The 57,671-nt window shown below is 60.5% G+C and carries 46 protein-coding genes (2 of these 46 cut by a window edge); 36 read left to right on the top strand and 10 right to left on the bottom strand.

What is annotated here, in order from left to right:
* From EXY20_RS25520 to EXY20_RS25495, 7 genes are all read left to right on the top strand, one after another.
* Positions 1-514, top strand: partial view of an ABC transporter permease gene (locus EXY20_RS25520; protein WP_235886195.1) — the 3' portion only. It extends 395 nt beyond the left edge of the window; only the last 514 of its 909 coding nucleotides appear in the window; its start codon lies beyond the left edge, outside the window; the stop codon is at positions 512-514.
* Between the two features lie 19 nt (positions 515-533).
* Positions 534-1,400 (top strand): carbohydrate ABC transporter permease, encoded by an 867-nt coding sequence (locus EXY20_RS25515; RefSeq protein ID WP_135554951.1) that lies wholly within the window; start codon positions 534-536, stop codon positions 1,398-1,400.
* Between the two features lie 27 nt (positions 1,401-1,427).
* Positions 1,428-3,452, top strand: a complete 2,025-nt coding sequence (locus EXY20_RS25510; protein ID WP_135554950.1) for an alginate lyase family protein — start codon at positions 1,428-1,430, stop codon at positions 3,450-3,452.
* A 27-nt stretch (positions 3,453-3,479) separates the two neighbouring features.
* A complete protein-coding gene (locus EXY20_RS39180; protein WP_167859520.1) occupies positions 3,480-4,937 on the top strand; it encodes a CehA/McbA family metallohydrolase in 1,458 nt (485 codons plus the stop codon).
* 37 nt (positions 4,938-4,974) lie between these two features.
* A complete protein-coding gene (locus tag EXY20_RS25505; RefSeq protein WP_167859519.1) occupies positions 4,975-6,024 on the top strand; it encodes a response regulator transcription factor in 1,050 nt (349 codons plus the stop codon).
* A gap of 126 nt (positions 6,025-6,150) precedes the next feature.
* Positions 6,151-7,920, top strand: coding sequence for an ABC transporter ATP-binding protein (locus EXY20_RS25500; protein WP_135554948.1), 1,770 nt, complete (start codon positions 6,151-6,153; stop codon positions 7,918-7,920).
* A gap of 35 nt (positions 7,921-7,955) precedes the next feature.
* The gene (locus EXY20_RS25495) at positions 7,956-9,707 is read left to right on the top strand and encodes an ABC transporter ATP-binding protein (RefSeq protein WP_135554984.1); all 1,752 of its coding nucleotides are present in this window, start codon (positions 7,956-7,958) and stop codon (positions 9,705-9,707) included.
* Here the strand turns inward: EXY20_RS25495 and EXY20_RS25490 are convergent.
* The gene (locus tag EXY20_RS25490; RefSeq protein ID WP_135554947.1) at positions 9,695-10,678 is read right to left on the bottom strand and encodes a helix-turn-helix domain-containing protein; all 984 of its coding nucleotides are present in this window, start codon (positions 10,676-10,678) and stop codon (positions 9,695-9,697) included. The genes EXY20_RS25495 and EXY20_RS25490 overlap by 13 nt on opposite strands.
* A 242-nt stretch (positions 10,679-10,920) precedes the next feature.
* Here EXY20_RS25490 and EXY20_RS25485 point away from each other — a divergent pair, with 242 nt between their 5' ends.
* Positions 10,921-11,967: a Gfo/Idh/MocA family protein gene (locus EXY20_RS25485; protein WP_135554946.1), complete on the top strand. Its 1,047-nt coding sequence runs from the start codon at positions 10,921-10,923 to the stop codon at positions 11,965-11,967.
* A 107-nt stretch (positions 11,968-12,074) separates the two neighbouring features.
* Here EXY20_RS25485 and EXY20_RS25480 read toward each other — a convergent pair whose 3' ends face one another.
* The gene (locus EXY20_RS25480; RefSeq protein ID WP_135554945.1) at positions 12,075-13,535 is read right to left on the bottom strand and encodes a hypothetical protein; all 1,461 of its coding nucleotides are present in this window, start codon (positions 13,533-13,535) and stop codon (positions 12,075-12,077) included.
* A 225-nt stretch (positions 13,536-13,760) separates the two neighbouring features.
* Here EXY20_RS25480 and EXY20_RS25475 point away from each other — a divergent pair, with 225 nt between their 5' ends.
* Positions 13,761-15,353: a hypothetical protein gene (locus tag EXY20_RS25475; RefSeq protein ID WP_135554944.1), complete on the top strand. Its 1,593-nt coding sequence runs from the start codon at positions 13,761-13,763 to the stop codon at positions 15,351-15,353.
* A 1,180-nt stretch (positions 15,354-16,533) separates the two neighbouring features.
* The gene (locus EXY20_RS25470; RefSeq protein WP_135554943.1) at positions 16,534-18,123 is read left to right on the top strand and encodes a vWA domain-containing protein; all 1,590 of its coding nucleotides are present in this window, start codon (positions 16,534-16,536) and stop codon (positions 18,121-18,123) included.
* A gap of 385 nt (positions 18,124-18,508) precedes the next feature.
* Here the strand turns inward: EXY20_RS25470 and EXY20_RS25465 are convergent, their stop codons facing one another.
* Positions 18,509-19,363 carry a phytanoyl-CoA dioxygenase family protein gene (locus tag EXY20_RS25465; protein ID WP_167859518.1) on the bottom strand — a complete coding sequence of 285 codons (855 nt, stop codon included), beginning with the start codon at positions 19,361-19,363 and terminating at the stop codon, positions 18,509-18,511.
* Positions 19,364-19,529: 166 nt separating this feature from the next.
* Between EXY20_RS25465 and EXY20_RS25460 the strand changes: the two genes are divergently transcribed.
* The 12 genes from EXY20_RS25460 (at position 19,530) to cls (ending at position 33,855) form a co-directional block, all read left to right on the top strand.
* Positions 19,530-20,414, top strand: coding sequence for a helix-turn-helix domain-containing protein (locus EXY20_RS25460; RefSeq protein WP_135554941.1), 885 nt, complete (start codon positions 19,530-19,532; stop codon positions 20,412-20,414).
* Between the two features lie 204 nt (positions 20,415-20,618).
* Positions 20,619-22,193, top strand: a complete 1,575-nt coding sequence (locus EXY20_RS25455; RefSeq protein WP_135554940.1) for a hypothetical protein — start codon at positions 20,619-20,621, stop codon at positions 22,191-22,193.
* A gap of 137 nt (positions 22,194-22,330) precedes the next feature.
* Positions 22,331-23,971: an extracellular solute-binding protein gene (locus EXY20_RS25450; RefSeq protein ID WP_167859517.1), complete on the top strand. Its 1,641-nt coding sequence runs from the start codon at positions 22,331-22,333 to the stop codon at positions 23,969-23,971.
* 97 nt (positions 23,972-24,068) lie between these two features.
* Complete coding sequence (locus EXY20_RS25445) at positions 24,069-24,983, top strand: ABC transporter permease (RefSeq protein WP_207671338.1); 915 nt, start codon at positions 24,069-24,071, stop codon at positions 24,981-24,983.
* Positions 24,984-24,999: 16 nt separating this feature from the next.
* Positions 25,000-25,875, top strand: coding sequence for a carbohydrate ABC transporter permease (locus EXY20_RS25440; protein ID WP_135554937.1), 876 nt, complete (start codon positions 25,000-25,002; stop codon positions 25,873-25,875).
* Between the two features lie 78 nt (positions 25,876-25,953).
* Entirely contained in the window at positions 25,954-26,850 is an 897-nt protein-coding gene (locus EXY20_RS25435) for a helix-turn-helix transcriptional regulator (RefSeq protein ID WP_135554936.1), read from the top strand.
* A 175-nt stretch (positions 26,851-27,025) separates the two neighbouring features.
* The gene (locus EXY20_RS25430; RefSeq protein WP_135554935.1) at positions 27,026-27,691 is read left to right on the top strand and encodes an aspartate/glutamate racemase family protein; all 666 of its coding nucleotides are present in this window, start codon (positions 27,026-27,028) and stop codon (positions 27,689-27,691) included.
* Between the two features lie 39 nt (positions 27,692-27,730).
* Positions 27,731-28,705, top strand: coding sequence for a dihydrodipicolinate synthase family protein (locus tag EXY20_RS25425; protein WP_167859516.1), 975 nt, complete (start codon positions 27,731-27,733; stop codon positions 28,703-28,705).
* A 17-nt stretch (positions 28,706-28,722) separates the two neighbouring features.
* Entirely contained in the window at positions 28,723-30,030 is a 1,308-nt protein-coding gene (locus EXY20_RS25420; RefSeq protein WP_167859515.1) for a four-carbon acid sugar kinase family protein, read from the top strand.
* A complete protein-coding gene (locus tag EXY20_RS25415; protein WP_135554932.1) occupies positions 30,030-31,001 on the top strand; it encodes a Gfo/Idh/MocA family protein in 972 nt (323 codons plus the stop codon). Before EXY20_RS25420 ends, EXY20_RS25415 begins: the two co-directional genes overlap by 1 nt.
* A 200-nt stretch (positions 31,002-31,201) precedes the next feature.
* Positions 31,202-32,416 carry a class I SAM-dependent methyltransferase gene (locus EXY20_RS25410; protein WP_135554983.1) on the top strand — a complete coding sequence of 405 codons (1,215 nt, stop codon included), beginning with the start codon at positions 31,202-31,204 and terminating at the stop codon, positions 32,414-32,416.
* A gap of 32 nt (positions 32,417-32,448) precedes the next feature.
* The gene (cls, locus tag EXY20_RS25405; protein WP_135554931.1) at positions 32,449-33,855 is read left to right on the top strand and encodes a cardiolipin synthase; all 1,407 of its coding nucleotides are present in this window, start codon (positions 32,449-32,451) and stop codon (positions 33,853-33,855) included.
* A gap of 36 nt (positions 33,856-33,891) precedes the next feature.
* Here cls and ligD read toward each other — a convergent pair whose 3' ends face one another.
* Positions 33,892-34,818 (bottom strand): non-homologous end-joining DNA ligase, encoded by a 927-nt coding sequence (ligD, locus tag EXY20_RS25400; protein WP_135554982.1) that lies wholly within the window; start codon positions 34,816-34,818, stop codon positions 33,892-33,894.
* Between the two features lie 363 nt (positions 34,819-35,181).
* Here ligD and EXY20_RS25395 point away from each other — a divergent pair, with 363 nt between their 5' ends.
* The 5 genes from EXY20_RS25395 to EXY20_RS25375 all read left to right on the top strand — a co-directional run bounded on the left by EXY20_RS25395 (position 35,182) and on the right by EXY20_RS25375 (position 41,188).
* Positions 35,182-35,883 (top strand): Uma2 family endonuclease, encoded by a 702-nt coding sequence (locus tag EXY20_RS25395; RefSeq protein ID WP_135554930.1) that lies wholly within the window; start codon positions 35,182-35,184, stop codon positions 35,881-35,883.
* Positions 35,884-35,945: 62 nt separating this feature from the next.
* Complete coding sequence (locus EXY20_RS25390; protein WP_135554929.1) at positions 35,946-36,569, top strand: Uma2 family endonuclease; 624 nt, start codon at positions 35,946-35,948, stop codon at positions 36,567-36,569.
* A 287-nt stretch (positions 36,570-36,856) separates the two neighbouring features.
* A complete protein-coding gene (locus EXY20_RS25385; RefSeq protein ID WP_135554928.1) occupies positions 36,857-37,807 on the top strand; it encodes an ATP-dependent DNA ligase in 951 nt (316 codons plus the stop codon).
* Positions 37,808-37,885: 78 nt separating this feature from the next.
* On the top strand, positions 37,886-38,797 hold the full coding sequence (locus tag EXY20_RS25380) for a helix-turn-helix domain-containing protein (protein WP_135554927.1): 912 nt from the start codon (positions 37,886-37,888) through the stop codon (positions 38,795-38,797).
* Between the two features lie 63 nt (positions 38,798-38,860).
* Positions 38,861-41,188 carry a glycoside hydrolase family 2 protein gene (locus tag EXY20_RS25375; RefSeq protein ID WP_135554926.1) on the top strand — a complete coding sequence of 776 codons (2,328 nt, stop codon included), beginning with the start codon at positions 38,861-38,863 and terminating at the stop codon, positions 41,186-41,188.
* Positions 41,189-41,203: 15 nt separating this feature from the next.
* Here the strand turns inward: EXY20_RS25375 and EXY20_RS25370 are convergent, their stop codons facing one another.
* A complete protein-coding gene (locus tag EXY20_RS25370) occupies positions 41,204-42,163 on the bottom strand; it encodes a S8 family peptidase (protein WP_135554925.1) in 960 nt (319 codons plus the stop codon).
* Between the two features lie 414 nt (positions 42,164-42,577).
* Between EXY20_RS25370 and EXY20_RS25365 the strand changes: the two genes are divergently transcribed.
* A complete protein-coding gene (locus tag EXY20_RS25365; protein ID WP_135554924.1) occupies positions 42,578-44,191 on the top strand; it encodes an OmpL47-type beta-barrel domain-containing protein in 1,614 nt (537 codons plus the stop codon).
* A gap of 81 nt (positions 44,192-44,272) precedes the next feature.
* Here the strand turns inward: EXY20_RS25365 and EXY20_RS25360 are convergent, their stop codons facing one another.
* Together EXY20_RS25360 and EXY20_RS25355 are read right to left on the bottom strand one after the other, a co-directional pair.
* A complete protein-coding gene (locus EXY20_RS25360) occupies positions 44,273-45,724 on the bottom strand; it encodes a sensor histidine kinase (protein ID WP_135554923.1) in 1,452 nt (483 codons plus the stop codon).
* Positions 45,721-46,407, bottom strand: coding sequence for a response regulator transcription factor (locus tag EXY20_RS25355; RefSeq protein ID WP_135554922.1), 687 nt, complete (start codon positions 46,405-46,407; stop codon positions 45,721-45,723). The genes EXY20_RS25360 and EXY20_RS25355 overlap by 4 nt, the downstream gene beginning before the upstream one ends.
* Positions 46,408-46,932: 525 nt before the next feature.
* Here EXY20_RS25355 and EXY20_RS39560 point away from each other — a divergent pair.
* From EXY20_RS39560 to EXY20_RS25345, 3 genes are read left to right on the top strand one after another with little or no spacing between them, the layout of a single operon-like run.
* Positions 46,933-47,370, top strand: a complete 438-nt coding sequence (locus EXY20_RS39560; protein WP_207671337.1) for a hypothetical protein — start codon at positions 46,933-46,935, stop codon at positions 47,368-47,370.
* 38 nt (positions 47,371-47,408) lie between these two features.
* Positions 47,409-48,401, top strand: a complete 993-nt coding sequence (locus tag EXY20_RS25350) for an FAD:protein FMN transferase (protein ID WP_135554921.1) — start codon at positions 47,409-47,411, stop codon at positions 48,399-48,401.
* The gene (locus EXY20_RS25345; protein WP_135554920.1) at positions 48,398-48,979 is read left to right on the top strand and encodes a ferric reductase; all 582 of its coding nucleotides are present in this window, start codon (positions 48,398-48,400) and stop codon (positions 48,977-48,979) included. Before EXY20_RS25350 ends, EXY20_RS25345 begins: the two co-directional genes overlap by 4 nt.
* 246 nt (positions 48,980-49,225) lie before the next feature.
* Here the strand turns inward: EXY20_RS25345 and ku are convergent, their stop codons facing one another.
* Positions 49,226-50,089 (bottom strand): non-homologous end joining protein Ku, encoded by an 864-nt coding sequence (ku, locus tag EXY20_RS25340; RefSeq protein ID WP_135554919.1) that lies wholly within the window; start codon positions 50,087-50,089, stop codon positions 49,226-49,228.
* A 190-nt stretch (positions 50,090-50,279) separates the two neighbouring features.
* Between ku and EXY20_RS25335 the strand changes: the two genes are divergently transcribed.
* Both EXY20_RS25335 and EXY20_RS25330 read left to right on the top strand, forming a co-directional pair.
* Positions 50,280-50,483, top strand: a complete 204-nt coding sequence (locus EXY20_RS25335) for a hypothetical protein (RefSeq protein WP_135554918.1) — start codon at positions 50,280-50,282, stop codon at positions 50,481-50,483.
* 48 nt (positions 50,484-50,531) lie between these two features.
* Positions 50,532-50,711 (top strand): H-type small acid-soluble spore protein, encoded by a 180-nt coding sequence (locus EXY20_RS25330; RefSeq protein WP_135554917.1) that lies wholly within the window; start codon positions 50,532-50,534, stop codon positions 50,709-50,711.
* Positions 50,712-50,765: 54 nt separating this feature from the next.
* Here EXY20_RS25330 and mnmH read toward each other — a convergent pair whose 3' ends face one another.
* Positions 50,766-51,806 (bottom strand): tRNA 2-selenouridine(34) synthase MnmH, encoded by a 1,041-nt coding sequence (gene mnmH, locus EXY20_RS25325; RefSeq protein ID WP_135554916.1) that lies wholly within the window; start codon positions 51,804-51,806, stop codon positions 50,766-50,768.
* A gap of 33 nt (positions 51,807-51,839) precedes the next feature.
* Positions 51,840-52,889, bottom strand: a complete 1,050-nt coding sequence (gene selD / locus EXY20_RS25320) for a selenide, water dikinase SelD (protein WP_135554915.1) — start codon at positions 52,887-52,889, stop codon at positions 51,840-51,842.
* Positions 52,890-53,121: 232 nt separating this feature from the next.
* On the opposite strand from selD, the gene EXY20_RS25315 reads away from it, so the two are divergent.
* The 3 genes from EXY20_RS25315 to EXY20_RS25305 form a co-directional block, all read left to right on the top strand.
* Positions 53,122-54,900, top strand: coding sequence for a sensor histidine kinase (locus tag EXY20_RS25315; RefSeq protein WP_135554914.1), 1,779 nt, complete (start codon positions 53,122-53,124; stop codon positions 54,898-54,900).
* A 1-nt stretch (position 54,901) separates the two neighbouring features.
* Positions 54,902-56,539, top strand: coding sequence for a response regulator transcription factor (locus EXY20_RS25310; RefSeq protein WP_135554913.1), 1,638 nt, complete (start codon positions 54,902-54,904; stop codon positions 56,537-56,539).
* Positions 56,540-56,751: 212 nt separating this feature from the next.
* A protein-coding gene (locus tag EXY20_RS25305; RefSeq protein ID WP_167859514.1) for a fibronectin type III domain-containing protein crosses the window boundary here: on the top strand, positions 56,752-57,671 show its beginning. Its footprint extends 3,070 nt past the window's final position; 920 of the gene's 3,990 nt are visible here — the first part of the coding sequence; the start codon lies at positions 56,752-56,754; its stop codon lies off the right edge, out of view.

Here is a 57,671-nt window from a genome sequence, read left to right as displayed (position 1 = left end):
TTTGCTGCAATCGGGCGGGTTTCTCAACCAACTGCTCGACAGGTGGTTCGGCGTCGCCGAAATCGAATTTTTGACCGACTCGAAGTATTTCAAGAGCGTTATTATCGCCTCGGGCTTATGGAAAGAAGTCGGCTGGGGCATGATTATTTATTTGGCTGCGCTGGCCGGCATCAATCCGAACCTGTACGAAGCCGCGATGGTCGACGGCGCGGGCCGTTGGCGGCAAATGTGGTCGATTACGCTGCCGTCCATCATGCCGGCGATCGTCGTGCTGTTCCTGCTGCGGATCGGCAACGTGCTGGACGCCAACGTGGAGCAAATTCTCGTGTTCCTCAACCCGCTCAACTTCGACAAAGGCGAAGTGATCGACACCTATGTGTACCGCGTCGGCTTGCTGAGCGCGCAATTCAGCTATACGACGGCGATCGGCCTGTTCAAATCGGTCATCGGTCTGGTCCTCATCCTCGGTCTGAACAATCTCAGCAAACGGACAACGGGAGAAAGTATCTACTAGAGAAAAGGAGAGGAAGTCGATGCTGGATTTCAAACACGACCGCCCGTTCCAAATCGCGCTGAGCGCCGTGCTGATTGTGATCAGCTTCTCGATGATTGCGCCGATGATTCATCTCCTGGCGATTTCGCTCAGCGACGCGAAGCCGGTAGCCGAAGAACGGGTCATTTTTTGGCCGATCGGCTTCAACCTCGACGTTTACGAAACGATTTTCCAAATCAAACGGTTGTGGCGATCGTTCGGCATCACGGTGTACATTACGGTGGTCGGCACCTTGATTACGCTGGTGTTAAGCGCGATGACCGCGTATCCGCTGTCGAGAAGCAACATGAAGGGCCGCAAAGCGCTGCTGAAAGCGATTATTGCCACGTTCATTTTTTCGATCCCGCTCATTCCCGGTTATTTGACCGTTCGTGCGCTCGGCATGGAAAATACGCTGTGGGCGCTGATGATTCCCGGCGCGACGGGCGCCTTCTACATCGTCATTATGAAATCTTTCTTCCAGGGCATCTCGTCGGAAATGTTCGATTCGGCCAAGCTGGACGGGTGTTCGGAATACGGGATTATGGGGCGCATCGTCATCCCCTTGTCCAAACCGGTTCTGGCGACGATTGCCCTGTTCCATGCCGTGGGCCAGTGGAATGCTTACTTCGGGGCGTTGATCTACTTGCGCGACGCCAAGATGATGCCGCTGCAAATCGTGCTGCGCAGCTTGGTCATCGACAGCGATGCCGCCCTGAACGGGGCCGGCTTCGACATGGCGATCAAAACGCCGGAGATGGTAAAAGCGGGCATCACGCTGTTCGTTACGGTGCCGATCTTGATCGTGTATCCGTTCCTGCAGAAATATTTTGTCAAGGGCGCGATGCTCGGATCGTTGAAAGAATAACTATCTATCGAAAAGGGAGACGGCCGCATGAACTTGCAGGATGTGCTGACGACACCGGTTTCCAAGGAACAGTTTTATGAGCAGGTAAAGCGCAGATTGGCCGATATCGACCGCAAGCGCGGGTGGACCAACGAGGAGCGAGCCGCCTATATTCGCGCCGAATTTCCGCAGGAAGTGGAGCAATTGGTGCAATCCGCGAATGAGGCCGTGCAGGGCAACCTGCATTTGCCGGGATCGCCGAACCGCCATTTCGTGGGCAATCCCCCCGACTGGTTCGCCGACCCGTTCTTTGACGCGGAGTATGTGGTAGGCCTCAACCGGATGGGCCATTGGAATACACTGGCGAAGGCGTATTTGCTGACCGGGGACCGGCGCTATGCGGAAAAAGTTATTCAGGAAGCGTTCCACTGGATAGCCGTCTGTCCGTACCCCGGCGTTCCCGAGGACGAGGCGGAAGTGTTCCGGATTTATCGCGGCATCCACCCGTGGAACGCGTTGTCCAGCGGCATTCGCATGTTTGCGAGCTGGCCGACGATAGTCGAACATTTGTTCGAATTTTTGACGCCGGATTCGTTGGCCGAGCTCGTGGTCAGCATCTACAAGCATGGCGAATTGCTGGCGAAAGCGTGCCCGATTCTCCATCCCAAAGCGGTAAGCAATCACTATATTATGGAAAATACAGGACTGCTTTACTTGTCGTTCCTGTTCCCCGAGCTTCGCAGCTCGCAAGCCTGGATCAAACAAGCGATGCACGAGCTGGAGCGCTGCGCGGCGGCGCAGATGACGAACAGCGGCGGCCATATCGAAGGCAACCCATCCTATCACAGCGGCTGCTTAAGCTGGCTTTCCTTGCCGATCGTGATTGCCGGCCGGCACGGTCTATCCTTTTCGGACGATTATACGAAGCGGGTTGCCGCAGCTGTCGAGTATGCGATTCATGCCTTCCGCCCGACGGGCACGATTGTTCCCTGGGGCGACTCGGACGCCAATCTGGCGGCGGTTTACGGCGTGCTGGACACGTATCCGGCATTCGGCCGGCTCGAGTGGATCGAGCTGTTCGCCAAGCTGGCGGGCAAGGAGCAGGTTTGGGGCGCGCTGCGCGGCAACTTCGGGCTGATGTGGCAGATTGACGAGCTCGAACCGCTGCTTGCCGCGATGAAGGCGATGGACGGGCAAGGCGGCGGCATCGATCTGCCCATGACGAACCGACAGTATGAATTGCACCAATTCATGATGAGAACGTCGTGGGAGCGCGAAGCGCTCAGCGTCTTCTTCACCTGCCGGACGCCGGTGGAGGGCGGGCATTCGCACCAGGACCCGACCGGATTCGACTTTACGGCATACGGCCGTCCGCTTGTTGTCGACCCGGGCCGGTTCTGCTACCGGGAAGACGAGGACCGTCGCTTGTTCAAATCGGCGACCTGGCACAATACGCTCACGATCAACCATCGGGAGCCTTACGATCTGATCTCGTCGTGGCGCTACGGGCCGCAGAAGCCCGGCGTCATCGAAGCGGTGTACGAAGCGGACGACTTCACGGCTGTCGCGGGCATGCATCGGAACTACGAGCCGGTCATTCACCGGCGGCTGCTTGCGATGATCGAACAACGGTTTCTGCTCGTACTAGATTCGGTAGCTTCGGACGACCCGGTTTACAGCGTGCAGCTGTATTACCACTTCGATTCATTGCGTGTGGAAATGAACCGTTCGCGAACGGGCGCATCTACGACCGACGAGGGACAAGCGAATGTGCTCGTCCATACGTCGGGCAACTTGGTCGGCGAGCTGCTGGCCGGCAAAGTGTCCGACCATCTGGACCAGTCCCGGCCGTCCACCCGGATGTGCCTGCGCGACTATTCGCGCGAGCATGAGCGGCGCGCTTACGCGACGCTGATCGTGCCGAGCCGCCCCGGCGCAAGCTTGCCCGAGACGGGCGAAATTGCCGTCACGGCCGATGCCGACGCCGTGCGCTGCTCGTTCCGGCTGGACGGCGTGCCGTATCAGGCGGTATGGCAGGATGGCGGATTGACGCTAACCAAGTCGCCGGTATAACCAACAACGCCGATAGGGGGAAAAAGAGTGCGGCGCAAAGAGGAATTTCGTCTGCAGCCTGCCGATTCGTCCGTTTCGTTCCGGGTCGACCAACGAAGCGATTGGATGCGGCTGCGCTTCGCTTATGAAGCCGATCGCACGTGGATCGACATTCGCGTTACGGACCCCGCCGGCCGGCTGCGGTTTGTCCATCTGGACGCCGAGTCGCCGCGGGAAGCGCTGCTGCATAGTGATCTGGCGTATACGAGTTATTTGGCCATACCGGGGGAAATTGCCGCAGGCGCCTGGAAGCTCGACTTTCCGCGGCTGCAGCCGCAGGGCCTGTTCACGCTGGAATGGGAATGCGGAGAAGGCGAGCTGCCGGAGGCGATCGAACCGTTGCCCGAGCGGGATTGCTGGGCGGACGGCGCTTACGAATGGGAGCGGGTCCGCGAGGAAGGGCAGCGCTGGTACCGCGGCGACTTCCACAGTCACACGGTGCTTTCCGACGGCAAGATGACGCCCGAAGCGACGATGGAGCTTGCGGAGCGGCTGGGGCTCGATTTTTTTGTCGCTACCGAACATAATTTGCTTCCCGCGTCGTGGCCGACAGGCAAGCCGCTCGCCATTCCCGGCATGGAGCTCACTTCGTTCGGCAGGGGAGACTGGAACGCGCTCGGCCTGAAGCGGCCGCTCGATTGCTGGGGAACCGACGCGCCGGACGGCGGCATGCGCACGCAGGAAGGGCAGAACCGCCTGTTTGCCGAAGCGGCCGCGCAAGGCGCGCTGTGTTCGATCAATCATCCGATGCTCGGCCGGTTCGCGTGGCGTTATCCGGAAACGCCGCTTGCCGCGCTGGATGCGCTGGAAGTGTTTCATTACCCGTGCATTCTCAGCCGGGCCGCCGTACAGGAGCGGACGCTCCGGCTGTGGACGGCGCTGTGGAACGACGGCTATCGCATTACCGGCATCGGCGGATCGGATACGCATTATTTGCCGACCGATCGGACCGACTTCAGCGACAAGCCGCAAACGATCGGCGATCCGACCACGCATGTGTATGCGGAACGGTTGTCGGCGCAGGCGATCCTGGCCGCCGTACGCCAAGGCCGCGTGTACATCTCGCGGGGACCGGAGTTGACCGTGAGCTGCACCGTTGGCGGCAAATCGTTCACCTTCGGCGACGATTTGACGGAAGCGCTGAACTTGGCGGCGGATCGTACGGTTCATTGCCAACTGACCGTCACTGGCGCGGCGGGATGCACGCTGCGCGTCGTCGAGAACGGCGCGGAAATCGAAGCCTGGCGCATTCGCGAGGAAACGCAGACCTTCGACTTCCGCTTCGACTGGAGGGAGCGCGACTATGTGTGGCGGCGCTTCGACATTCGCCATACGGAGGAGGAGCGGCTTGTCGCCGTCACCAATCCGTTCTCCTGCGGCGCGAAGCGGCCGGAAATGCTTACCTGGCAAGACCTGCTGGACAAAGCGGGCATCGCGCTTCCATAATAGGGGGACCGGCCGACATTACCAGGGGGGCTATTCTATGATCCAGGTCATGATCGTGGAAGACGAAAAAATTATTCGCCAAAGCTTGAAAAAAATTATCGATTCCGCCACCGATCGCGAATTTGCCATTGTCGGCGAAGCGAAGGACGGGGCGGATGCGCTGCAGCTGCTGCAGCAAATTTCTCCCCAGATCGTTATCACCGACATCCGCATGCCCGTGATGGACGGCTTGAGCTTCATCGAAGAAATGAATACAAGAGGCCTTGCCTTCGAAATCGTCATATTGTCCGGATATGACGATTTCGCTTATGCCAAACAAGCGATGCGGCTTGGCGTTTCCGAATATTTGCTGAAGCCGATCGATACCGACGAACTGATCCAGACGCTGCACCGGGTCCGCAACCGGATCAACCGGGCGAGCGGGCTGGTGAACGATCAGCTCCAGTGGCTGCGGATCGAAAAAGAGCACGTGCAGCAAACGATGGAAGCGATCGCCACTCTGGACGCTGCCAAGGTGAAGCAGCATGTTCGCCGGTTTTTCGAGCTTGCCGCGACCTACATGGGCGCACATCTATCGATGAAGGACATGTTCGCCACCTTCGTCGACATGCTTGCGGCGGAGCGGCAGCAGAAACGGGAGCTCAGCGGGATCGACATGAGCGCGCGGCTGGAATTTACGCAGGACGGCGAACGGAACATCGACATTCTGGAACGTTATTTGCTGTCGATCGTCGAAGAACTGGGCACCCGGCGGAACTGGGCGGCGCGGCTGATCGCCGAACGGGCGATCGATTACATCGAGCGCAACTATTTCCGGATGGACCTGCAATTGCAGCATGTGGCGGACGACCTCGGCATTTCGGTTTTCTATTTGAGCCGCACGTTCAAGGCGGAAACCGATCGCAATTTTATCCGCTATTTGACCGAATACCGGTTGAACAAAGCGAAGCAACTGATGGGCGCTCCCGACGCCAAGCTGCAAACGATTTGCTCGCAGGTCGGTTACGAGGAATACGCACACTTTTCCCGCACCTTCAAAAAACACTTCGGCTTGTCCCCCACGGATTACATTCGGTTGATTCGATAGCAGCAAAATGTATCAATCGCCCGCAATATATATCATGTAGCACGGCAAGGCGCGACTATATACTGGCTATGTAGGAATGGAGGAACCCCAACACGGCGACGGAAGACGGCAGAAGGAGAAGGTTGTATGAACGTCTTTATTGCGCTCTCGGCTTATTACAAGCGCGAGCGCAGCATGCTGGCCCTGGCGATCGGCTGTTTGCTGTTCAGCACGGGGCTTGGCATTGTGTACCCGATGCTGCTGCGCTATCTGATCGACGATGTCATCATGCGCAAGCAGTTCGGACAAGTGCCGGCGCTTTCGTTCATCATGATTGCGGTGACGGCGGTCAAGGCGGCAAGTTATTTCGCTTTTGGCCATTACGGCACGCGCGCCGGCAACCGCTTGGCTTACAATTTGCGCGAAGGCATGTACAAGAAACTGCAGGAATTGTCGTTCTCCTATTACGACAAAGCGAGAACCGGCGACGTGATGTCGCGCGTGACCGGCGATTTGGAGACCGTTCGCCACTTTATGGGAATCGAATTGCCGCATGTGATCAATTTTTTTGCCTGCATTCTGTTCAGCACGACCGTCATGTTCGCCCTTTCGTGGCAGCTGACGCTGCTGCTGCTGGCGACGATGCCGCTGCTCGGCGTCATTGCGGTGCGGCTCAACCGCTTCATTCAGCCGGCGTTTCGGGATATCCGCACGGCGGTCAGCGAGATGACGACAACGGTGCAGGAGAACGTGTCCGGCATGCGCACGGTCAAATCGTTTGCCCGCGAGCCGCACGAGGTGGAGAAATTCGCCAACCGCAGCGAATCGTATAAGGAACGCAATATCGAAACCGCCAATATATTGGCCCGATACATCCCGATGATGGAATGGACGGTCAATATGAGTGTCGTCATTTTGTCGGCCGCCGGCGGTTATTTGGTGCTGCAGGACCGGTTGTCGCTCGGCGAGCTGATCGCTTTTTTCGGGCTTGTCTGGTACTTGGTCGCGCCGTTATGGGCAACGGGCCATCACATCAACGTCTACACCCAGACGAAAGCTTCGGCCGAACGTCTGCTTGACATTTTGCTTCATCCCGCGCAAGCGGCGGACAAACGCGACGCGGCGGAGGTGCCGCGCGGCGCGATGAAAGGGCATATCGTGATGGAAGGCGTCACGTTTGCGTACGACGGCAGCCGGCATGCGCTCGAGGACGTCAGCCTGAACGCTCCTCCCGGCACGATCGTCGGCATCGTCGGCGGCACCGGCTCGGGCAAAACGACGATGATTCAGCTGCTGATGCGCGCCTATCGCGTCAAGGAAGGCAGCATCAAGGTCGACGGCATTGCGGTCGAGGATTGGCGCGCCGCGGACTTGCGCAGCGACATGGCGTTTGTGTTCCAGGAGACGTTTCTTTTCTCGTCGACGATCCGCAACAACATTGCCTACGGCGCCGCCGATGCCGACGACGAACAAATTATCGCGGCCGCCAGGCTGGCGCAGGCGCACGATTTTATTATGGCGATGCCGCTCGGGTACGACACGGTGGTCGGCGAACGCGGGCTCGGCTTGTCGGGCGGGCAGAAGCAGCGCATTGCCATTGCGCGGGCGCTGATCAAACGACCGAAGCTGCTTGTGCTCGACGACGCGACGAGTGCGGTCGACACCGAAACGGAGCAGGAGATCCAGCGCGGCTTGCGCGGCGTGGCTGGCTGCACGACGTTCATCATCGCTCACCGCATCTCCTCCTTGCGGCATGCGGACGAAATTATCGTGCTGCACGAAGGCAAAGTGGCACAGCGCGGCACGCACCAAACGCTGCTTGCGTTGGATGGCCCGTATGCGAACGCCTGGCGCATGCAGATGGAAGCGGCTGACGACGCGGCAACGACGGTCGAGGGGAAGGAGGGCGAACCGTGAGCAAGCATCGTTTCGTCTATCAGGACGACGACGAGATGGAGAAAGCGTTCAACTGGCGGCAGTTTCGCCGGCTGTTCGCCTATATGAAGCCATACCGGAAGCAGCTGCTGCCTGTCATCATCGTGATGACGGTGCTCGGCACGCTGACGAAGCTGGCCATTCCGTTCCTCATCAGCCTGACGATCGACCGCGCGCTGCTGGGCAAAAGCGGGCGATTGCTCGTGATTTACGCCATCGTGATGTTGGCGATGTATACGGTGCAGTGGGTCGCTACCGGCTATCGCATGCGGTATACGAATGTGATCGGGCAGCAGGTCATTCACGATTTGCGGTTCCACCTGTTTCGCCATATCCAGCAGCTGTCGTTCCGCTTCTTCGACAAGCGGCCCGCCGGCTCGATTCTCGTCCGCGTCACGAACGACGTCAACGCGCTGCAGGATTTGTTCACGAACGGCGTCGTCAATCTGATGATCGATTGCGTGCAGCTTGTCGGCATCGTTGCGATCCTGCTGTTCCTTAACGCGAAGCTGGCGCTGGCCATCATGATTACCGTTCCGCTTATGTTCGTCGTGTCGCATTCGCTCCAGCGGCGCATCCGGATCGCCTGGCAGGAGGTGCGCACGCGGCAGTCGCGGATCAATGCGCATCTGAACGAATCGATCCAGGGCATTCGGGTGACGCAGGCGTTCGTTCAGGAGCAGAACAACATGCGGTATTTTGCCGATATGAACGCCAGCAACAAAACGAGGTGGGACAAGGCGCAGACGCTCAACGTCAGCTTCGGGCCGATTATCGAAATGACGGCGGCGGTCGGCACGTTCATCTTGTTCTGGTACGGTTCGCACCTTGTCGCTACCGGAGCGGTGACGATCGGCTTGCTGGTCGCCTTCGCCAACTATATCGGCAACTTCTGGGAGCCGATCAACCGGCTTGGCGCGATGTATGCGCAGCTGCTTGTGGCGATGGCGTCGTCGGAGCGCATCTTCGAGTTTCTCGACGAGCGGCCGCACGTTGAAGAGAAGCCGGATGCGATCAACCTTCCGCCGATCCGGGGGGATATCCGGTTCGAACGCGTCGGGTTCGAATACGAGGCGGGCCGCAAGGCGCTCACGGAGGTCAGTCTGGAGGCGAAGCCGGGGCAGTCGATTGCGTTCGTCGGGCACACCGGCTCGGGCAAAAGCACGATCGTCAACTTGTTATGCCGCTTCTATGACGCGACGTCCGGCCGGGTGACGATCGACGGCCACGATGTGCGCGATGTGAAGCTGCACAGCCTGCGTTCGCAAATCGGCATCGTGATGCAGGACACGTTCATTTTCTCCGGCACGATTCTCGACAATATTCGTTACGGCCGTCTGGACGCGACCCGGGATGAAGCGATAGCTGCGGCCAAAGCGGTGCGGGCGCACGACTTCATCGCAAAGCTGCCGTACGGCTACGACACGGAAGTCGAGGAGCGCGGCTCGATGCTGTCGATGGGACAGCGGCAGCTGCTGTCGTTTGCGCGAACGATGCTGGCGGATCCGCGCGTGCTCATTCTTGACGAAGCTACGGCGAGCATCGATACGGAAACGGAAAGCCGCATCCAGGAAGCGCTGAAGACGCTGCTCGCCGGCCGAAGCTCGTTTATTGTCGCGCACCGGCTGAGCACGATCCGCACCGCGGACATGATCGTCGTGCTCGATCACGGGGTGGTGAAGGAGCGGGGCACGCACCGGGAACTGCTTGCCGCACAGGGCATCTACGCCGGATTGGTTCATGCGCAGAGCCGGTTTTACGCTTCCTGATTCGGGCCGGGTGGATGCGGCCGGGACGGTTGGTCGGCGCCCGAGCCGGAGCGGATGACGGTGCCGGCACCGGCGCCCATGCGCTGCTTGAACGCCTTGGGCGAACAATCGTTGAACCGGCCGAACAGCTTGTAAAATTGCGCCATGCTCGGGATGCCGACCTGCGCGGCAACTTCGGCGATGCTGAGGTCGCGGGTGAGCAGCAGCCGTTCGGCTTTCCTGATCCGGTTGTAGTTGACGAATTCGAGCAAGGACATGCCCATCGTGGCACGGAAGAAACGAATGAAATAGTGGTAGCTGAAATTCATCAGCCGGCAGACGTCGTCGACGGCGATGCGTTCGTGCAGCCGGGTCTCGATGTAGTCGAGCGCGGGCCGCAGCCGGCGCACGTCATCGGCTTCGGCGGCTTGCAGCAGCCGGCGCGAGTCGTGGCGCACGAGCAGCCAGAGCAGCCGCTTGACCGCCGCGGCGACGGCCAGTTCGTAGCCGCGCTGCCGGTCTTGCGACTCGCGGTACAGCTCCGCGATCAGCGCCGCGGCTTCCCGGCGCACATCCGGCTGCTCGCGCCAGATGTAGTTCAGCTCGGCCAGCGGCCTTGTCGGCTCGGCGAAGCCGTGCAAGTACGGCAGCGAGCCCGGGTCGAAATGCTGCAGCAGGTCGATCTGCAGCACGAGGAAGGCAAGCGTGCCTGGCGCCGCGTGGCGGACCCGGTGCAGCTGCGACGAGCCGAACAGGGCGACATCGCCCGGCTGCAGCTCGAAGCGTTCGTCTTTCGTTTGAACGACGAGGCGGCCTTCCGTTACAACCAGAAACTCGACTTCCTTGTGGTAGTGCCATGGCCAATAATCGCGGGCGCCGCCGTCCGTCGCGCGGTAGCGGACTTCCCAAACTTTCAGAAACAGGAGCGGATTCTGGTAAACGACGATTTCTTCCTGAACCGGATCGTCCTGCGGTCCGTGTGCCGTCGTCATGGTTCAAACCCTCCGATGCTGCGGGATGTATGGGGCCGGCGTCCGCTGCCGGAAGTGGCCGTCTGTCCTCCAGTATAGCATGGGCTGCGGCGGCGATGTCACTTTTGGAGAAGAGATGGGCAGGTTTCGCCATAGTATTGCGCCAGCCGTTCCGCCTATAATCGAAGCAGGAAATCCGCGCCGGCCGCGGCATTGGCATGCCGTACGAGCCGGATGTGGATGAACGGCGGGAGGATGCGGCGATGATGACGGCAGGGCAGAAACGATTTCAAGTGGTGCAAGTCGGCTGCGGCAACATGGCCAAACAATGGGCCGCTTACGCGGCGAAGCGGGAAGATGTCGAGGTAGTTGGGCTGGTGGACATCAACCCGGCGGCTGCTGCGGCTATGGCGCGGGAGTTCGGCTTCGATCCGGCGCGCTGCTACACCGATTTGGAGACGGCGATTCGCGAGGGCGGCGCCAATCTGGTGTTCGACGTCACGATTCCGGAAGCGCACAAGCAGGTGGTGCTGACGGCGACGGCGCTCGGCTGCGACGTGTTCGGCGAAAAGCCGATGGCGGCGACGATGGCCGACGCGGCGGAAGTGCTGGCGGCGGTGAAGCGGCACGGCCGCAGCTACGCGGTTATGCAGAACCGCCGGTACAACAGGCAAATCCGCGCGGCCCGCGGGCTAATCGGGCAAGGCACGATCGGGCGGCCGGGGTTTGCGACGGCGAACTTTTTCCTCGGGCCGCATTTCGGCGGCTTCCGCGAAACGATGCGCAGCCCGCTGCTGCTCGACATGGCCATTCATACGTTCGACGAGGCGCGGTATTTGCTGCAGGCCGATCCGGTGTCCGTGTATTGCCATGAGTTTAATCCTTCTCATTCCTGGTATGGCGGTCATTCGTCGGCGGCCTGCATTTTTGAAATGTCGGACGGTTCGGTGTTCACCTACAACGGTTCATGGTGCGCCGAAGGGGCGGCAACGTCGTGGCACGGCGACTGGCGGATCGTCGGCGGGAACGGCACGCTGGTGTGGGACGGGACGAACGATCCGTACTGCGGCGTTGTTGGCGGCGCCGGTGCCGGCGCTTTCATGCGCGAGATTGCGCGAGTGGAGGCGGCCGAGGAGTGGAACGGGCGGGAAGGGCACGAAGGCTGCCTGGACGAGATGTTCGCGGCGCTGCTCGAAGGCCGCCCGGCGGAAACCGATTGCGCCGACAATATCCACAGCGTGGCCATGGTGTTCGGGGCCATCGCCAGCGCGGAGCAAGGGAAGAAGATTCGGCTGGAGGTTGCCCAATAGGCCATGTTTTGTGGCCTATTGGGTTCGAATGGCCTGTCCTGCTCACATCCGGCACTCCCAGCACATCCGCCACATCCAGGCCAGTGCCTCAGCCGCCTTTGCCTCCGTTATTTTGCCCGTTGCGCAAAAACGTAGTTTGGCGGCGCTTTTCCCAGTTCGATCGTTTTCTCCGTCTCCAGATCGAAGACGGCCAACTCGGTGCCGACCAACGCGTCACCGGCCATTTTCCGATAGAGTACGTATCGGCCGTCTTCGGAGAGCGCGTCAAGCAGGCCGCCGATGGGGAACCGTCTGACGCTGCCGCTTGCGCCATTGATGTCCAGCAGCGAACGATCGCCGCCTTCCGCCACGATTCGGTCGCCGGCGCTGTCCAGCAATTGCACGAATCCGCCGTATGCTACTCCTTCCACCAGCGTCCGGTCGCCCGTCCCGTCGGGCCGGATCAGCTTCACATCGAACGCGCCGCTGTTCCCGCCGGTCGTAACCGTATCCTTGTTCGTGGCGTAGGCGATCCATTCGCCGCCGCGAACCGGCATCGCCCTGTCCGCGATATATAAGTACACTTTGTCCTCGCCGTCGCTCGGGTGATTTTTCCGCGCTTGTTCCCACAACCGCTCAACCGCCGCTTGCGCAAAAAGCGAGCGCTCCGACTTCCCGTCCGCCGCAACCAGTTTAATGTTGTTGGTGTCGCCGTCGCGTTTGATTCGTTCGCCGGTCGCCACGGTATCCGTATGATTGGGGAGCACAAAACTCATTCCCTGGATCGTAAACACGACATCTCTTTCATTGGCCGCATAGTAGGCAAAAGCGTCCGGCAGCTCTTTCGGCTCGGGATGGTTCCAGTAATAGTGATTGCCGGACCGGTAGACGGTATCGACGTATCCGATCGTTGCGCCGGTATCCAGCAAAAGGCGATAATAGACGGACGACGCCGACTCCGGGGGGATAGCCGCGTTCGGTCCTTGCGCTGCCCGTCGCAATAAATCGGCCAGATAAACCTGGCTGCCGTTCTTCAGTTCAACCAACGGTTTATTGGCGGCGCCGTCCAACGGAAAGAGCGCGGCCCGGGCGATTTTGTTTTGCAGCGCCTGTTCGAAGGTCAACGCCAGCCCGTTCTTCCGCTCGTCGTCCGCCACGTACAGCTTGTAGCCGCCGATCGCCTGATCGTCGCGCACGGCAACGATTTCGCGACCGGGATAATCCTGCAAGGCGTACACCACCGTGCAGGCGGCCAAAAATGCCGCATCGCCATCCTTGGTCATATAATGCGTGTCCGTAACATGATCCGCCACCTGAAAAGCGACGCTGCCGATGGCTTCCCCAAGCTTGTTCGGGTCTGTAAGCGCAACTTGCCACGAATGAGTATAGGAAATGCCGTTCAGCCGCAAAAAATCGACCCAGTCGATGACCGTTTGTGTTTCCGTCCCGGCAGACGTGCTTGAGGCGGCAGGGGGGGAAGGTTCGCTTGCCGTCGCCGGGTCGGCTGCGGGTTTGTGCGCGCATCCAGCCGTCAACAGGAAAACGGCAAGAACCGTCCTTGCCGCCAATCGTCCTCGATGAAAAAACATTTGCCTCGACCTCTCCTCCAAATGTTCCCTATAGGCGTACAGACGCCGGATGGTGCAAAAAGGTTCCTTGCGCCGCTCCTTATTTTCACCGTCCAATCGTTAGATTTGCCTACTGTTCAAACGCTGTTTGCGGGAGTACGATCCACTTGAAGGAGGGCGGTGCAGAGCCGGCTTCCGGAATGGGTTTTATCTTTGGCCGAACGGCCTTTCGAGGGAGGAAACCGAGTGACAATCCAATTCCCCAAGCGGGTGCGGACGAATACGACCGATCTGGAGCTCGCGATTCGCGAAGGCTGCCAGCCGATGCAGCGGCTGTTTGATTCGGTGCACCGCCTGCCCTATTTTCAAAATATCATCCAGGAAGACAACTCGTTCAACGCGCTGAACGAAAGCTTGAGCCTCGGCCACATGCCGGGTCGCTGGCTCGATGCGCTGCTTGCCGCCGAACATGCGGTCGGCATCCGCCCGGACGAAGCGGTGATCCGGCGGTTGGCGGACATCGCGTACATGGCGCTGGATCACCCCATGGGGTTGCCGCGCAATCTCGACATGACGACATACGGCCCGGCGAATGCGAGCCATTCGCACAACCTGCGTGAATCGATGCATGCATTTGCCGCCTTGCTGCGGCATCGCGGTGAAACGCGTGCGCTGGACGCGGCCAAACGACAGATCGCTGCGGTGAGCCGCTACTACGATTTCACAGCCGCCGTGTGGAAGACGGAGCAACTGCTGCAGGAGACGGGCGGCAAGTTGGGCGGGGCAGACTGGGCGCTGCCGATGCACCTGGGCCGATACATCGGGCCGCTCGTCAAGCTGTACCGGGCGAGCGGGCTGGAGGAGGCGATGGAGCAGGCGATTCGCATCAAGACGCTGCTTTTCCGCTGCGTCTTCAACGAACAGGGCGACTACGACCCGCATCGCTTCGGCGACCATACGCATTCGACGATGTCGACGCTGTCTTCGCTGGCGCTGCTCGGCGATGCGCTAGGCGATAAAACGATTTTCGACCGCATCGTCGCCTTCATGAACAACGGTCTGCGCCACATCGCGCTGCCGTTCGGCTGGTGCCTTGAAAGCAACAAGCGCAAGGACCATTGCGGCGAAATCAACAACACCGGCGATATTCTCGAAACGTGCCTGATTCTCGGCAAACGCGGCTATCCCGGCTATTGGCAGCAAGCGGAGCAAATCATGCGCTCCCATCTGCTGCCGGCGCAGCTGCTCGATACTTGTTTCGTGCCGGAGTGGGATCGTCCGGAGGAAGACGGCCGCCACCGGATGGCTTCCCGGGCGAAGGGGGCCTTCGGCTTCCCGTGCCCGTACGGGCACGAATACGAGCCGGGCAGCCGCATCTCCTTCAATTACGACATCGTGGGCGGCGGCGTGTCTTCGTTATGCGCGGCCTACCTCGCCAAAGTCGACCGGTGCGGCTCGCTGATCGGTGTCAATCTGCATTTTGACCACCGCGATGACGAGATCGAAGTCTTAAGCCCGTATCCTAACGGCGACACGTTGGAGCTGAAGCTCAAAAAGGCGCACCCGGTTCGCGTGCGGTTGTCCGACTGGGTGGACCGGGAGCGGGTTGCCGCCAACAGCAGGGAGCGGGACGACATCCGTACAGTCGTCGAAGGGGAGTGGCTGTATTTGTTCGGTTTGCAGGCGGGCGACAGCGCAACGATTCGGCTGCCGATGGCGGTCCGCACCGTATCGTATCCGTTCCGTGGCGATACGTTTACGTTCCGCTGGCGGGGCGACGCCGTTGAAGCGGCGGCCAGCGCGGACAAGCGACTGACCTTCTTCGACGAGCTGGTGTGAGCCGGGCGGATGTCAGGCGCGGTCGCGCAGCAGCTTGTTGCGCGAACCCGCCCCGGGCTGCGGCGACGGAATAAGCCGATAAATTCGGCTTATTGGGCCCGCCCGGGGCTGCGGGGGCGGAATAAGCCGACAAATCCGGCTTATTGGGCCTGCCCGGGGCTGCGGCGACGGAATAAGCCGACAAATCCGGCTTATTGGGCATGCCCGGGGCTGCGGGGGCGGAATAAGCCGACAAATCCGGCTTATTGGGCCCGCCCGGGGCTGCGGCGACGGAATAAGCCGATAAATCCGGCTTATTGGGCATGCCCGGGACTGCTGGGGCGGAATAAGCCGACAAATCCGGCTTATTGGGCCTGCCCGGGGCTGCGGCGACGGAATAAGCCGACAAATCCGGCTTATTGGGCCTGCCCGGGGCTGCGGCGACGCGGTAGGAGCTGAAGCATACGTAGCGCTGAAGATGCTGGCTGCATGGCGCGATGTAAAGTAGCAGGACATTGCCGATCGATTGGGCGGAGGGCGCAGTTCTTCTGTAATAGTAATGCCGCCGATTGTTAATGAAATGCTGTATTTTCTGCAACAATTGCGGCCGTTTAGCCATGCATTTGGAGAATTATTGTAAATAGTACAACAATTTTGATCGAAAGTTGCTCATTTGATCCTTTTCAAAGAAAATTGTTGCACAAATTACAACAATCCTGCTCCAAATAGGGCTAGACCAATAAATTGTTGCATGTTTTACAATAATTCTTAAAGTGACTATCTACCCGCGCCGCCCATCCGAGCAACTCCGAAACAGCCCGCCCCGCACCGTCCATCCGAGCAACTCCGCAACAGCCCGCCCCGCGCCGCCCATCCGAGCAACTCCGCAACTGCCCGCCCCGCACTGCCCATCCGAGCAACTCCGCAACTGCCCGCCCCGCGCCGCCCATCCGAGCAACTCCGCAACTGCCCGCCCCGCACCACACTATCTGAGCAACCCGTTATCTCCCCGTCTCGCACCGCCCATTCGAGCAACTCGCAGTTACCGCGCCCCCCCGCCCCACACGTAGGGCAATTCATTTCAAAACACCCTTGATCGTAACCTTGCAACATTTTTCCAACCTCGGTCGTCAAATGGGTGTATCTGCGGCAAGTCATAGAGATGCTTCTTTATCGCCAAATCATTCAGGGGGGTCAAACGATGAAGAAAAGCAGATGGACCAAGGTAGAGCTGGTGGCGAAGGTAGGGCTGGCGGCGGCGATCGCGGCGTCGCTGGCGGCATGCACGTCGGGCGGAAGCAAGAGCAGCAGCTACAGGGCGGATGAAAGCGCATCCAACGCCAACTCCAATTCCGCCCCGTCCGCCAAGCAAAACGAGCAAGCCGCACCGGCGGCGGGCGGCTCTGCCTCCGTGCAGGCGCAGCAATCCCGCGTGCCGGCGCCAGGGCCCGTGCCGCCGCCGCCGGGCGGCGCCTACTTCAAGAACTACGGCACCAACCCATTCATCGCCACGGAGGACGACAAGCTGTCCACCTTCGCGATGGATGTCGACACCGGCTCCTACACGGTGGCGCGCAACTACATCGGGCAAGGCACGCTGCCGCCGGAGGAAGCGGTGCGGGCGGAAGAGTTCGTCAACTACTTCCGAATGGAATACCCGGCGCCGGAGAACGGCGCGTTCGCCATCCTCGTCGACGGCGGCGACTCCCCGTTCCGCAGCGGCTACAAGCTGATGCGTGTCGGAATCAAAGGCAAGGAGATCGGCACGGAAGAACGGAAGGACGCCAACCTGACGTTCGTTATCGACGTGTCCGGTTCGATGGGGCAGGAGAACCGGCTCGAACTGGTCAAAAAAAGCCTCAAGCTGCTCGTCGACCAACTCGGTCCGAGCGACCAGATCGGCATCGTTACGTTTGGCTCCACGGCCAAACGCGCGCTCGACCAAACGATGATGAAACACAAGGACCGCATCGTCGCCGCGATCGACCGGCTGCGCACGGAAGGGGCGACCAACGCGGAGCAAGGACTGAAGCTCGGCTACGAAATGGCGCAGGAATACTACAAGAAGGACGCCGCCAACACGATCATCCTGTGCTCAGACGGCGTCGCCAATGTCGGGGCGGCCAGCGCCAAAACGCTGCTGCAATCGGTGCAAGACTATGCGCGCAAAGGAATTACGCTGCAGACGGTCGGCTTCGGCATGGGCGACTACAACGACACGCTGATGGAGCAGTTGGCCGATAAGGGCGACGGGCGGTACGCCTACGTCGACAGCTTCACCGAAGCGCGCCGCCTGTTTGCCGACGAACTGATCGGCACGGTGCAGACGATTGCCCGCGACGCCAAGGTGCAGGTCGAGTTCGACCCGGCCAAGGTCGACCGCTACCGGCTGATCGGCTACGAAAACCGCGACGTCAAGGACAGCGACTTCCGCAACGACGCCATCGACGCAGGCGAAATCGGAGCCGGCCACAGCGTGACCGCGCTGTACGAAGTGAAGCTGAAGAACGGCGACGGCAGCTTCGGCGAAGTGCGGCTGCGCTACGTGGACGCGGCGCTGAACAAGGTCGTGGAGCAAGCCGCGCCGCTGAGGCTGGGCGCAACGCTTACGGCGAACACGAAATTTCTCGCGGCCGTCGCGGAATACGCGGAAATTATGCGCGGCAGCTACTGGGCGAAGGATGTGTCGCTGCGGACAGTGCTGCCGGTGGCGGAACAGGCGGCGTCGGGCGAGCAGCAGCTCGATTTTGTTAGGTTGCTGAAGGATACGCTGGCGCTGCGCAAGGAATAACTTCTGTGCACGGAGAGGAGCCGGTTCGCTGGCGGGGATGTTGTCAGGTTAAGGCGGCAGGGCAACCTTGGACACCGGCAGTATGGCAGTAACCCGGAGGGCATAACAGGAAAACCTCCCGTTATTTTTTCATTTTTTCGTGAAAAATTAAAAATAAAGGGAAAACCTCCTGCTATTCTGCCGTCAATCACCGAAATTCGGCGAAAAGGCGAGAATTAGCGGGAGGTTTTCCTGTTATTTTGCGAAATTCATCATTTCGGCCTGAAATAGCGGGAGGTTTTCCCGTTATTCGTCGTTATTCGCCCGTCGCCTGCCTCCCCCCGCATCCAAGCCGGAGGCGCTCTTAACCTGACAACGTCCCTCTCTCCGTGTCAAAACCGGCTCTTTAATAGCTGCCTGCCGGCATGTGAGCCCATTTGGCCAGCCATGCTTCATACGTCGTGACGGAGGCGGGATCCGCGGCGCTGCGGGCGACGAAGCCGAGCGCTTTGCCGCTTTCGGTGGCATCCGGCGTCGATTCGAAGCGCATGTCCATCGACCAGCGCACCGCGTCCGATTGATTGGACAGCGCGCGGTGAGGCAGCAGTTGGTTGAACACGAGCGCATCGCCCGCCTCCATTTCGATCGAGACGCCTTTCAGCTGCGCGGCGTCCTCCTTGCTCAAGCCGAGGAAGCCGGATTCGTCATCGACATGACCGTCGCGCAGATGGTCCGTAAAGAAGCCGGGAGCGACCTGCAGACAGCTGTTGCGTTCGGTGACTCGCTGCAGCGGAATCCACATCGACATGACGTGTTTGTGCTCCGCCTCGCGGTAATACTGCGCGTCCTGGTGCCACGGGGTATCGGTCCACTTCTGGTCGGGCAGCTTCGGCCGGCTGTTGAACGTGCCGTGCACGGAAATTTCGTCGCTGCCGAGCAGGTCGGCCGCAACGTCCACCAGCCGCGGATGGCGGAGAAAATCGAACGTTTCCCGGCAGACGATATCGCGCCGCGGGCTGCGGATATAGCGGGGCTTGCCCGCTGCCTGCCAGGTGTCGACCAACCGGCGGGTCACGTCGAGCTGGGCCATTTTGTCGGTCAGCAGTCCTTGTTCGTACCAGCCGTCGACCAGCCGGTCGACCCACTTCTCCATAATGCCCGTCGCCAGCTCGATCGCTTCCAGTGGGACGACCTGTTTGACAAGCAAATAATGATTCGTGCGGTAAAAATCGATCTGCTCCTGCGTAAGCACATGCGCCATTGACCATTCGCTCCTTTTCGTTTGCTCCATCATCTGAAGTTGCAGCGTTCCGATGTTCTGCCTCAATCATACGTCGCCGAATTGGGCGTGAAAATGAACATTCGGGCACAAAACTTAACCTTTTGTCGCCAAAATCGGCTAAGATGGCGATAAGGGGGCATCGTCCATGGATCGCAAAATTTCGTTTCCGGCCATCGGCTCCGCCGTTTCGCTCGGCGGCGGCCATTATTCGGTGCAGCCCGCGGGCTGGTCGTTCCGCCAGCACGTCCATCAAGGCTGCGAGCTGCTGTATTGCGACGAAGGCGTGCTGCACGAATGGGTGCAGGGCGAAGCGGTGGATGTCTCTGTCGGACAATGGCTTGTCATCATGCCGGGCGTCACGCACAGCACGATTAACGTATCCGGCCAAGCGTTTGCCTATTTCTCCGTTCATTTCGATCTGCTTGACAGCGGCATGCGTCACGAAGCCAGCGCGGCGCCTTATATCCATATCCGCCAAAGCACGCCGGCGCTGCGCCGCCTGTTCGGCGAACTGAAAGAGTTGTTCGGCTTTGGCGCTGCGAAGCAAAGCGGGATCAGCCAGCAGCTGAAGCCGGTGCTCAAAGCCGCGGACCGCTTGGCGTATCAAGCCGCTTTCCTGCTCATCCTGCGGGAAATTTGGCAGCTTTCCGCAGCTAGGGGACCGCATGCCGTAACGGGCCGACCGGCGATCAAACCGGCCGAAATCGAGCTGGCCCGCACGATCGAACGCCTGCTGCAGGACGCCGTCCTGCAGGAGCTTTCCATCGACGCCATCGCCAGGGAGCTGTATATCAGCCGCAGCCATCTGAGCGATGTGTTCAAGAAGCTGTACGGGATTGCGCCGCGCCACTACTTAAGCCTGCTGAAGATGAACAAGGCAAAGGAGCTGATCGACCGCGGCGACCTGTCGCTCGAAACGATCGGCGACCGGCTCGGCTATTCGTGCGCGGCGGCGTTCAGCCGGCAGTTCCGCCGCTGGTGCGGCATGCCGCCGGTGCAATACCGCAGCCGGAAGCGTGCGGACGGCTGACGGCCGGAACCGGCAACGCCAATACGAAGCGGTTGTATGGGGAATGATTTCCCGTACAGCCGCTTTTCATCATTCACAAACGGCAAGGCGCCCGTCCTCATAATAATGTGTAAGAGAGTGCGAATCATTGGACAAATACAGCCGGCAACCGAACTGCTATAGTAGGGGAAGCATCATCAGTTTGCCAGAAAAGGAGCGATGCGAATGTGTGCCGAGGTGTATCGCGTAGGGGAGCCTTATGAGCTGACGGGCCATCGATTGGTGTTTACCAGTTGGTTTTATGTTCGCCAAGGATCGTTCGATTGGGTCGACGGACAAGGCAATCGCGTTTCCGTCAATGGAGATCAAGGGCCGCTTGACGCCGAGCTGCGAACGCGGGATCATCCTGCGGGCATCAAGCTCACCGTCCGTCCGGCGATCCGGTCGGGCCCCCTGTTTCCGTTCGAAGGCCACGAATGGGAAAAGAACGGGATCAATATCGGTACGATGCTGCAAGAGAACAACCGTTATCGCGCATGGGGGAATACGAGCAGAGGATCGTCGTTGTCCAAGCTCAAATCGAGCTACCTCATCTACTTCGAATCGGAGGACGGGATGAACTGGGTTAGGCCGAATTGCGGCATTGTCGCCTACAACGGCAACACGAACAACAACCTGGTCCACGGTCCCGATACCGGGTTTACCGGCACCGTATTCGTCGACCCGAACTCCGAGGAAGAACGGTACAAGTATGTGTGCGAAGAATCGCTTTCCCTGGAGGAATATCGGCAGTACGCCAGCCGGTGGCCGCAGGACGTCGAGTCTATTGCCAAACGCAGCGACCGCATGATCGTGGGCATACGCGGCGCTGTTTCCGGCGACGGCTTGCGCTGGAAGTTTATCGAGGAACCGCTGTGCGTGACGCATGCCGATACGCAGGTGACCGGGTATTACGACGCCCGGCTGGGCAAGTTCGTGCTGTATTCGCGGGGCTGGTCATCGGCGCCTCAGGCGGAGGCGTATGCGGACGACGCCTACGGCGAGATGTTTGTGCATGCGCGCCGTTCGATCAACCGCACCGTATCGGGCGACTTCCGCCACTTCCCGCTGCCGGAAATTATCGTCGAGCCTTCGGCGACGATGAAGCCCAACGAAGTCTTTTATACGAACTGCTACACGACGATTCCCGGCGCGCCGGATCATCGCCTGATGTTCCCGACGGTGTGGCAGCTGGGCGGCGGGGATCACACGCATCTCATGCTGTATTCGAGCCGGAACGGCTTGAACTGGAGTCCGGTGTCGCATGACCCCGTATTCCGCACGGCCGATTTTGGCGCCTGGGACGGCGGGTGCCTGTTCGCTTCGCCGAATTTGCTCGAATTGCCAAATGGCGATTTTGCGCTGCCGTATACGGGCTGGAACGTGCCGCACAAGTATCCGCGGGTCAATGCGCAACGTAATGTGGGCTATGCGATCTGGCCCAAGGGGCGGATGGTTGCGGTGGAAGCGGAAGGCAAGGGAGAGTTCGCCACGACGGCGATCGTTCCCCCGGGGGCGAAGCTGCGGATCAACGCCGTGACGACCCGCGGCGGATCGATCCGGATCGAGGCGGCCGACGTGGACGGCAACCCGCTGCCGGGACGGGAATTTGCCGAGGCGGTGCCGCTTGTCGGCGACCATCACCGTACCCTGGTCACGTGGCGCAACCACGGCGATATGGGCATCGCGCCCGGGCAAGCCGTCATGCTGCGCTTCCGCATGGATGCCGCTTCGATCTACGGCCTGGAGTTTAAAGCGTAGGCCAAAAATATTGTAAGCAACTGCGAAGAAATGTGTAAATCTTCTTGGCAAACGAAGTTGTATAGTGATAGCAAGAGATGAAGACGCTGTCATGACGGGATCGTCGGGATCATAATGAGATGAGGGTGGGGAGAGCCGTGTCAGGAGGAAGATGGGTCAAGTCGGTTTACGTTGCCGCGATTGTGCTGCTCTGCGTTGTTGTCGTTGCGGCCTGCAGCAAGGGGGGCAAAACAGGCGACAGCAGCACCGGCAGCGCCAGTCCGAGCGCAGGTGCCGGGGCGTCGGCCGCGAAAGAGGCGATCAAGTTTCAGCTGATGGTGTACGATGAGCTGGTCGGCGGGGGGAAGCCGCTGCAGGACATTAAAAACTATCATATTTTGCCGCAGCTGACCAAGGACTTGCTGGAGAAGGAGCAGGTGCAGGTCGAGTTTATCGGCGGCGGGCCGCGCGACAACGGCTACATCAAAAACGTCGATTTGAAAATGGCTTCGCAGGATATTCCGGACTCGCTGTATTTGAGCAAGGCGCAGGCGGAGCAATACGGCAGCCAGGGCGCGCTCGTCGATCTGGCGCCGCTGTTCAAGAAATACGCGCCCAACGTGCAGAAGTTTATCGACGCCAACCCCGGCTTCAAGGCATTCATTACGAACGACCAGGGCAAAATATTTTCCGTGCCGAACCAGCGGGCGATGGTGCCGACGTATTCGTGGGCGTACCGCAAGGATTTGCTCGACAAGCTTAATCTCAAGGCGCCAACGACGGCGGATGAATTGACGGAAGCGCTGCGCGCGATGAAGAAGGCGAATTCGGCGCGCACCTTTTTCCCGCTGGCGTTCGAAGGGTCGTCGCTACAATATCTCGCCCTCGGCCACGTGTTCGGCGCCGAGTCGAAGCTGAACGCGGACGGCACGTTGACCGGCATTTATTCGCCCACCGGAGGAGGCACCGACTATTTCTCCCCCGGCTTCAAGAAGATGATCGAATACTTGAACATGCTGTATACGGAAGGGCTGCTCGATCCGGAATCGGCCAACTTCGCCAATAATGAAGAGAGCCTGACGCAGAAAATGGTCACCGGCAACGCGGCCATCACGTTCCGCACGCCGCTGCGCGCCAGAGAGTGGCAGGCTGCGGGCCGCAAGACCGACCCGGCCTACACGTTCACGTCGATGGCGCCGCTGAAAAACATTGCCGACGGCAAACAATTTCTCGCCACTACCGCGCCTTATGAGGATGGGCGAACCATGGCGGTCAGCGCCAAATCGAAGCATCCGGAAGCGCCTGTCAAGTTCCTCGACTATCTGTTCAGTCCCGAAGGCACGACGCTGCGGCGGTGGGGCATCGAAGGGCAGTCGTACAAGGTCGAGAACGGCAAAAAGAAGTTCCTCGTCACCTTCGAGCAGACGGTCGACGAGCAGTCGCAAGGCAAGTCGTGGACGACGCTGAACAAGGATTTCGCCGTGTTCTTCGCTCCGCCCGATGCGGAAGCGGGCATTGCCCTGCAGGATGCCGATATGCAGAACCAACTGAACATGCTCGCGCCGTTCATACCGAAGGTTCCGTACGTGACGCTGACGCTCGACCAGCAGAAGCAGATGAACGACTTGACGCTGCAGTATGGCGACAAGGGCAACCAGTGGGTCACGCAATTCATTACCGGCAAGAAGCCGATGAGCGAATGGGACGCGTTCCTGAGCGACATGGACAAATTGGGCTACAAGAAGGCAAGCGCCATCTGGCAGGACGCCTACAAGAAATATTTGCAGAGCGTGAAGTGATCCGCGCCGCCGCGGAAGCTGAATAACGGGGATGAAATGAGGTCCGTTGACGGCCTCATTTTGTCCTAATTGCAAGTGTTGTGGAGGAGAAATGAAGATGATCTTATTGCGCAAAATATGGTCGGTTCGGCTGCTCTACCTGATGTTTCTCCCCTGCCTGATCTATTTCGTCATTTTCAAATACGTGCCGCTGTACGGAATTCTGATCGTATTCAAAAATTACAGCCCGTTTCAGGGCATATGGGGCAGCCCGTGGGCGGGATTGAATCATTTCCGCAGCATGCTGACAGACCCGTATTTCTACAAGCTGTTCAAAAACACCGTCGTTCTTGCGCTGTACAGTATTTTGTTCGGATTTCCGGCGCCGATCCTGTTCGCGTTATTCCTTAACGAAGTGAAGCATCGTTTCCTGAAGCGGCTTGTGCAATCGGTTACCTTCTTCCCCTATTTCATTTCTTCCGCGGTTGCCGTTGCCATCCTGTACTCCCTGCTCGCTCCCCAGCAGGGCATCGTCAACGTCGTGCTGTACAACGTCTTCCAGGCGGGCCCGTTTTATTTTATGCTCGACCCGGCTTATTTCCGCTCCCTGTACAACGGGCTGATGATCTGGCAAGGGTTCGGCTACGGGGCGATCATTTATTTGGCGGCGATGACCAGCATCGATCAAAGCCTGTACGAAGCGGCCGAAATCGACGGCGCGAGCCGCTGGCGCAAAATGTGGCATGTCACCCTTCCCGGCATTTCGAGCACGATCATTATTTTGCTCATCCTGCGCATCGGTTCGATTCTCAGTGTCGATCTGGAAACGATTCTGCTGATGTACAATCCGAATTTGTACGACGTGGCGGACGTGCTCGCTTCGTTCGTGTACCGCAAAGCTTTTCCGGCCAACGGGTTTCCCGATTACTCGTATGCCGCCGCGGTCGGATTGTTCCAAAGCGTCGTTGCCCTGAGTCTGGTGCTGGCGGCGAACGCGCTGGCGAAACGGTATTCCAGCTCCAAGCTGTTCTGATCGGGAAGGAGAACCCATGAACAACAGGTTAAGCACTTTCGATGTTGTCAATTATTCGATACTTATCTTGATCGCGCTGGCGTGCGCCTACCCGTTCGTCAACATTATAGCCGTTTCCCTCAGCGACGGCGCCTACGTGCAGGCGGGCAAAGTGTTTCTGTATCCGCGCGGCTTCAACCTGGAGACCTACGAGCAAATCTTGTTCCGCAATCAATTCGGCATTCCCCGGGCGATGTACAATTCGGTGCTGTACGCCGTGCTGGGCACGGTCGTCGCCGTTTCGCTGACGTACGTCGCCGCTTATTGCCTGTCGCGGCAGCGTTTCGTGGGGCGCCATGTGTTCATGCTGCTGATTTTTTTCACGATGCTGTTCGACGGCGGGCTGATCCCGCATTATTTGCTGGTCAAAAACTTGGGGCTGGTCGGCACCATCTGGTCGATGGTAATTCCGGGAGCGATCAATGTATTCCTGCTCATCGTGACGCGAACGTTTCTGGATACGTTGCCCGTGGAGCTGGAGGAATCGGCTTTCATCGACGGCGCCAACGATTTCAGGGTAATGCGCAGCATTTTTATTCCGCTGTCGGCTCCGATCATAGCGACGATCGCCGTTTTTTACGCGGTTGGCATCTGGAACGCCTATTTGTCGCCGATCATTTATTTGCAGAAGACGAAGCTGTATCCGATTCAGGTCATGCTGTACCAGCTGACGATTCAGCCGAGCGCGACTTCGGAAACGCTGCCTACCGTGGTCGAAGGTTCGGTTCTGATCAATCCGGTCAATTTGCGCGCGGCCATCATTTTTATCGGCATGTTTCCGATTCTGCTGGTATACCCGTTCGCTCAAAAATATTTTACCAAGGGCATCATGCTGGGGGCGATCAAGGGGTAATTGCACTGCGGCGCATGCTATAATGGCAGTAGCTTGAAACCGCATTCACGCATTCACCAAACCCAAGGAGTGTTCCCGATGCTGGATCTTGGCTTGCAGATGCACCGGATCGTCAAGTTGAAGTACAATTCGGGCTATTACATCGAACGCCACTCGCATCACTTCTTTCATTACATCTATGTGCTGGACGGGATCGGGCAAATTGTGGTCAACGATGCGACGTACAACGTCGCCAAGGGCGAGCTGTATCTGATTCCGATTCATGCGGACCACGAAATCCACAGCCTGGAGAGCTTGACGACGATCAATTTTAAGTTTACGTGCGGCCACAGCTTTGCAAGCAAGCTCAACAACCTGAAGTACCGCGTTAACGACCTGACGCCGCATGAGGACAACATCATCAAGGACGTGCTGAACGAAGCGTTGTGCGCTTACGAATATTCGCAGGAACTGATCAACATCCGCTTCACGGAATTGCTGCTGAACATGCTGCGCAGGGAAACGGCGGCGGAAAGCGCCAAGGCGCGGCACAGTCTCGACACCCATTGGAATCGCAACGCCGCAAGCGACGAGCTCGGGGAAGTGATGCGGTACATTCACGCCAATTGCGGCAAAGTGATCCATATCGACGAGCTCGCCGGCATTGCCGGCTACAGCGAATCTTATTTCTGCACGTTGTTCAAGCGCAGCTTCGGCACCAGTCCGGTACAGTATATCAACCACATGAAGGTGCAGAAGGCCAAGGAACTGATGCTGCATTCGGAAACGAACATTACGCGGCTTGCGAAAACGCTTGGCTTCGAAAATATCCACTATTTCAGTCGGCTGTTCAAAAAAATCACCCATGTGTCGCCGCAGGAATATATGCAGAAGCTGCAGGGCGACATCGTCATCAACGTGATCAACGACAGCGTGTACATTCCGAAGAGCCGGTACGAAAGCCCGCAAAAACGAAGGGCGGATATCGGCTCGTGAGCAATGTCCGCAGCCTTGCAGTCCGGTGTGAAAGCCGGGTCGGCAGGGCTGTTTTTTTTGGCCTTGCCGGCCGGTTCACGAGAGAAATGTATACGCAATCCAAAAATTTCGTGTAAATACAATCCGTTCGGCGTGTGAAATAATGGCTTTAGGAGTCGAGAGAGGAGCGGGCCGGGTGCAGAAAAAGGTGGCCATTATTCACACGAGCTTCGTATCGGTAGAGGAGTTGAAACGGCTGTTCGGCGAAATTGCCCCCTCTGTGAAGGTGTACCATATTGTGGACGACAGCTTGCTGCAGGAAGTGCTGGCAAACGGCGGCGTAACCGAAGGGGTCGCCGGCCGCATGACGCAATACGCCAAGCAGGCGGAATCGATCGGCGTCGATCTTGTGCTCAATCAATGCTCGTCCGTTGGCGAGGCGGCCGCAACGGCCCGGGAGCACATCGATGTTCCCTTGCTGCGCGTGGACGAGGCGATGGCGGAGGAGGCGGTTGCCCGCGGCAAACGGATCGGCGTGGTGGCGACGCTGGAAACGACGCTCGGGCCGACGGTGCGGCTGATTGAAGCAAAAGCGCGGGAAGCGGGGCAGGAAGTTGCGGTGACAAGCCGCTTGTGCGCCGGCGCCTTCGACTGTCTGGTGCAAGGCAATCGCGACCGGCACAACGAGATGGTGCTGCAGGCGATCCGCGAGCTGGCGGCGGAAACGGACGTTGTCGTGCTTGCCCAGGGCAGCATGGTTGCGCTGCTGCCGCTGCTTGACGCAAATCCGGCGCCGGTTCCGGTGCTGACCAGTCTGCGTTCGGGCGTACGGCGCGCGGCGGACATGCTGCTGCGAATGTGAATCGGCACCGGTGGAGGCCGACAATTGGAGGGTGATGGTGTGGGGAAGCTGGAAGGGATCGTTCCGCCGATTATTACGCCGATTTTGGATAATGAGGATATTGACGAATTTCATTTGCGCAAAATCGTGTCGCATTGCATCGATAACGGGCTGCACGGCATTCTGGTCGCCGGCTCGGGCGGCGAGGCGATGGCCTTGACCCAGCGACAGCGGATGAACGCGATTCGAATCGCGCTGGACGAAGCGCAGGGCAGAGTGCCGGTCATCTGCGGAGCGATGGACACCGGCACGCGCCAGGTGGTCGAAAATATCAAGCAGATCGAGCAGCTCGGCGGCGAATACGTCGCCGTCACGCCGGTATTTTATACGAAGACATCGAATCAGGACGATATCGTCCGTCATTTCGAACAAATATCCCGGCAAACCGCACTGAACGTGTTCATTTACAACATTCCGCTCAATACCCAGGTGAACATATTGCCGGAGACGGTGCGGCGAATCGCGCGCATCGACCGGGTTGTCGGGCTGAAGGACAGCAGCGGGATTTGGCCGCAGTTCGAAAAGGTGCTGCATGCGTTCAAGCAAGACGACAATTTCCGCATTTTTCAAGGCTCGACCGAAATCGCCGGCGTCAGCATCCTGTGCGGCGCGGTCGGGTATGTGCCGATCTACAGCGTGTTTTTTCCCAAGCTGTTCAGGAAGCTGTACGAGAAGGCGGCGGCCAAGGATATCGAAGCGACGCTGATGCTGCAGCATATCGTCAACTTGCTTTCGGTCAAGCTTACTTCCCGCGGCAACAACATTCTGAGCGCCAAGGCGATCGCCCAGATGATGGGGCTGGGGTCCGCGAAAGTATGCGATCCGAGCATGCCCATTACGGCGGAGGAGTATGCCGGCATCCAGAAGGTCGTGTCGGCATTCAGCTCGTCCATCCAGCGGGCGATGCCCGACCAGACGTTGTCCGGCGCGGCTTCGCTGCGTTACGACGATCTGGCTCAGGCGCTCAATCTGTAAGCGGGGGAGCGGAGTCGATGCGCAGGAAGCTGGTTATTTTCGACGACGATCCGACGGGCACGCAGACGGTAGCCGATGTGGCGGTTATGCTGCGCTGGAGCAAGGAGGCTTGCCGGAAGTTCATGGAAGGGGACGAGCAAACCGTATTCGTCTCGACCAACACGCGGGCATTGCCGCGCGAGCAAGCGGTTGCCCTTGTCCGCGACGTCCGGCGCGCCATGGAGGAAGAAGCGGCCGCGGCGGGCGTTGCGCCCGTCTTCCATCTGCGCGGCGATTCGACGCTGCGCGGCCATGTGTTCGCCGAGCTGGAGGCTATCGGCGACGGGACGGCTGCGAGTTTGTTCGTTCCCGCCTTTCCCGAATGCGGACGTTTCACCAGAGGCGGCATCCACTATTTGGACGATGGGCATACGTGCCGGCCGGTGGCGGAAACGGAGTACGCCGCCGATCCGGTATTCGGCTACACCAGCGTAACGATGGCCGATTGGGTGAACGAAGCGAGCGGCGGCGCGTGGCAGGCGGTTGCCGTTCCGTTGTCGCGGCTGCGCGGCGAAGGCGCGCCGGCGATTGCCGCGGCGCTGCTCGGGGCGGCAGCGGGAACCGTTGTCATTCCCGATGCGGAGCGGGAGGCGGATCTTCATACGATCGCCGAAGGGCTTGCGCTTGCGGAAGCCGCGGCTCCGGGCCGCTCCTTTGCCGTCCGTTCCGCTTCTTCGCTGGCTCGCATTCGCGCCGGTCTGCGTTCGAAGACGATCGATGCGGCGAACATGGAAGGAGCGGGGCGACTGCTCGTTGTATGCGGCTCCTGCACGACGGAGGCAACTCGTCAACTTCGCCGGCTGACGGAGATGACGGGTGCGGAGCCGGTAACGATTCCGACGCGGCGGGTGCTGGCGGACGGAGCCGCCGCCGTGGTGCCGGAATTGGCGGACCGCCTGCGCGAAGCGCTGGAGCGGCGCCAATTCGCCATCGTCGCCACCGAACGCAACCGTTCGGCGCGTGACGGCGACCTGGCCTCCGGGGCGCAGCTTATGGCGGCGCTGACCGGGCTCGTGCGCTGCGTGCTGCCGTTTTGCGACGGTATCGTGGCCAAGGGCGGCATCACTTCCGCGCAGGTGGCGGCGGACGGAATGATGGCCGAGCGCGCGTACGTGTGCGGCCAGTTGGCCGCCGGCGTTTCGTTGTGGCAGGTCGCAACCCCCGGCGGGCGCGTGCTGCCCTATGCCGTCGTCCCCGGCAACGTGGGGGGCGAACATACTCTCGCCGACATTGCGCGCAAATTCGGCAAGCAAGGCGACGGAGCGGCAGGGGGAGGCGGCGACTGATGGCCGGCAGCATCAAAGCGGTTTTGATCGGGATGGGGAGAATCGTCCAGACGATGCATTATCCCGCGCTGGCTTCATTGCCCGATGTGGAAATAGCCGGCATCTGCGACCCCGATTGCCATGCGCCGCATAATCGCGCCGCCGCGTTTGGCGCTTCCGTTCCCCGCTACGCGGACTACCGCCAGATGATCGACGAACTGGCTCCCGATATCGTCTATGCGATCGGCCAGCCGCACCAAATGTACGATATATGGCGATGGTGCCTGGAGCAGGGAATCACCCTCTTCGTGGAGAAACCGCTCGGCTTTACGCCGCATCAGGCGCGGACGCTTGCCTACCTGGCGGATCGCCATCGCTGCGTGACGCAAGTCGGGTTCCAGCGCCGCACCCATCCGATGGTCGCGATGCTGCGGGACGAATGCCTGAAGCGCGGGCCGATTCATGCGGCGACGTGCCGGTTTTACAAACACGGGCTTGCGCCGCACCTGAAATTGATCGATCAGATGATGGTCAACTGCACGCATACGATCGATACCGTCCGCTGGATGTGCGGCGGCGAAGTGATTGCGGTCGAGAGCCTGACCCGCCGCATCGGCGTGCCGGATATCAATTACGTATCGGCAACGCTGCATTTCGACAACGGTTCGGCCGGATACGTGCACAATTACTGGGCGTCGGGCCGGCGCATCTTTGCCGTGGAAATGCACGGCAACGATATTTGCGCGGAGGCGGAGCACGAAGGCAAAGGGTATTTGTACGCGGGCGGCGATGCGAACGGGCATGTTTTTGACGCGCGCCACATTTGCGGGGGAGACGAACCTTACGTCTATTGCGGCTTCCGACACATGCATCGCCAGTTTGTCGATTGCGTCAAAACCGGCAAACCGCCGGCTTCGCCTTTCGCCGACGCCTTGAAGACGATGGAAATCGCCGAAAAAATAATCGCCCAATCCGTTTTGGCCGGCAGGTAATGCCGCCGTTCCACGGGTCTGAAACGAGTCCGCGCCAATCGCGGGCTTTTTGGCATGTTCATTATTTTGGGGGTGTCGTTGGTCCGGACCTTCGCCGGCGGTTCGTTCCGTTTTGTTTGCCCGGCGTTTTCGGGTATAATTTGGACAGCAAGGCCGGACCGGCCTGACGAACGAGCGGATGGAGCTGCCGACAACGAATGATGGAACATGCGCAGGCATTGATACGCGAGACGGTGGAGAAGCAAACGCTGCTGGCGGCGACGCTCAGCAACCCGCGGCGCAAAGGGCCGGACGAGCCGTCGAAAATAAAGCTGAAGCCGCTTATGCTGAAGGGCGGGCCGGCTTACCAGTTCGCGCTGACGGTAGGAACGAAGGAACTTCACGAGAACCACGAGCCGGAGGCCGCTGCGGCGCGTCTGATCGCGCTGCTGACGGACTCGTTCAAGCAAGGATTGCTGCAGACGAAGGACGCCGATTACCAGATTCTCGTCAACAAACACGGCCAGGCCGCGATCAAACGCCAGCCGGCGACCAAAGCGGCGCCGCAGCCGGAAGCGCTGGCGCATAATCGCAAGAAGATGTACATCCTGGAAGAAGGCGAACCGGCGCCGTTTCTGGTCGAGCTGGGCGTCATGAACGCGCAGGGCAAGGTGCTCGCGGCCAAATACGACAAGTTCCGCCAGATCAACCGCTTCCTCGAGCTGATCGCCGACGTCGTGCCGCATCTGGCGACCGGCCGGCGGCTGCGGATCATCGATTTTGGCTGCGGCAAATCGTATTTGACGTTTGCCTTGTATCATTATTTGGCGCATGTCCTGCGCCTCGATATCGAAGTGACCGGCCTCGATCTGAAGGCCGACGTCATTGCCCATTGCAGCGCGCTGGCGGACAAGCTCGGCTACGAGCGGCTGCGCTTCGCCGTCGGCGACATCGGCGCCTACGAAGGCGCGGACCGCGTCGACATGGTCGTGACGCTGCATGCCTGCGACACGGCGACCGACGCCGCGCTGGACAAGGCGGTGCGCTGGGGCGCCGACGTGATCCTGTCGGTGCCGTGCTGCCAGCACGAGCTGTTCGCGCAGGTGGACAGCGCGCTGCTTGCGCCGATGCTCGGCCACGGCATCGTCAAGGAGCGGTTCGCCGCGCTGCTCACCGATTCCGTGCGGGCGAGCCTGCTCGAGCTGGTCGGCTACAAGACGCAGATCGTCGAGTTCATCGACATGGAGCACACGGCGAAAAACCTGCTGATCCGCGCCGTGCGCCAGCCTCATCCGGACGCGGCCAAACGCCGCGAGACGGCGCGGGCGTACAATGAACTGAAGCGGCAGCTGCGCATCTCGCCGTATCTCGAGCGCGCGCTGGCCGACCGGCTTGCGCCGCTGCCGGGCGAAGACGGGGAGCCGTCGCCACAATAGCAACAGGTTCGGCCAGATGAGGGGGTGTTCGGTTGCTCTGGCTAGTCGTCATTTTGCTTCTTTTTATTTTTCAGGTTGCGACCATACTCGTCCTGGAATTCCGCCAGCCGTCCAAGGCGATTGCCTGGATGCTGATTTTGTTCATTTTTCCGATCATTGGGTTCGTGCTGTACTATTTCCTGGCCAAAGGGTATAAAAACCGCCGCACGATCCGCCGCAAAGGCAATCGCCACATGCGCGAGGTTCGCCGCGATCTGCTGCGCGAACGCAAGAAGTCGCCCGATATCAACCGCGATCCGCGGCTGTTCGGGCTGCTCTCCAACTTGCCGGGGTCGCCGGCGACCGAATGCAACGATGTGACCATTCTGACGAACGCCGCTCCCACGTTCGAAGCGCTGCTCGATGCGATGGCCCATGCCCAGGACCATATCCATCTCGAGTTTTATACGATTCGGCACGACAAGATCGGCACTCGCTTCCAGGAAATGATGATCCGCAAAGCAAAGGAAGGCGTTACGGTGCGGCTGCTGTACGACGGCGTCGGCAGCATCGAGCTGAGCGAGAAATATGTGCGCACGCTGCGCGAGGCCGGCGTCGAGACGGGCTGCTTCCTGCCGCCGTTCATCGCGCTCGTGGACAAGCGGCTCAACTACCGCAACCATCGCAAAATCGCCGTCATCGACGGCAAAGTCGGTTTCCTCGGCGGCATCAACATCGGCGACGAATATTTGGGCGGGAACCGCAAGCTCGGTTTTTGGCGCGACACGCATATGAAGCTGAAGGGCGATGCGGTTTATTTTTTGCAGCAGACGTTTCTTGCCGATTGGGCGTTTGCGACCGGACACGCGATCAACGGGCCGCGCTATTATCCCGAGCATGACTGCGACAAGCAGGAGAGCGTGCAAATCGTCAATAGCGGACCGGACTCGAGCTGGGATACGATTCTCGAAGTGTACTTCGCCGCCATCTCGACGGCCAAACGCAGGGTGCATATCGCCACGCCGTATTTTATCCCCGATCAGAGCATGCTGATGGCGCTGAAGACGGCCGCGGTCAGCGGGGTGGATGTGAAGATCATCATCCCGAGCGTCGCCGACACGCACGTCGTGTACTGGGCTTCGTTGTCGTATTTGGATGAGCTGCTTCAGGCGGGCGTGCGGTTCTACAAATACAAAAAAGGCTTCATCCACGCCAAAGTGCTGATCACCGACCAGACGCTCGCTTCCGTCGGCACGGCGAATATGGACATGCGCAGCTTCTACAGCAACTTCGAAATGAACGCCTTCATGTTCGACAACGAACTGATTGATCGGCTCGAGGCCGATTTCCGCCGCGACCTGCTCGACAGCGAAGAAATTACGCTGGCCGAGTTTTCCAAGCGGGGCCGCCTGCAGCGCGGCAAAGAAGTGATGGCGCGGCTGCTTTCGCCGCTGCTGTAGCAGATGGCAGCCGCCTTAGGTTGAGGCGGCTGGTTTTCATCTTGGCGCGCGGCTGGCGGTTGCGCTCGCGTTCGGGAGAATGGCGAGCACGTGGTCGAGCGATTGCGGCGCGAGCTGGGCGATCAGATCGCCCTGATCGGCGAGCCGCCGCTCCATCGTGAGCAAGTTGAACTCGCGGGCGCTGACGCCGCGCTTTACTTCCTTCCAGTGGAGCGGCGCCGACACCGTGGCGAATTCGCGGGCGCGGGGCGTGTAGGGGGCGGACAGCGTTTTGCCGTACCAGTGCTGGAGGTAGTCGATGTAGATGAGGTCGCCGCGGTTTTTGATGAATCGTTCGACAGTGAACAGCTTCGGGTGCAATTGCACCATGTACTCGGCGACGAATTTGCCGACCGCGCGCAGCTGCTCGAACGTGTAGCGGCCTGGAGGGATCGGCACATAGATTTGGATGCCGGTGGCGCCTGACGTTTTGGGCACGGAGCGGATGTTCATCTTCTCCAGCGTTTCGCCGATCAGCCAGGCCGCTTCCATGATGCGCGGCTCCTCCGGCTGTGTCGGATCGATGTCGAGCAGCCATTCGGCAGGCAGCGTGTCGTCGATAAGGTGAAACGAAGAGTGGAACTCGAGGCTGGCCAAATTGCCGAGCCACAGCAGGGTCGGCACGGAGTCGAGATTGACGTAGCGAATGCCTTCGAGCGTGGCCGTCCGGACGTAGCCGGGCAGCGGTTCGGGGGCGTTCTTCTGGTAGAACGACTTGCCGTGGATGCCGTTCGGGTAACGGATCGTCGTCAAATAGCGGCCGCTGCAATAACGCAGCAAGTACGGCGCAAGCGCGGTCAGCTTCTGCAGGTACATCAGCTTTGTGATGCCCTGTTCCGGCCACAGCAGCTTGTCCGGGTTCGATATCGCGATTTCGTGGCCGAAGATAAGAAGCGTGCCTTTGTCCGCGGTGCGGGTTGCCATCATTATGGTGCTCCCCTTTCGTTTGTGTGCAAATTTGGTTTGACTGGTGCGTTGATCAAAATAGGCCATGAAAAATGGCTTATTTGCTCCTTTTTGTGCGGTTCGGAGGAAATAGCCAGTGAAAACACTGGCTATTGTGGCCAAAACGCCACTCAAGCGGCTCTTTCAGCGAAATAGCCAGCGATTTCACTGGCTATTTTGTTGTTGTTGGCTGTTTTGGGGGGAATAGCCAATAAAACATGGCTTATTTCGGCGGCGAGACTCTTTCACTTGTTAAAATGAGTCGAAACCGCGGTAAACATACGTTTCCTCTTCCCTGATATGGTACAATTATGAAAATGGACAGGCGCGGAGGGGAAACGGATGGCGGCGGACAAGCGGAAAGACGCGGACAAAGTGAAGGAGCGGCAAGCGTCATATGAGCATGAGCGGGAGTATGGACAGGAACGCGGGTGCGGACAGGAGCGTGGGCAGGAGCAGGAGCAGGAGCAGGAGCAGGAGCAGGAGCAGGAGCAGGAGTACAATTACGAGAGGTATGCGGCGATGGCGGATGACGGCAATCGCTATGAGGTGGTCGAGGGGCGGCTGGAACTGATGGCGCCGGCGCCGTCGCCGGGGCATCAGTCGATCGGCGGGGAACTGCATTATTTGTTGAAGGGAAGCTGCCAGTCCGACTACTTGATTTACTTGTCCCCCATCGACGTCATCCTCGGCAGCCGGGACGTACGCCAGCCGGATCTGCTCATGCTGCATCGCAGCCGCAGCCATATCGTGACGCGACGCGGCATTGAGGGGGCGCCCGACCTCGTCGCGGAAATCTTGTCGCCGGGCTCGCGCAACCGGGACAAGGTCGGCAAAGCGCGCACCTACGCCAAATACGGCGTGCCGGAATACTGGATCGTCGATCCGGACGCGTTGACGCTGGAGCGTTACGTACTGCGCGGAGGCCGTTACGAGCTTGACGAAATATTCGAAAACGACGACCAAGCGACTTCGGACAAGCTGCCTTGCGTAGCGTTCAAGGTTAGCGAGTTGTTTGCGGACATGCCGGATTACACTTCGTGAGTTGCGCCTGAGATGAGAATACCGTTTTGTATAAATTGAATCGTACAAAGGGAGGGGGAGGCATGACGGCGGAAAAACGCAAAGACGCGGACAAAGTGAAGGAGCAGCAAGCGTCATACGAGCACGAACAGGAGTACAATTACGATCGGTACGCGGCGATGGCGGATGACGGCAATCGTTACGAGGTGGTAGAGGGGAAACTTGAGCTGATGGCACCGGCGCCTTCGCCGGGACATCAGTCGATTAGTCGGGAATTGCTCAAGCAGGTGGACAAGAGCTGCGAATCGGATTATGTCATTTATTTTTCCCCCATCGACGTCATTCTGAGCAGCAAGGACGTGCGCCAGCCCGACCTGCTTATGCTGCATCGCAGCCGCAGCCACATCGTAACGCGACGCGGCATTGAGGGGGCGCCCGACCTCGTCGCGGAAATCTTGTCGCCGGGCTCGCGCAACCGGGACAAGGTCGGCAAAGCGCGCACCTACGCCAAATACGGCGTGCCGGAATATTGGATCGTCGATCCGGACGCATTGACGCTGGAACGTTACGTGCTGCACGACGGCCGCTACGAGCTGGACACCGTGTTCGAAGGTGACGACACGGTCGAGTCGGACAAGCTGCCCTGCGTCAGCTTCAAAGTCAGCACCTTGTTCGCCGACATGCCCGACTATGACCGCTGCAACTGAACAATACTCGATTTCGGCATCGTGGCCCGCGGGCTTAACAGGAAATCCTCCCGTTAATTCACCGCATTTACCCGGAATTCGGCCAAAAGGCGAAAATTAGCACGAGGTTTTCCCTTTATTTTGGCGAATGGGGGATTTTTACATGAAATAGCGGGAGGTTTCCCGGTATTCGTTGGTATTCCTCGGTTTTCGCCTCATTCGCCAGCTGCACCCTGCCCCACCCGCTGCTGCATACCTTTCCCTCCGCCGCCGCACAATACGGGAAACAACATCCGCGGAGGACCGCCATGAAGCTGAAACCCGTCGCCCCGTTCGAACCGGTCAGCGTCGACACGTTCCCGGAAGGCAGCAACTGGATCGCGCAGGTCAAATGGGACGGCGTCCGCATGCTCACCTACTGCGATGGCCGCGAGGTGCGGCTCATCAACCGCCGCGGCAACGACCGCACCCCGCAATACCCCGAATTCCACGACATCGCTTCGTACTGCTCGGCTACTTCCGTCATTTTGGACGGGGAATACATCGCCTTCGACAACAACAAACCGTCTTTCCACGAAATCATGAAGCGGGACAGCCTGCGCAAACAGATGAACATTGCGCTGGTCGCACAACGCATTCCCGTGATCTACATGGTATTCGACGTGTTGTACGCGGACGGCGTGGACGTGACCGCTCGCCCGCTGGTCGAACGCCAGCGCCTGCTCGAGTCGATCCTCGTCCCCCAGCCGCATGTGCAGCTCGTCGGCAGCTTCCAGGACGCGCACGCGCTCTACGAGTTGATGAGGCAGCGCGGCATGGAAGGCGTCGTCTGCAAAGACGCGAACAGCACCTACGCGCCGGGCGGCAAGGACGACAGATGGCGCAAGCGCAAGCTGTTCCGCGACCTCGTTGCCGTCGTCGGCGGCGTCACGCACCGGGCAGGCACCGTCAACGCGCTGCTGCTCGGGCTCTACGAGCGGGAGCAAGGCCGCCTGATCTACATCGGCCACGCCGGTGCGGGCAAGCTGACGCAGGAGGACTGGCGCGAGCTGACCGAACGCGTGCGACCGTTGGCCATCGCCGAGCGGCCGTTTGCCAACGTGCCGGAGCGCAGCAAGGACGCCACCTGGCTGCGCCCCGAGCTGACGGTTAAGGTGCAATACCTCGAATGGACGCCGGACGGCTCGCTGCGCCATCCGATAATCCAGGCGTTCGCGAACGTTCCGCCGGCGGGCTGCGATTTTAACCAGGGTAATTGAGTTCCCCAGCCTTCCGTGTTAAGTTGAAGGAAGATAAGAGGCCCGGCGAGCGGCCTTTACGTGGGGAGCGAACGACGTATGAAACGGCAGCAGCGGTTGGACCGGTTTTACCGGGACGAGTTTATCGATCCGGCGCTGCCGATCCGCATATCCGAATACGTGGTGAACCGTTCCTGGTCGTTGCATTGGCACGATTTTTTCGAGATGGAGATCATTGTGACCGGCAGCGGCAAGCAGCGGCTCAACGGCGTGGAGATGCCGCTCGCTCCGGGCACGGCCTATTTGCTTACGCCGACAGATGTGCACGAGCTGTATCCCGGCCCCGAAGGGATGCGGCTCATCAACCTGAAATTTTCCGAGGAGATGCTGGACGGGGTGGTGCGCGAGCGGCTGAATCGCAAAGATTTTGCGCTGTTCGCCCGGCTCGCGGGCGAAACGTTCGAGCGGGCGACGGCCGACGCCCGCCTGATCGAGCGGGAGTGCCGCGAAACGGCGGACCGCTTCGGCAAAAAAGAATGGCTGCAAGCGACGCTCGGCCGCATGCTGATCGACTACATCCGCCACGCCGAGACGGGGCGGGGGACCGATCGCTCCGCCCAGGAAGCGACACGCGCGCTGCAGCAGGAGAACGGCGATTACGGCCTGCTGGGCGGCGCGCTCGCCTATATCCGGCTGCACTTTCGCGAGCCGTTGACACTGAAGGGAGTCGCCGAACGGACGGGGCTGTCGCCCAATTATTTCAGCGAGCGGTTCCACGAATTGACCGGCCAGCCGTTCCAAAGCTACCTGCTCGAGCTGCGTCTGGAGCACGCCCGCCAGCTGCTTGCCGCATCCGCCTGCTCCGTGACGGAAATTTGCCACGCCGCCGGGTTCAACACCTTGCCCCACTTCATCCGCGCCTTCAAAAAGAAATACGGCCATCCCCCCGGCGCGGCGAGAAAAGCGGGCGCATCTCCCGAAAATAAAGCAACGAATCGGAACAATGGATAAGCGGAGCGCCGCGCCTCCCCTTTACACTGGAATGGCAGTCATTCATTCGGGGAGGTTTGGACGATGAACCGCATCAGTCTGGACGGGCAATGGCAACTGACCTATTTTCCGCAAAATCAATTCAAAATCGAAAATCCGCACGAGCTTCGCGCCAGCGGGGCGCCCCGCGTAACGGCGACGGTGCCGGGCAACGTGGAGCTTGATTTGATGGAGGCCGGCGTGCTGCCGGACCTGTACCATGGTTCGAATATCAGACAGCTGCGCGACTGGGAACGGCACGAATGGTGGTACGAAACGTCGTTCGAAACGCCCGCCGCGTCGGCCGGCAAACGGACGGAGCTCGTCTTCGGCGGCGCCGACTGCTTCGCGACGTACTGGCTGAACGGCGAGCGGATCGGCGAGTCCGACAATATGCTGATCGCGCACACGTTCGACGTGACCGGCAAGCTGCGCGCGGACGGACCGAACGCGCTCGTCGTGCGGCTGCGTTCGCCGCTGCTGGAAGCGCTGCAGTACGAATACGAGCCGTCGATGCTCGCGCTGTGGACGAACTGGGAAAGCCTGTGGGTGCGCAAGGCGCCGCACGGCTACGGCTGGGACATTATGCCGCGCGCGCTGTCGGCGGGACTGTGGCGCTCCGTCGAAATCGTCTGGCACGAAGCAAACGAAGTGACCGACCTGTACGCGGCGACGCTGAAGGTTGCGCCCGATCATTCCAGCGCCCAGTTGGACGTCTTCTACCAGTTTGATGTCGCGGATCCGGCGCTGTTCTTTGACGGGCTGGAAATTCGCCTCACCGGGACGTCGGGTTCGTCCGTGTTCCAGGCATCGCAACCGGCGGTGTTTGCCGCAGGCTCGATGTGGGTGACGGTGGAGCAGCCGCGGCTTTGGTGGCCGCGCGGCTACGGCGAAGCGGCCTTGTACGAGCTGAAGGCCGAGCTGGTGCACCGCGGCCGGGTGCTGGCGGCGCGCACGGCGACGATCGGCATCCGCGAGGCCGAGCTGATTCGCTCGGAGGTGACGAATGCCGAAGGCAGCGGCGAGTTCCTGTTTCGCGTGAACGGCGTGCCGATCATGTGCAAAGGCTCCAACTGGGTGCCGCTCGACGCCTTCCACAGCCGCGACGCCGCCCGTTACGAGCAGGCGCTCGACCTGTTTCGCGATACGGAAAGCAACATTGTGCGCTGCTGGGGCGGCAACGTTTACGAGGACGACGCCTTCTACAACTTGTGCGACCGGCTCGGCATCATGGTGTGGCAGGATTTTGGCATGGCCTGTGCGGTCCATCCGCAGGCGCCGTCGTTTACCGACAAGCTGCTGGCCGAAGCGAAACACGTGCTGAAAAAGCTGCGCAACCACCCGTCGATCCTGCTCTGGTGCGGCGACAACGAGTGCGACCAGATGTACATCCGCATCCAGCGGAAGCCGATGCAAAATCGCATCACCCGCGAGCTGCTGCCCGAAGCCGTGGCGCTGTACGATCCGCATCGCGCCTATTTGCCGAGCTCGCCGTACTTGGCGCCGGGGATCGACTCCCGCCCGGGCGAGCAGCTTGCGCCGGAGCGCCATCTGTGGGGCCCGCGCGACTATTACAAAAGCAAATTCTACCAGCGCAGCAACTACCATTTCGTCAGCGAAATCGGCTACCACGGCTGCCCGAATCTGTCGTCGCTGGAGAAGTTTCTCGATGCCGACTCGCTCTGGCCGTGGCAGGACAACGAGCAATGGCTCGTCCATTCGACGGAAACAATCGGCTGGAACGGCCCTTACTCGTACCGGATCAAGCTGATGGCCGACCAAATCAAGGAGCTGTTCGGCGCCATACCGGACAACTTGCCGGACTTTATCCTCGCCTCGCAAGTTTCGCAGGCGGAAGCGAAGAAGTATTTTGTCGAAATGACGCGGCTCGGCAAGTGGCGGCGCACCGGCGTCATCTGGTGGAACATGCTGGACGGCTGGCCGCAGTTTTCCGACGCCGTGGTCGACTACTACTTCGGCAAGAAGCTGGCGTACCACTACTTGCGCCGGGCGCAGCAGCCGGTTTGCCTGATGATCGACGAACCGGACAGCTGGCATGTGAACGTACACGTCGGCAACGATTCGCTGGAGGATGCGGCGGGCACGTACCGCGTCTGGGACGCCGACAGCGGCGAAACGCTGCTGGAGGGCGATTTCGCCGTCAAGTCCAACGAGAACCGCAAGCTCGGCAGCATCCGCATTTCTCATTCCGACAAGCGGGTGTTCCTGATGCGGTGGACGATCGGCGGCCAGACCCACGGCAACCACTATTTGCTTGGGTTCCCGGCGTTTGCGCTGGACGCGTACAAGAAGTGGCTGGAGCCGATCGCGGCGCTGACCGGCGAATTTGCGGCGGACCAAGTCGGCAAATAAAGCTGCGGCGGCGGATTATTCCGGCGTTTCGGTTGCCTTCGATTTTTGCAAACATTTGGGGCGGGTGCTTGCCGTGTTGCGGCGGCACGCGCCCTTTTTGCCGTTGCGGCGCAGCAGGAAACGGGTGTCGAGCTCGCCGCTGCCAACGGCGTCGGCGCCGGCTCCGAGCCGGAACGCGTGGCGTTTCAGCAGCGTTTTCACCCGACCCGGGGTCAGCGACGGACAACGCTGCAGCAGCTGCGCGACGGCGCCGGCGACAAGCGGCGTCGACATGCTGGTGCAAGGCAGCACAAAATAGGCGCCGCCCACGCGCAGGAACGGATACGCGCGATCGAGCTGCGACATGGGGGCGCGCAGCGAAACGATCGAGTCGCCGGGGGCGGCGAGATCCGGTTTGTTGCGGGCGCAGGCCGCCGGTCCCCGGCTGGAGAACGGCGCCGCCCGATCGTCCGCCTGCGCCGGGCTGCGGCGGTCGTTTACCGCGCCGACGGTGATCGCCGCCGGGCAGTTGCCGGGCGACTCGATCGTGCCGCGCCGCGGGCCGCTGTTGCCGGCTGCCGCGACGACGACGAGCCCGGCTTTGACCGCCTTGCGGATCGCCTGGCACAGCGGATCGTCCGCACATGCGCCGTGGGCCGGCCCGCCGAACGACATGGAAAGGACGCGCAGCCGCAGGCGCTTCCGGTTGGCGATGCACCATTCGATCGCCTGGATGATGGCGGAGTCGTAAGCTTCGCCGTTCCGGTCGAACGCCTTGACGGCGACGATGTCCGCTTGCGGCGCGGGGCCGCGGAACAGCCCGCCGCTGCTCCAGCCGTTGCCCGCCGCGTCGCCGGCGACATGCGTGCCGTGGCCGTTGTCGTCGTACGGCCGTTTGCGGCCGTTCACAAAGTCGCGGAAAGCGACGATCCGGTTGACCGGCCGGGTCAGATCCGGGTGCGGGAACACGCCGGTATCGATGATGGCGATGCGCATGCCTTTGCCGGTCAGCCCCCGCTTCTCGGCGACGGCGGCGGAACCGATGGACGGCGTGGCGATGTCGAGCGTCGTTTTTTAACGCTGTCGAGGTACACATTTCGCACGCCCTTCCAGGCGCACATTCGGCGCAGGCTGCGGACGGAGACGTTCGAAGCCAGGGCGTTGAGCAGAGGGAGACGGCGAATGATCTGATGGCGGCGAATGCCCGCGTAACGGCGCATTGCATGGAGCCGGGCCGCGGTGAGCTTGGCGCCGAAGCGCACGATGACGGGAACGCTTGGCGCCGAGCGTCCGGCGCCGTTTTATGCGGAAAGCTGTCGATTGGTTCCCTGTAATCAGGAAATAGGAGGCAAGCTATGATACAATAGTTAGCAAAATGTGTCGGATGAAAGATTCGAAGGAGGAATGAGGATGCGCAAACGGCATGCCTTCATACCGCTCCTCTGCTGGCTGATCGGGGTATCGTCCCTGTTCGGCGTCGGCGCGCCCGCGCCGGTTGCGCTGGCGCAATCGCAGCTGCTTGCGGCGACCGGCTGGACAGCGGAAGGGCCGGGGACGCGCGCCGCCGGGGAAGCCGAGTACGGCGTCGCTTTTACTTACGACTACACGGAAACGGGAGCTTACGACGGCGAAACGTGGCGTTTTTACCGGGTCGCGGAGCAGGCCGGCGATTTGTCGTTCAACTGGCGCTACAACGCTCTCCATTCCTGGTATCAGGTGAGCGCGAAAGTGACGGCGTATGTCCTGCACAACGGAACGACGACGGAAACCGTTCTGTACCAATCGAACGGAACGGGCGGGGATCTGGAGGCGCTCGGTTCTTCGACGCTTCATGTGGCAGCGGGCGATACATACGGGTTTCGCATCGACGGCAGCAATTTCGACAGCAGCCGGATTTTTCGCGGAAGACTGGAGCTGGCGACGGCGCCGATCATTCGTTCCACGGTGAGCGGCACCGCAGGGAGCAACGGCTGGTACAAGTCCGATGTGACGGTAGGCTGGCAAGTGACGGACGGATCAACGCCGCCGGCGTCCTGCCCGCCGGTTGCGGTAACGGCCGATACGCCGCCGGAAGGGACGGCCGTCGTTTGCCAGGCGGGAGCCGCTTCGGCCAGCGTCGTCGTCAAACGGGACGCCACCGCTCCGGCCACGACGGACAACGCGCCTCCCGGATGGTCTACCGGGAATGTCACGGTGCAGTTGACGGCAGTAGACAGCTCGTCGGGCGTTGCGGCCACCTACTATAAAGTCGGGACGGGCATCGTTCAAACCGGTTCGACGGTCGTTTTCACAACGGACGGCGAATATACAATCGCTTATTGGAGCGTCGACGCCGCAGGCAACGCGGAAACTCCGAAAACCGCCGTGGTCCGCATCCAAAAAGACACGCTCGCGGATGCGACGTTCCAGCCGGACGTCACTTCGTGGACGAACGGGGACGTGCTGGTGAGTGTGGCGTACCCGGCAAATGCGGGGAACAGGCTCGTCAGCATCGATAACGCAACGTGGACCCCCTACGTCGAACCGGTAACGGTGTCCGTCAACTCGGTCGTTTATGCCAAATACCAGGAAGACGGGGGCACGGCGTGGAGCGGCGTGTCCAGCTATGCCGTAGTCAACATCGACAAGCAGGCCCCGGCGACGACCGCTGCCGCCGCGGTCGATCCGGGCACCAACTATATTACCGTGCAGCTTGCCGCGTCGGATGAGGCATCCGGCGTGTCGGACACGTATTACAAAGTGGACGACGGCCAGGCGGTCCAAGCCGGCAATAGCGTGCAGCTGCGCACGCATGGCGCGCATACGCTGATCTACTGGAGCGTGGATGCCGCCGGCAACAGCGAAACGGCGCATGTTATGGACGTGTTCGTGAACCTGCTGCCGGACGGCGAATCCGGCCGCTGGTCGATCGCGGATGTGCTCCGCCTCGTCAAACAAGGAGCGCCGCAGCAGATGGAAATGAACGACGACGGCGTATTCGATGCGCAAGACTTGGCGATCATGCTCGGCGCGATTGCACCTTAACCGCCGCAAACGGGGAGCCCCCGCAGTCCATTCGTTGAACGGACTGCAGGGGCTCCTCTTATTTGCGCGCAAGCGATGCATTCACCCGGCCGGCAGCCGGACGCGAAAGCTGGTGCCTTCGCCTTCGCGGCTGGCGACTTCGATCGTGCCGCGATGCAGATCGACGATCGACTTCGTGATCGACAAGCCCAGCCCGGCGCCGCCGTATTTGCGCGACCGCGACGAATCGACGCGGTAGAAACGCTCGAACAGATGCGGCAGATGGTCTTGGGGAATGCCGGTCCCGTTGTCCGTCAGCGTAATCGCCGCTTCGTCGCCGTCTTGCCGCAGCGTCAGCTCGATCCGTCCGCTGTGCGGGTCGGTGTGCTGCACGGCGTTGTGAAACAGGTTCAACACCACCTGCTTCAGCTTGTCTTCGTCGAAGACGGCGGTCACCTGCGGCTCCATTGTCAACACGACTTCCCGCTCGCCGGCGAGCAGCCGCAGCTGCGGCTCCATGCCGCGCAGCATCGGGACAAGATCGTCCTGCGCCAGCTGGACGGCCGGTTCGCGGTCGGCGCGGTCGAGTCTGGCCAGCAGCAGCAAGTCGTGCACCAGCTTCGTCAGCCGCGTCGATTCGCTGTGCATGCTGGCAAGCGCCTTGTCCAGCTGCTCCGGCTTTTGCGCCGCACCGCGCAGCAGCACTTCCAGGAAGCCGTGAATCGAAGTAAGCGGCGTGCGCAGCTCATGCGAAGCATCGGCGACGAAACGGCGCATCTGCTCGCGCGCTTCCCGCTCCGCCTCGAACGACAGCTCGAGGCGCTCCAGCATGCGGTTGAACGAAACGGCCAACTGGTCGATTTCGCTCTGGCCCTGCAGCGTCGGCAGCCGTTCGTTCAGCTTGCCGGCATCGATTCGTTCGACGGTGTCGACGATCGTGGACAACGGCACAAGCGTGCGGCGCAAAATCGGGATAAACGTCAGCAGCCCAAGCCCAAGCGCAAGCGCCGACAGCGACAGAAACGTCGTCAGTTGACCGAGCAGCACGTCTTTGAGCGGATCCGTCGGCATGCTCATCTGCAGCAGGCCCGTTTGCCTGCCGCGGTTCATCGCGGCCTGCGCCACGACGATTTGTTCGACGCCGTTATCGTCGCGGACGATGCGGTAGCTCCAGCTGCGCGGGTCTTTCAGCTTCTGTCGGTACGCCTCCTCGGACAGCTGCGGCACGCTTGGCGCGTTCGGATTGCCCGATAACGCGCGAATCGTGCCGTCGGTGCCGACAAACGCGATCGCCGCGTCCTGGAACATCGGCAGCGGTTCGCCCCGGCGGGCTTCCTGCCCGGCGCGCTGCCAGGTGTCGGGAGGGACCGACAGCAGCTGGTTGCGCATGCTCATCGACTGGTTGCTGTACAGGAACCGCTGCATAAACACGTATTGGAACACGCCGATCAGCAGCAGCAGCAGCGCCAGAATGAGCAAGGACCGCGACAGCAGCTGCGACCGCAGCGACTTGGGCGCGAGCAGGCTGCCCAGGAAACGGACCGGCCCGCTCATGGCCAATCGAGCCGGTAACCGGCTCCGCGCAAGGTGCGGATAACGCGGTGCTCGCGGTCGCCGAGCTTCTCGCGCAGCGAGCGGATGTACACTTCCACGATGTTCTCTTCCCCGCCAAAATCGTAGCCCCACACTTTGTCGAGAATCATCGCTTTGCTGAGCACAAGTCCGTGGTTGATGATCAGAAAAGTAAGTAGTTCGTATTCGGTAGGCGAAAGCTCCAGTACGCGGCCTTCATAGGCGATTTCCTTGCGGCGGTCGTCCATCCGGAACGGCCCGTACGCCACTTCGCCGAACAGGTGCGGGAACTGGTTGCGCAGCCGGGCCTGGATGCGGGCCAGCAGTTCCTCGAAGCTGAACGGTTTGATCATGTAATCGTCGGCTCCCGTCATCAGCCCTTTGATCCGGTCGTCGACTTCTTCCTTGGCCGTCAGCATGATGATCGACAATTGCTGTTCCGACTTCCGCAGCTGCCGGCACACTTCAAAACCGTCCATGCCGGGCATCATCACGTCGAGCACGACGATGTGCGGCTGGTATTCCTTGACGATGTTCATGGCGGCGTAGCCGTCCGCAGCGGTTTTGACGTCATAGCCTTCGTTTTGCAGGCCCAATTCGAGAAATTGCACAATATTCGGCTCGTCGTCGACAACGAGCAGCCGGATTCCTTTTACCGCCAGCATGCCATTTCACCTCTGCCTTGGCCGATTGGTTTCTTTTTCTATCAATTCGAGTTCGAAAAGCCGGCTTTTCAGCACCGAGAAGGTTGCGAGAACCCGAAGAAGGAGTAGCGGAGTTTAGGATAAACCTAAATGAGCAACGGACTTCAAGGGTGAACGCAAGATTCGATGTCGAATACGCTTCCTGAAATGCTTCGTGATCAAAAGTCGGTTTTTTTAACCACCTCTATTATGCACGATATTGGCTGAAGACGCTCTGAAAACCAGCTTAACGTTTGCTGAAAGTCGGCGTTCAGCAAACATTCAGCGGGCTTTAATGCGAATTTCATTCTGTTTCAGTAGGATAGAAACAAGGATAACGCGAGGGCGACCGGTATTGGCGCTCCAAACCGCTAGAGTGCCGATACTGGGGCGGAATGTCCCCAATCGATTCGCAATCGGGGGTGCAGGGCGTTGCAGCCTCGTTTTGCAGGCAAATGTGAAGCGGATACGGTAGACGGAGGCAAAGTTGGAAGGAGGTGCAGCCTGATGAAGAAGTCAAAATGGCGCAAGTGGCAAATCGGGGCGGTGGCGACGCTCGGGGCAGCGTTTCTGTTTCGCGAGGTGCAGACGAGCCCGGAGTTTGCGCAGGCCGTTGCCAAGGAAAGCGGCAGCGGCGATGTGACGGCACTGCAGCGGCACGATCCGGTGACGGAGGAGCTGCGCGGCGGCGCTAATGGCGCAACCGGAACGGGACAAACGCCGGGAGCGGGCGGAGGGCGCAGAACCGAACGCGCAGGCAGCGGCAGCGATAGTTCCGGGAGCGGCGGCGGCACGGGAAGCGGGAGTACGGGAAGCGGGAGTACGGGAAGCGGGAGCACGGGCGGCAACGGCAGCTATGGAAACGGCGGCAGCGGGCAAACCGTGCAGCCGCAGCCGACGCAGGCGCCGAGCACGCGCATGCAGGCGAGAACCAGGCGCTCTTAGGCGCCGACAATGGCAATCGGCAGAGGAGGTTGGCGGCCATGACGACATTGCGGGAGGAAGCGGTGCATACGCGGTTTTCTTTCCGGGCGATGAACACGGATATCGAGGTGGCGCTGTGGGCTGGCGAACGGCAAGCCGCCGAACTGCAGCGGGAAACGATCGGCTGGTTCCAGGCCGTCGAGGCGAAATTCAGCCGCTTCCTGCCGGACAGCGAACTAAGCAACCTGAATCGATCGGCGGGGAAATGGTTCCTAGCTTCGGCGGCGATGATGGAGGTGCTTCAATTGGCGGAGTCGTTCCGAATCGACACGGGCGGCATTTTCGAGCCTTTGCTGCTCCGGGCGCTCGAGGCGGCGGGCTACGACGAATCGTTCGACGCAGTAAAGCGCCGCCCGGGCGGGAAGGGCGACAGGACAGCGGCGCCGCCGGAGCGGACGCGGGAACGGCCGGCGTTCCACGCCGGAATGAAAGCGGTGCGGCTGCCGTCCGGCGCCGGCGTCGACCTCGGCGGCATCGTCAAAAGCTGGGCGGCACGGCGGCTGCGAGACATGATGCGCGCCGCGCGCCGCGTGCCTTGCGGCATGATCGACGCCGGCGGCGACTTGACGGTGTGGGGAGGCAAGCCGATCGCCGGCGAGCCGTGGCACATCGCGATCGAGCATCCGTGGCGCCCCGAAGCGGATGCAGGCTGCATCGAGATGGACGTCGGCGCAGCCGCCACGTCGAGCAAGCTCGGCAGACAGTGGAGGGCGGCGGACGGCGCGGCGATGCATCACCTGCTCGACCCGCGTACGCTGCGGCCGAGCCAAAGCGACGTGGCGCAATGCACCGTCGCTGGTCCCGATGTCGTCGCCTGCGAAGTGTGGGCGAAGACGATCTGCATCGCCGGCAGCGAGGCCGGCATTCGCCTGCTTGAGGCGAACGCGCCTGCCTACGCGGCGCTTGTATTTACCGATACCCGGCGCGCGCTTGCTTGCGGTTATGCGCCGGAACGGTTCCAACTCGCAAGCGAATGGAGGGAGAAGCGATGATCGATTGGATCGTCCATTGGCCGACCTGGGAGTTGATGCGCGTCATCGGCTTCGGCTCCTACATGCTGATTGCGGCGGGCATTTGCCTCGGAATCCTGTACAGCTTCCCTGCTGCGAAGCCGCAGACGAAGAAAACCCGCTACCGGCTGCATACGCTGTTCACGAATGCCGGCATGGCGCTTGGTTTGGCGCACGGGCTGCTGCCCGTCATCAGCATCTATTCCCCTTTTGCCTGGAAAGAAGTGCTCGTGCCGTTCGCTGCCGTTCACCATCCGGTGCTGAACGGGCTGGGCACATTGGCGGCTTATGGCGCCATCGTGCTCGTCTTCAGCTCGGACTTCCGCCACAAGATCGCCAAGAAGCTGTGGTACGCCTCGCATCTGCTCGCTTACCCGGTATTCGCCGCGACCTTCGTGCACGGCTACTTTCTCGGCAGCGATACGAAGCTGCTCGCCATCCGCTGGATGTACTTGCTGTCGATCGCCATGATCGTAACGCTGACGGCAGTCCGGTTCGCCATCGTGCCGCAGTGGAAGGCGGCCGGCATGCAGCGCAAAATGAAGCGCACCGGTGCGTGAGCGCCTTTTCGAAGGGCCGCCTCATCGTTCGCTTGGAGACCAATATAGGCCACAAAAAATGGCTTATTGCCCCCATTTCGCCCGTCTCATCAAAAATAACCAGTGAAAACACTGGTTATTTGAGCGAAACAGCGCAAATCCGGGCAGATGGGCACGAATAGCCAGTGAAATCACTGGCTATTTGGCGGCGACTGCCGATTTTAGACCAAATAGGCCGTAAAACATGGCCTATTTCGCCAGCCAGCCTCAGGACGACACCTGCTCTTTCGCTTTTGCCTTGGAGGAGCGCTTCGCCTTCGGCTTGTCGCCCGCGGCGTCCGACGGCTGCGTCGGCACGCTGACCGGCTTCGCCGCTTCGAGGCTCGCCTGCAGCGCCGCCATCAGGTCGATGACGTTCGTGCGTTTCGCCTCCGGCGCGACCTGGATCTCTTCGCCGGCGATTTTGCGCTCGATCGCTTCGAGCAGCCCGGCCCGGTATTCGTCGCGGTACTTGCTCGGATCGAACGGCGTCGTCAGCTGATCGATCAGCATTTTGGCCATCGTCAGCTCCTTGTCGTTGACTTTCGCCTCCTGCGGCACATTCGGCACCTGCTGCGCCGGACGAATCTCGTCCGGGTAGAAGATCGTCTCCATCGCCAGACAATTGCCGATCACCCGGATCGCGGCGAGACTGCCCTTGGAGCGGATCGTGACGGCGGCGATGCCGATTTTGTTCGTCTGCCGCAGCGATTCCAGCAGCAGGCTGTACGCGTTCGCTCCCGTATCCCCCGGCCCCAAATAGTACGTTTTCTGAAAATAAATCGGATCGATTTCGGCCAAATCGACAAAATCGAGAATTTTGATTTCTTTGCTTTTTTCCCCGGCCAGGCTGTCCAGCTCGTCTTTCTCGAACAGCACGAACCGCCCCGGCTCGTATTCGTAGCCGCGAGAAATTTCCTCCCACTCGACTTCCCGGTCGCACGTCGGGCATTTGCGCACATACGACATCGGCGTCGTGCAAGCTTTGTGGATGTAGCGCATCGAAATGTCCTTTTCTTCGGTGGCGGCAAACATTTTGACCGGCACGTGCACGAGCCCGAAGCTGAGCGCGCCTTTCCACAATGTATGCATGGTTCTCCTCCTGTTCGGTCGGCGGTTTGTCCGGGGGTGCGACCCTCGTTTCGCCGCATTTGCCATAGTTATGCCCCGGCCCGTCGCCGGTTACGCGCATGCATAGCCGATCGCTTTTCGGTAAAAATAGGGGGGCGACACCACGATCCGGGTCTTCCCCCGGGAAGCCGCCCGGCCAAGGAGGCAATCCATGAGCGACCGGGACGAAACGCGCGACGAGCAGGGACTGCCGTGCGATTCTTGCGACGAAGGCAGAGACAGCCATTTTATGGATATCGACCGGATGATCAACGAAGGGCTCGGCGGCGGCAATGTGACGCTGCATAACGGGCTGATTGAGGAAACGACGACCGATACGATGAAGCAGGAGGATTCGTACCGGGAAGATGAATAACGGCGGTCCGGCCACAGCAGGTCGCCTGCAAGAAAGGAGGAGTCGGCATTGGAAGCGTCGCGCGCGCAGCAAATTTTGAAAGGCAACGATACGGTCGACGTGAAGCTGAACGGCGTGTCGGTATGGATCGATCAAGTCGATCTGGCCAACCGTTCGGTCAAAATTCATGCCCAGCACAACCCCGCCGACGTTCGCACCGTATCGTGCGAGCAGTTGGAAGAAGCGTAACGATACGCAGCAAAAAAGCCGTTTCGCCGGCAAGGGCGAAGCGGCTTTTCCCATTCATGCGCGAACCAATTGCTGCGCCACGTACGCTTTCACTTGCTCGGCGGCGTCGGTGACAGTGGCCGCTTCGATGACGATGCGCTCCTGCTCGTACAGCCTCATCGCGTGTTCGTAGCGCGGATCGTAGTAGTGCTCCAGCAGCAGCCGGACAGCGCGGTCGAACCGATCCTCCGTCAGATGCTCCAGGATTTCGCGGGCGATCGGCGTGTGGATGCGGTCGCTGATTTGCCGGTAGGCCTGCAGCAGTTCCAGCTTGTGCTCCCACGGGCGATAATCCTCGACAATATGCCGGACCCGCTCCTCGACGGGCAGCTGAATGAACAACTGCGTCGCCGCCTCTTTCTTCGCGATCATAAAATCCGGCAGCACCGCCTTGCCGATTCGTTTGCTTTCGCCCTCCAGCAGGACGTAAGGCGATTGCTGCAGCTGCAGCAGCTCGGTAACAAGCTGCGATTCGAACGTTTTCTGGTTGTTCGGGCGCAGGCCGACCTGGCCGAAAATCGAACCCCGGTGGCCCGCCATGCCTTCGAGATCGAGCACCGGGTAGCCTTCCTGCCGCAGCGCCCGCAAGATGGCGGTTTTCCCCGTGCCGGTATGGCCAAGCAATACGATCGCCCGCGGCCGAAACTCGATCCGCTCCAGCGTAGCCACGACCCACTTGCGGTACTCGCGAATGCCGCCGATCAGCCGGTAAGACCGGATGCCTATCAGGTCGAGCACCGTCGCCGTCGTTTTGCTGCGCATGCCGCCGCGCCAGCAGAATACCGCCTTGGCGCCGTTAATTTGCGCGAACGTGCGGATAAATGCCGGCAGCTTGGCCGACACGATCTCCAGCCCTCTGTCCTTGGCGGTCTGGACGCCGACCTGCTTGTACAGCGTACCCACTTCCGCCCGCTCCGCATCGTCGAACAGCGGAATGTTCACGCTGCCGGGAATCGTCGAATCGGCAAACTCGGACGGCGAGCGCACATCGATCGTAACGATCTGCTTCTTCTCCCGCAGCGCAAGCAAATCTTCGATTGTGATATCCTGAAACATGGTTATCGCTCCTTTGCGCCGGCAGGCTTCCGGCTACAGCACGACGATGCGGCCGGGATGGTCGGCTGTCGTTTCGCCGACGAGGGCGGCTTCGACGCCTGCCTGAAGCAACCGGCCCAGCAGTTCCTCCGCCTGTTCGGCCGCCACCGAAATAAGCAGCCCGCCGGAAGTGACGGCGTCGCACAGAATCCACTGCCCGATCTGGTCCAGCTCGGCGGGGAAGTCGACGGCATCCTTCACGTGGGCGTAATTGTTTTTCGTGCCGCCGGGCACGAATCCTTCTTCGGCGAGCTGGCGCACCCGCGGCAGCACAGGCACGTCCGCCGCGCGAACGCGGATGCCGACGCCGCTGCCTTTGGCCATTTCCAGCGCATGGCCCATTAGCCCGAAGCCCGTAACGTCCGTGCAGGCGTGCACGTCGAACGGCTCCATCGTGGCGGCCGCCGTTTTGTTGAGCGTTGCCATCACTTCGGTCACGCGCCGGACTTCATCTTCCGACAGCTTGTCCTTTTTGATCGACGTGGTCAGGATGCCGACTCCGATCGGTTTGGTCAGGATCAGCTTGTCGCCCGGCACCGAGCCGGCGTTCGTCCGCACCTTGTCCGGATGCACCAGGCCGGTAACGGCAAGCCCGAACTTGGGTTCGTTGTCGTCGATCGAATGGCCGCCCATCAAGGTGATGCCGGCTTCCTTCATCTTGTCGCCCGCGCCGCGCAAAATGTCGGCCAGCACCGTCTTGTCGAGCGTGCGAATCGGGAAGGCGACAATGTTCAGCGCCGTCAGCGGCGTGCCGCCCATCGCGTAAATGTCGCTGATCGCGTTGGCGGCGGCGATTTGCCCGAAGGAATACGGATCGTCGACGATCGGGGTGAAGAAGTCGACCGTCTGCACGAGCGCGAGATCGTCGTTCAATCGGTACACGCCGGCGTCGTCGCTCGTATCGATGCCGACGAGCAGGTTCGGGTTCGGCGTCGCCGCCGGCAAGGAGCGAATGACCTGGGACAAGTCGCCGGGGCCGATTTTGCACCCGCAGCCTCCTTTGGTCGAATAGGAAGTCAGTTTGACGCTGTTTGCGTTCTCCATCGGTTCGTACCTACCCTTTCCGGAACAGTAATCTTGTATTCTTCATTATTCCACCATAACCCGTTTCCCGTACCTGGCACAACCCCCTTTTTTTATCGGCAAAAGACGAAATAAGACCAGCAATGACCAAAAAGTGCGATATACTTCCCCTGCACGGCTCGGCATACTGGAAGGGATGGGCAGGGGACGGCGGGCGGTCGTCGAATAAGTTCCGGAGAAAGGATGATGCGGGATGCCGCTTAGCCGACTATTCGGATCGGGCACGCTGTTTCCGAAGCTGATCGCCGCTTTTCTGCTGGTTATCGCCCCGCTGTACGGGCTCGGTCTGACCGCGAACAAGCTGGGCGAGTCGAGCGTGAAGGAGCAGCTGTACAAGTCGCTGCAGTCGCGGGTCGAGTACTACCTCAGCTCGCTCGAAATCGAAAAAAACCATATCCAGAAGCTGGAGCAGGACTACGTGCTCGACAAGGACGTGCTGCGGCTCAGCCTGCTCAGCGAAGCGATGCCGCAGTACGAATGGTCCGACACCGTGACCCGCACCCACGGCAAGCTGCAGCTGGTCAAGAGCTCCAGCATTTATATACGCAGCGTCAGCGTCCATATCTTGTCCCTCGGGCGCACGCTGACCGACAACGAATACATCAGCGACCATATCAATGCAGACTACGAAGCCGTCAAGCCGGGCTCAACAGGAGACAAGGGCATCAGCTTCTGGAACGGCCGGCTGTTTCTCGGCATGGCGTATCCGGACACGCAGCTGCTGTCGCGCATCCAGCCGTCGTACGTCGTGTCGATCGAGCTGGACACCGACGAGCTGCGGCGCGCGCTGCTGCGGTTCACCGACGACTACGAGCAGTCCGGCGCCATGCTGATCGATGCCGAGCACGAGTGGTCGATCGTAAACGACAAGGATGCCGGCGCGCTGGCGGCCATGATGCCGTTCCTGCGCGACAAGCAGGACAGCGGGCAAATGACGGGGATCGAAAAGCTGCGCATCGGCGGCAAGATCTACATGGTCGCTTACCGGTACTCCGCCGACTTCGGCGCCTTCCTCGCCGCTTATGTGCCGCAGAAGCAGGTCGTCGGCCAAATCGGCGCCTACCGCGGTTTATATTGGATGCTGTCTGCGGTATCGGCGATTATTATCATCGTCTATTCGTATTGGATTTTTCGGCTCATTCATCGTCCGCTGCGCACCTTGGTGCGGTCGTTCCGCCGTGTGGAGGAAGGCCAGCTGGAAACGGCGGCGCTGCCGAGAGCGAGCGACGAGTTCATGTATTTGTTCAAACGGTTCAACGTCATGATCGAACGGCTGCGCGTGCTGATCCAGCAAGTGTACGAAGAGAAGCTGCGCGCCCAGAGCGCGGAGCTGAAGCAGCTGCAATCGCAGATCAATCCGCACTTTTTGTACAACACGTACTTCATCCTGTTCCGGCTGGCCAAGCTGAAGGACCACAACAACGTCGCGCGGTTCAGCCAGTTTCTCGGCGAATACTTCCGCTACATTACGCGCAGCGCCGAAAGCGCCGTGCCGCTCGAGGCGGAGGCGAAGCATTGCCGCACGTATATGGAAATCCAGAACATGCGGTTTCACGACCGCATCCAGGTCGAGTTCGGCGAGCTGCCGGCTTCGTGCGCCCGGGCGAAAATTCCGAAGCTGACGCTGCAGCCGATCATGGAGAACGCCTACAAACACGGGCTGGAGACGCGGCGCAGGGACGGAATGATTCGCGTCGGTTTCGTCCGCGCGGGCGACTACGTGCTCGTCAGCGTCGAAGACAACGGCGAGACGCTCACCGACGAACGGCTGAAGGAACTGACGGGCGAACTGGAAAACGACAGCATCGACCAGGAGTTCACCGGCCTGCTGAACGTGCACCGGCGGCTGCGCATCATGTACGGCCCCGCCTGCGGCGTCGCCGTTTCGCGCGGCGAGCTGGGCGGCTTGCGCGTCGTGCTGAAGCTGGCGGCCGAACCGGAGGACAGGCAAGCGATAGAGGGGGCGGATTGACATGTACCGGCTGCTGATTGTGGATGACGAGCCGTTCATCGTCGACGGCTTGACGGCGTTGTTCGAGCAGGAGGAAGCGCTCGATCTCGAAGTGCACCAGGCGTTCGACGGCGAAGAAGCGCTGGCGGCGGCGGACCGGCTGCGCATGGATATCGTGCTGACCGACATCCAGATGCCCGGCATGAACGGCATTGCGCTGCAGCAGGCGATTGCCGCGCAGTGGCCGAGGTGCAAGGTGATTTTTTTGACCGGCTACGACGATTTTCATTATGTGCAGACGTCGATTCGCGGCGGGGCGATCGACTACGTGCTGAAGGCGGAAGGCGACGAAAATATCGTCTCCGCCGTGCAAAAGGCGATTGCCCTGATCCAGGAGGAGCATACGTACGACAAGCTGCTGGAAGGAGCGCGCAGCGAGCTGAAGGCGGCGATGCCGATCTTCCGCAAGGAGTATATGCTGGCGCTGCTGCGCGGCGAGCCGTCGACGCCGGAATCGCGGCGGTTGCGGTTCGCCGAGCTGGACATCCCGTTAGCCGGCGAACGCGAAGTGCTGCTGGCGCTCGGCCGCGTCGACCGCTGGCGCGAGCGGATGGCGCCGGGCGACAAGATGCTGTTCGCTTACTCCGTCAACAACATTCTCGAGGAGCATTTTGCCGAAACGTTCCACAGCGTTTACGTCGCTTATGAGCAGGACCGGTTCGTGTGGCTGCTGCAGCCGAAAACGGCGCCGGACGGCGCGGCCGGAACCGATTGGGAGCGGCTGGCCGGCTATGCGCTCGGCACGCTGGAAGCGGTGCAGGCGTCGTGCCGGGAATGCCTCAAGCTGAGCTGCTCGTTCGTCGTCGGCAGCGTTCCGGCCGATTGGTTGGAGGCGCCGGCGAAGTTCGACCGGCTGAACGGCTTGTTCCTGCGCGGTCTCGGCACCGGCAGCGAGGTGCTGCTGTCCGACCGCCATCTGCTGCGGGCGAGCCGGCTGCAGGAGCGCGACAGCCTGCGCAAAATCGCGCTGCTCGCGCAATATCTCGAGCAGAAGGAAACGGACAAATTCGCCGCCTTGTACGAGGAGATTATGGGGGCGGTGCAAGGCCGGCCGGCGATGCAAACGGGGCTGGCGCTGGAAACCTTTTACCAAATGTCGGCCTTGTTCATCTCTTACCTGAACCGCTGGGAGCAGCTGGAGGACATGGCCGGCGAAGTCAACATCAATCGGCTGTTTTCGCTGCAGGAGCATGCCTCCTGGGAGGAGGCGACCCGCTTCTTCCGCACGCTGGCGGAGCGGCTGTTCGACCGGCGGACGGACGAAAGCGAGCGCGAGATGAACGAAGTGGTGCGGCGCATTCACGAATATGCGGAAGCCCATCTCGAAGGCGACTTGTCGCTCAACCAGCTGTCGGACATCGTTCACCTGACTCCTTATTATTTGTCCCGGCTGTACAAACAGAAGACCGGCGAAAACATCACCGACTATATCGCGACGGCGCGCGTGGCCAAGGCGAACGAGCTGCTCGGCGCCACCCCGCTCAAAATTCAGGAGATCGCCATTCGCGTCGGTTACGAATCGGCTTCGTATTTTACCCGCTTCTACAAAAAGATGACCGGACAAACGCCGCAGGAATACCGCGACTCGCTAAAAAGATAAAAAAGGAACAGCGATCACGAAAAGTTACGGTTTTCATTCGTGCGCCAGAGTTACCATAATGAGGGAGACGGGAGCGATTCCGTTTCCTTCTTTTTTTCGTGACGGGAGGTGGTCGGGAAAACGCAAGGCGATGTGCGGCAGTAAACGCGGGTTCGACGAAGATCGTTAATGACGGCATTTCGAATGAAACCATCCGTACGAGGAGGGAAATGATGAAGAAGACGGCTCTTATCGGCATGGTGGTGGTATTGCTGGTTGGGCTTCTCGTGTCGTCCGGGGTCCCGTTCGACGTTGCCGTACCGAAGGCGGCGGCCGATTCGACCAAAATCGCGCTGACCCCGTCGATGGTAACGAACGAAGGCGGGTCGGGGTACGGCGATGCGACCAGGCTGGTCGACGAGCAGACGGTTGCGGGCGATCCGAAAAACGGCACGGGCGGCGATCCGACGACGCTGTGGTCGCCGGGCTGGAGCAGCAGCGTAACGTATCCGGCCAGCGCCTATATCGACCTCGGGCAGCTTTACAACTTGACCGACGTGTATTTGCGCGATTCGTACGATATCGACAATTACGTCGTCTCCTCCGGCAATCCGGGCAGCTGGACGACGCTGTTCACCGATCCCCTGACAGAACACCACTACTGGAGCGCGCATCCGGTCAGCGTGACGACGCGGTATGTCCGCGTGACAATGAACTCCGCCCATTCGCAAGTGACGGAAATCGTGCTGTACGGCACTCCCGCTTCGTCGACACCAACACCAACACCAACACCAACACCGACACCAACACCGACACCAACACCAACACCGACACCAACACCAACACCGACACCGACACCAACACCAACACCAACACCAACACCGACACCGACACCAACACCGACACCAACACCAACACCAACACCGACACCGCCCCCGATCGGCAAAATTGCGCTGACCGCAGCGATGGTCACCAATGAAGGCGGATCGGGCTACGGCGACGCGACCAAACTGGTCGACGAGCAAACGGTCGCAGGCGATCCGAAAAACGGCACGGGCGGCGATCCGACGACGTTATGGTCGCCGGGCTGGAGCAGCAGCGTGTCGTACCCGGCCAGCGCCTACATCGACCTCGGGCAATTGTACAACTTGAC

This window comes from Paenibacillus cymbidii (genome assembly GCF_004764705.1).
In the GTDB taxonomy this organism is placed as follows: domain Bacteria; phylum Bacillota; class Bacilli; order Paenibacillales; family NBRC-103111; genus Paenibacillus_AN; species Paenibacillus_AN cymbidii.
Note: the sequence above shows the minus strand (reverse complement) of the source record. Positions and strands in the feature narration are given on the sequence as shown.

What these genes read in the sequence shown, in the direction of transcription:
- EXY20_RS25365 (WP_135554924.1), top strand. Translation starts at nt 42,578, where the DNA reads ATGCGCAAACGGCATGCCTTCATACCGCTCCTCTGCTGGCTGATCGGG.
- EXY20_RS25480 (WP_135554945.1), bottom strand. Translation starts at nt 13,535, where the DNA reads ATGTTTTTTCATCGAGGACGATTGGCGGCAAGGACGGTTCTTGCCGTT.
- ku (WP_135554919.1), bottom strand. Translation starts at nt 50,089, where the DNA reads ATGCATACATTGTGGAAAGGCGCGCTCAGCTTCGGGCTCGTGCACGTG.
- mnmH (WP_135554916.1), bottom strand. Translation starts at nt 51,806, where the DNA reads ATGTTTCAGGATATCACAATCGAAGATTTGCTTGCGCTGCGGGAGAAG.
- EXY20_RS25500 (WP_135554948.1), top strand. Translation starts at nt 6,151, where the DNA reads ATGAACGTCTTTATTGCGCTCTCGGCTTATTACAAGCGCGAGCGCAGC.
- EXY20_RS25310 (WP_135554913.1), top strand. Translation starts at nt 54,902, where the DNA reads ATGTACCGGCTGCTGATTGTGGATGACGAGCCGTTCATCGTCGACGGC.
- EXY20_RS25410 (WP_135554983.1), top strand. Translation starts at nt 31,202, where the DNA reads ATGGAACATGCGCAGGCATTGATACGCGAGACGGTGGAGAAGCAAACG.
- EXY20_RS25345 (WP_135554920.1), top strand. Translation starts at nt 48,398, where the DNA reads ATGATCGATTGGATCGTCCATTGGCCGACCTGGGAGTTGATGCGCGTC.
- EXY20_RS25510 (WP_135554950.1), top strand. Translation starts at nt 1,428, where the DNA reads ATGAACTTGCAGGATGTGCTGACGACACCGGTTTCCAAGGAACAGTTT.
- EXY20_RS25515 (WP_135554951.1), top strand. Translation starts at nt 534, where the DNA reads ATGCTGGATTTCAAACACGACCGCCCGTTCCAAATCGCGCTGAGCGCC.
- EXY20_RS25440 (WP_135554937.1), top strand. Translation starts at nt 25,000, where the DNA reads ATGAACAACAGGTTAAGCACTTTCGATGTTGTCAATTATTCGATACTT.
- EXY20_RS25435 (WP_135554936.1), top strand. Translation starts at nt 25,954, where the DNA reads ATGCTGGATCTTGGCTTGCAGATGCACCGGATCGTCAAGTTGAAGTAC.
- EXY20_RS25390 (WP_135554929.1), top strand. Translation starts at nt 35,946, where the DNA reads ATGACGGCGGAAAAACGCAAAGACGCGGACAAAGTGAAGGAGCAGCAA.
- EXY20_RS25355 (WP_135554922.1), bottom strand. Translation starts at nt 46,407, where the DNA reads ATGCTGGCGGTAAAAGGAATCCGGCTGCTCGTTGTCGACGACGAGCCG.
- EXY20_RS25360 (WP_135554923.1), bottom strand. Translation starts at nt 45,724, where the DNA reads ATGAGCGGGCCGGTCCGTTTCCTGGGCAGCCTGCTCGCGCCCAAGTCG.
- EXY20_RS25415 (WP_135554932.1), top strand. Translation starts at nt 30,030, where the DNA reads ATGGCCGGCAGCATCAAAGCGGTTTTGATCGGGATGGGGAGAATCGTC.
- EXY20_RS25505 (WP_167859519.1), top strand. Translation starts at nt 4,975, where the DNA reads ATGATCCAGGTCATGATCGTGGAAGACGAAAAAATTATTCGCCAAAGC.
- EXY20_RS25420 (WP_167859515.1), top strand. Translation starts at nt 28,723, where the DNA reads ATGCGCAGGAAGCTGGTTATTTTCGACGACGATCCGACGGGCACGCAG.
- EXY20_RS25460 (WP_135554941.1), top strand. Translation starts at nt 19,530, where the DNA reads ATGGATCGCAAAATTTCGTTTCCGGCCATCGGCTCCGCCGTTTCGCTC.
- EXY20_RS25375 (WP_135554926.1), top strand. Translation starts at nt 38,861, where the DNA reads ATGAACCGCATCAGTCTGGACGGGCAATGGCAACTGACCTATTTTCCG.
- ligD (WP_135554982.1), bottom strand. Translation starts at nt 34,818, where the DNA reads ATGGCAACCCGCACCGCGGACAAAGGCACGCTTCTTATCTTCGGCCAC.
- EXY20_RS25495 (WP_135554984.1), top strand. Translation starts at nt 7,956, where the DNA reads ATGGAGAAAGCGTTCAACTGGCGGCAGTTTCGCCGGCTGTTCGCCTAT.
- EXY20_RS25315 (WP_135554914.1), top strand. Translation starts at nt 53,122, where the DNA reads ATGCCGCTTAGCCGACTATTCGGATCGGGCACGCTGTTTCCGAAGCTG.
- EXY20_RS25370 (WP_135554925.1), bottom strand. Translation starts at nt 42,163, where the DNA reads ATGCGCATCGCCATCATCGATACCGGCGTGTTCCCGCACCCGGATCTG.
- EXY20_RS25485 (WP_135554946.1), top strand. Translation starts at nt 10,921, where the DNA reads ATGATGACGGCAGGGCAGAAACGATTTCAAGTGGTGCAAGTCGGCTGC.
- selD (WP_135554915.1), bottom strand. Translation starts at nt 52,889, where the DNA reads ATGGAGAACGCAAACAGCGTCAAACTGACTTCCTATTCGACCAAAGGA.
- EXY20_RS25385 (WP_135554928.1), top strand. Translation starts at nt 36,857, where the DNA reads ATGAAGCTGAAACCCGTCGCCCCGTTCGAACCGGTCAGCGTCGACACG.
- EXY20_RS25470 (WP_135554943.1), top strand. Translation starts at nt 16,534, where the DNA reads ATGAAGAAAAGCAGATGGACCAAGGTAGAGCTGGTGGCGAAGGTAGGG.
- EXY20_RS25395 (WP_135554930.1), top strand. Translation starts at nt 35,182, where the DNA reads ATGGCGGCGGACAAGCGGAAAGACGCGGACAAAGTGAAGGAGCGGCAA.
- EXY20_RS25445 (WP_207671338.1), top strand. Translation starts at nt 24,069, where the DNA reads ATGATCTTATTGCGCAAAATATGGTCGGTTCGGCTGCTCTACCTGATG.
- EXY20_RS25380 (WP_135554927.1), top strand. Translation starts at nt 37,886, where the DNA reads ATGAAACGGCAGCAGCGGTTGGACCGGTTTTACCGGGACGAGTTTATC.
- EXY20_RS25350 (WP_135554921.1), top strand. Translation starts at nt 47,409, where the DNA reads ATGACGACATTGCGGGAGGAAGCGGTGCATACGCGGTTTTCTTTCCGG.
- EXY20_RS25490 (WP_135554947.1), bottom strand. Translation starts at nt 10,678, where the DNA reads ATGACGACGGCACACGGACCGCAGGACGATCCGGTTCAGGAAGAAATC.
- EXY20_RS25455 (WP_135554940.1), top strand. Translation starts at nt 20,619, where the DNA reads ATGTGTGCCGAGGTGTATCGCGTAGGGGAGCCTTATGAGCTGACGGGC.
- EXY20_RS25335 (WP_135554918.1), top strand. Translation starts at nt 50,280, where the DNA reads ATGAGCGACCGGGACGAAACGCGCGACGAGCAGGGACTGCCGTGCGAT.
- EXY20_RS39560 (WP_207671337.1), top strand. Translation starts at nt 46,933, where the DNA reads ATGAAGAAGTCAAAATGGCGCAAGTGGCAAATCGGGGCGGTGGCGACG.
- EXY20_RS25465 (WP_167859518.1), bottom strand. Translation starts at nt 19,363, where the DNA reads ATGGCGCATGTGCTTACGCAGGAGCAGATCGATTTTTACCGCACGAAT.